43 protein-coding genes and 1 tRNA gene (2 of these 44 cut by a window edge) are annotated in these 57,671 nt (G+C 45.6%); 10 read left to right on the forward strand and 34 right to left on the reverse strand.

The genetic code is table 11. From position 1 onward, the window contains the following. The 3 genes from bglX to QNH28_RS23850 form a co-directional block, all read right to left on the reverse strand. On the reverse strand, nt 1–1,366 hold the 5' portion of the coding sequence (gene bglX, locus QNH28_RS23840; RefSeq protein ID WP_283908816.1) for a beta-glucosidase BglX. The gene continues 803 nt to the left of window position 1, outside the view; 1,366 of the gene's 2,169 nt are visible here — the first part of the coding sequence; its start codon is at nt 1,364–1,366; its stop codon lies off the left edge, out of view. A 44-nt stretch (nt 1,367–1,410) separates the two neighbouring features. Further along, nucleotides 1,411–2,160: an alpha/beta hydrolase gene (locus tag QNH28_RS23845; protein ID WP_283908817.1), complete on the reverse strand. Its 750-nt coding sequence runs from the start codon at nt 2,158–2,160 to the stop codon at nt 1,411–1,413. 117 nt (nt 2,161–2,277) lie between these two features. Beyond that, nucleotides 2,278–3,297 carry a LacI family DNA-binding transcriptional regulator gene (locus QNH28_RS23850; RefSeq protein ID WP_042191311.1) on the reverse strand — a complete coding sequence of 340 codons (1,020 nt, stop codon included), beginning with the start codon at nt 3,295–3,297 and terminating at the stop codon, nt 2,278–2,280. Nucleotides 3,298–3,707: 410 nt separating this feature from the next. Here QNH28_RS23850 and QNH28_RS23855 point away from each other — a divergent pair, with 410 nt between their 5' ends. Continuing rightward, nucleotides 3,708–4,607: a serine hydrolase domain-containing protein gene (locus tag QNH28_RS23855; RefSeq protein WP_283908818.1), complete on the forward strand. Its 900-nt coding sequence runs from the start codon at nt 3,708–3,710 to the stop codon at nt 4,605–4,607. Nucleotides 4,608–5,829: 1,222 nt separating this feature from the next. On the opposite strand, the gene QNH28_RS23860 is transcribed toward QNH28_RS23855, so the two are convergent. Together QNH28_RS23860 and QNH28_RS23865 are read right to left on the reverse strand one after the other, a co-directional pair. Next, nucleotides 5,830–5,903 (reverse strand) — tRNA-Arg (locus QNH28_RS23860). 169 nt (nt 5,904–6,072) lie between these two features. Beyond that, complete coding sequence (locus QNH28_RS23865; RefSeq protein ID WP_076286059.1) at nt 6,073–6,429, reverse strand: hypothetical protein; 357 nt, start codon at nt 6,427–6,429, stop codon at nt 6,073–6,075. A 145-nt stretch (nt 6,430–6,574) separates the two neighbouring features. On the opposite strand from QNH28_RS23865, the gene asnB reads away from it, so the two are divergent. Then, on the forward strand, nt 6,575–8,419 hold the full coding sequence (gene asnB / locus QNH28_RS23870) for an asparagine synthase (glutamine-hydrolyzing) (RefSeq protein ID WP_283908819.1): 1,845 nt from the start codon (nt 6,575–6,577) through the stop codon (nt 8,417–8,419). Between the two features lie 64 nt (nt 8,420–8,483). On the opposite strand, the gene QNH28_RS23875 is transcribed toward asnB, so the two are convergent. The 4 genes from QNH28_RS23875 to QNH28_RS23890 form a co-directional block, all read right to left on the reverse strand. Next, the gene (locus QNH28_RS23875) at nt 8,484–9,320 is read right to left on the reverse strand and encodes an aldo/keto reductase (RefSeq protein WP_283908820.1); all 837 of its coding nucleotides are present in this window, start codon (nt 9,318–9,320) and stop codon (nt 8,484–8,486) included. 152 nt (nt 9,321–9,472) lie between these two features. After that, nucleotides 9,473–9,928 (reverse strand): cupin domain-containing protein, encoded by a 456-nt coding sequence (locus QNH28_RS23880; protein WP_283908821.1) that lies wholly within the window; start codon nt 9,926–9,928, stop codon nt 9,473–9,475. A 102-nt stretch (nt 9,929–10,030) separates the two neighbouring features. Beyond that, nucleotides 10,031–10,966: an SPFH domain-containing protein gene (locus tag QNH28_RS23885; RefSeq protein WP_283908822.1), complete on the reverse strand. Its 936-nt coding sequence runs from the start codon at nt 10,964–10,966 to the stop codon at nt 10,031–10,033. Next, the gene (locus QNH28_RS23890; RefSeq protein ID WP_283908823.1) at nt 10,966–11,394 is read right to left on the reverse strand and encodes an NfeD family protein; all 429 of its coding nucleotides are present in this window, start codon (nt 11,392–11,394) and stop codon (nt 10,966–10,968) included. The genes QNH28_RS23885 and QNH28_RS23890 overlap by 1 nt, the downstream gene beginning before the upstream one ends. Nucleotides 11,395–11,992: 598 nt before the next feature. Here QNH28_RS23890 and QNH28_RS23895 point away from each other — a divergent pair. Both QNH28_RS23895 and QNH28_RS23900 read left to right on the forward strand, forming a co-directional pair. Beyond that, on the forward strand, nt 11,993–13,873 hold the full coding sequence (locus QNH28_RS23895) for a glycosyl hydrolase family 18 protein (RefSeq protein ID WP_283908824.1): 1,881 nt from the start codon (nt 11,993–11,995) through the stop codon (nt 13,871–13,873). Nucleotides 13,874–13,950: 77 nt separating this feature from the next. Then, on the forward strand, nt 13,951–16,155 hold the full coding sequence (locus QNH28_RS23900) for a glycosyl hydrolase family 18 protein (protein ID WP_283908825.1): 2,205 nt from the start codon (nt 13,951–13,953) through the stop codon (nt 16,153–16,155). Between the two features lie 119 nt (nt 16,156–16,274). Here QNH28_RS23900 and QNH28_RS23905 read toward each other — a convergent pair whose 3' ends face one another. The 3 genes from QNH28_RS23905 to QNH28_RS23915 form a co-directional block, all read right to left on the reverse strand. After that, nucleotides 16,275–16,916: an XTP/dITP diphosphatase gene (locus tag QNH28_RS23905; protein ID WP_283908826.1), complete on the reverse strand. Its 642-nt coding sequence runs from the start codon at nt 16,914–16,916 to the stop codon at nt 16,275–16,277. Between the two features lies 1 nt (nt 16,917). Next, nucleotides 16,918–17,676, reverse strand: a complete 759-nt coding sequence (rph, locus tag QNH28_RS23910; protein ID WP_094878472.1) for a ribonuclease PH — start codon at nt 17,674–17,676, stop codon at nt 16,918–16,920. A gap of 150 nt (nt 17,677–17,826) precedes the next feature. Beyond that, a complete protein-coding gene (locus QNH28_RS23915) occupies nt 17,827–18,951 on the reverse strand; it encodes a GerMN domain-containing protein (protein WP_283912247.1) in 1,125 nt (374 codons plus the stop codon). 272 nt (nt 18,952–19,223) lie between these two features. Between QNH28_RS23915 and QNH28_RS23920 the strand changes: the two genes are divergently transcribed. Next, on the forward strand, nt 19,224–19,832 hold the full coding sequence (locus QNH28_RS23920) for a phosphatidylglycerophosphatase A family protein (RefSeq protein WP_283908827.1): 609 nt from the start codon (nt 19,224–19,226) through the stop codon (nt 19,830–19,832). 767 nt (nt 19,833–20,599) lie between these two features. On the opposite strand, the gene QNH28_RS23925 is transcribed toward QNH28_RS23920, so the two are convergent. The 5 genes from QNH28_RS23925 to QNH28_RS23945 all read right to left on the reverse strand — a co-directional run bounded on the left by QNH28_RS23925 (nt 20,600) and on the right by QNH28_RS23945 (nt 27,850). Continuing rightward, a complete protein-coding gene (locus QNH28_RS23925; protein ID WP_283908828.1) occupies nt 20,600–21,694 on the reverse strand; it encodes an MBL fold metallo-hydrolase in 1,095 nt (364 codons plus the stop codon). A 39-nt stretch (nt 21,695–21,733) separates the two neighbouring features. Continuing rightward, on the reverse strand, nt 21,734–22,468 hold the full coding sequence (locus QNH28_RS23930) for a class I SAM-dependent methyltransferase (RefSeq protein ID WP_283908829.1): 735 nt from the start codon (nt 22,466–22,468) through the stop codon (nt 21,734–21,736). A 148-nt stretch (nt 22,469–22,616) separates the two neighbouring features. After that, a complete protein-coding gene (locus QNH28_RS23935; protein WP_283908830.1) occupies nt 22,617–24,314 on the reverse strand; it encodes a glycoside hydrolase family 13 protein in 1,698 nt (565 codons plus the stop codon). Between the two features lie 71 nt (nt 24,315–24,385). Then, nucleotides 24,386–26,035, reverse strand: a complete 1,650-nt coding sequence (locus tag QNH28_RS23940) for a response regulator (protein ID WP_283908831.1) — start codon at nt 26,033–26,035, stop codon at nt 24,386–24,388. Next, nucleotides 26,036–27,850, reverse strand: coding sequence for a sensor histidine kinase (locus QNH28_RS23945; protein WP_283908832.1), 1,815 nt, complete (start codon nt 27,848–27,850; stop codon nt 26,036–26,038). It lies immediately after the preceding gene. Between the two features lie 241 nt (nt 27,851–28,091). Between QNH28_RS23945 and QNH28_RS23950 the strand changes: the two genes are divergently transcribed. The 4 genes from QNH28_RS23950 to QNH28_RS23965 all read left to right on the forward strand — a co-directional run bounded on the left by QNH28_RS23950 (nt 28,092) and on the right by QNH28_RS23965 (nt 32,685). Continuing rightward, nucleotides 28,092–29,456 carry an ABC transporter substrate-binding protein gene (locus QNH28_RS23950; RefSeq protein WP_283908833.1) on the forward strand — a complete coding sequence of 455 codons (1,365 nt, stop codon included), beginning with the start codon at nt 28,092–28,094 and terminating at the stop codon, nt 29,454–29,456. A 254-nt stretch (nt 29,457–29,710) separates the two neighbouring features. Beyond that, nucleotides 29,711–30,595 carry a carbohydrate ABC transporter permease gene (locus QNH28_RS23955; protein ID WP_283908834.1) on the forward strand — a complete coding sequence of 295 codons (885 nt, stop codon included), beginning with the start codon at nt 29,711–29,713 and terminating at the stop codon, nt 30,593–30,595. Between the two features lie 25 nt (nt 30,596–30,620). Next, the gene (locus QNH28_RS23960; protein WP_283908835.1) at nt 30,621–31,511 is read left to right on the forward strand and encodes a carbohydrate ABC transporter permease; all 891 of its coding nucleotides are present in this window, start codon (nt 30,621–30,623) and stop codon (nt 31,509–31,511) included. A gap of 352 nt (nt 31,512–31,863) precedes the next feature. Next, a complete protein-coding gene (locus QNH28_RS23965) occupies nt 31,864–32,685 on the forward strand; it encodes a TerC family protein (protein ID WP_283908836.1) in 822 nt (273 codons plus the stop codon). A 411-nt stretch (nt 32,686–33,096) separates the two neighbouring features. On the opposite strand, the gene QNH28_RS23970 is transcribed toward QNH28_RS23965, so the two are convergent. Then, on the reverse strand, nt 33,097–35,466 hold the full coding sequence (locus QNH28_RS23970; RefSeq protein ID WP_283908837.1) for a YcdB/YcdC domain-containing protein: 2,370 nt from the start codon (nt 35,464–35,466) through the stop codon (nt 33,097–33,099). Nucleotides 35,467–35,637: 171 nt separating this feature from the next. Between QNH28_RS23970 and QNH28_RS23975 the strand changes: the two genes are divergently transcribed. Then, nucleotides 35,638–36,585 (forward strand): serine hydrolase domain-containing protein, encoded by a 948-nt coding sequence (locus tag QNH28_RS23975; RefSeq protein WP_283912248.1) that lies wholly within the window; start codon nt 35,638–35,640, stop codon nt 36,583–36,585. A 293-nt stretch (nt 36,586–36,878) separates the two neighbouring features. Here QNH28_RS23975 and QNH28_RS23980 read toward each other — a convergent pair whose 3' ends face one another. The 16 genes from QNH28_RS23980 to dagF form a co-directional block, all read right to left on the reverse strand. Next, nucleotides 36,879–37,871 (reverse strand): carbohydrate ABC transporter permease, encoded by a 993-nt coding sequence (locus QNH28_RS23980; protein WP_283908838.1) that lies wholly within the window; start codon nt 37,869–37,871, stop codon nt 36,879–36,881. 3 nt (nt 37,872–37,874) lie between these two features. Then, nucleotides 37,875–38,750 (reverse strand): carbohydrate ABC transporter permease, encoded by an 876-nt coding sequence (locus tag QNH28_RS23985; protein ID WP_283908839.1) that lies wholly within the window; start codon nt 38,748–38,750, stop codon nt 37,875–37,877. Between the two features lie 4 nt (nt 38,751–38,754). After that, a complete protein-coding gene (locus QNH28_RS23990; RefSeq protein WP_283908840.1) occupies nt 38,755–41,130 on the reverse strand; it encodes a DUF5696 domain-containing protein in 2,376 nt (791 codons plus the stop codon). Between the two features lie 18 nt (nt 41,131–41,148). Further along, nucleotides 41,149–41,763, reverse strand: a complete 615-nt coding sequence (locus tag QNH28_RS23995; RefSeq protein WP_283908841.1) for a YIP1 family protein — start codon at nt 41,761–41,763, stop codon at nt 41,149–41,151. Continuing rightward, nucleotides 41,760–43,253, reverse strand: a complete 1,494-nt coding sequence (locus QNH28_RS24000; RefSeq protein ID WP_283908842.1) for an NHL repeat-containing protein — start codon at nt 43,251–43,253, stop codon at nt 41,760–41,762. The genes QNH28_RS23995 and QNH28_RS24000 overlap by 4 nt, the downstream gene beginning before the upstream one ends. A gap of 8 nt (nt 43,254–43,261) precedes the next feature. After that, a complete protein-coding gene (locus QNH28_RS24005; protein WP_283908843.1) occupies nt 43,262–44,122 on the reverse strand; it encodes a carbohydrate ABC transporter permease in 861 nt (286 codons plus the stop codon). Nucleotide 44,123: 1 nt separating this feature from the next. After that, complete coding sequence (locus QNH28_RS24010; RefSeq protein WP_283908844.1) at nt 44,124–45,089, reverse strand: carbohydrate ABC transporter permease; 966 nt, start codon at nt 45,087–45,089, stop codon at nt 44,124–44,126. Beyond that, on the reverse strand, nt 45,086–48,016 hold the full coding sequence (locus QNH28_RS24015; RefSeq protein ID WP_283908845.1) for an extracellular solute-binding protein: 2,931 nt from the start codon (nt 48,014–48,016) through the stop codon (nt 45,086–45,088). Before QNH28_RS24015 ends, QNH28_RS24010 begins: the two co-directional genes overlap by 4 nt. Before the next feature lie 167 nt (nt 48,017–48,183). After that, the gene (locus QNH28_RS24020; RefSeq protein ID WP_283908846.1) at nt 48,184–49,620 is read right to left on the reverse strand and encodes an ABC transporter substrate-binding protein; all 1,437 of its coding nucleotides are present in this window, start codon (nt 49,618–49,620) and stop codon (nt 48,184–48,186) included. 78 nt (nt 49,621–49,698) lie between these two features. After that, nucleotides 49,699–52,275: an alpha-L-arabinofuranosidase C-terminal domain-containing protein gene (locus tag QNH28_RS24025; protein WP_283908847.1), complete on the reverse strand. Its 2,577-nt coding sequence runs from the start codon at nt 52,273–52,275 to the stop codon at nt 49,699–49,701. A 465-nt stretch (nt 52,276–52,740) separates the two neighbouring features. Next, entirely contained in the window at nt 52,741–53,502 is a 762-nt protein-coding gene (locus QNH28_RS24030; protein WP_283908848.1) for an ABC transporter permease, read from the reverse strand. Further along, on the reverse strand, nt 53,496–54,272 hold the full coding sequence (locus QNH28_RS24035; protein ID WP_283908849.1) for an ABC transporter ATP-binding protein: 777 nt from the start codon (nt 54,270–54,272) through the stop codon (nt 53,496–53,498). The genes QNH28_RS24030 and QNH28_RS24035 overlap by 7 nt, the downstream gene beginning before the upstream one ends. Beyond that, nucleotides 54,253–55,245, reverse strand: a complete 993-nt coding sequence (locus QNH28_RS24040; protein ID WP_283908850.1) for an ABC transporter substrate-binding protein — start codon at nt 55,243–55,245, stop codon at nt 54,253–54,255. The genes QNH28_RS24035 and QNH28_RS24040 overlap by 20 nt, the downstream gene beginning before the upstream one ends. Before the next feature lie 247 nt (nt 55,246–55,492). Next, the gene (locus QNH28_RS24045; RefSeq protein WP_283908851.1) at nt 55,493–56,206 is read right to left on the reverse strand and encodes a GntR family transcriptional regulator; all 714 of its coding nucleotides are present in this window, start codon (nt 56,204–56,206) and stop codon (nt 55,493–55,495) included. A gap of 8 nt (nt 56,207–56,214) precedes the next feature. Beyond that, nucleotides 56,215–57,231 (reverse strand): sugar kinase, encoded by a 1,017-nt coding sequence (locus QNH28_RS24050; RefSeq protein WP_283908852.1) that lies wholly within the window; start codon nt 57,229–57,231, stop codon nt 56,215–56,217. Continuing rightward, nucleotides 57,224–57,671, reverse strand: partial view of a 2-dehydro-3-deoxy-phosphogluconate aldolase gene (gene dagF, locus QNH28_RS24055; protein ID WP_283908853.1) — the 3' portion only. Its footprint extends 308 nt past the window's final position; the window shows 448 of its 756 coding nt (coding positions 309–756); its start codon lies off the right edge, out of view; the stop codon is at nt 57,224–57,226. Before dagF ends, QNH28_RS24050 begins: the two co-directional genes overlap by 8 nt.

Consider the following 57,671-nt stretch of genomic DNA (forward strand, 5'->3'; position numbering starts at 1 on the left):
CTTCCAGCGCTACCGCTTTCGCCTCCAGCCATTGCTCTTCTGTTAAGGTCTCAATCCCGGAGCCTTCTGCAACGGTAATCTTACCTGCAGCTGCACGAGCTTCAAGGGCTGGAGCAAGACGGCTAGCTTCTTCTGTTGAACCCAACCAAGACCATGGCCCAAGAATATCTCCGTTATTGGCAAACGGTCCGATTAGCGCAATCCGCTGCTCTGCCGCAAGCGGCAGAACCTGATCATTCTTCAGTAGAACGCAGGATTTAACCGCTAATTCTCTCGCTGCTGTCCGGTGAGCCTCACAGAAAATTACCTCGCGCTCTTTCTCTATATCTGCCCCACGTAACGGATTCTCAAACAAGCCCAGTCTTTGCTTCAATTTCAAAATACGAAGTACGGCTTCATCAATGATGCTTTCATCCACTTGCCCTTCAGCTACAAGAGTTGGCAATTGGTGAACATAACACTCTGTCATCATCTCGATATCCACGCTAGCTTTGATAGCTTTAAGTGCTGCTTCAGCCTCATCCTCGGCGACACCATGCGGGATCAGTTCCTTCACCGCGCCCCAATCCGAGATCAACACGCCATCAAAGCCCCATTCCTCACGCAGCAGCTGACGAAGCAGCTTAACGTTTCCGCTTATCGGAATCCCGTCAATCGTGTTGAATGAAGTCATAACCATTTCTGCACCCTCATCCAGTGCTGCACGATAGGCTGGCAGATAATATTCCCGTAGCTGACGTTCTGATAAATCGACCGTATTATAATCCCGTCCGCCTTCGGATAGACCATAGGCTGCAAAGTGCTTCACACAAGCCGCCATACGACTTATATCACCCGTCAAGTCACTTCCCTGAAATCCGCGTACAAATGCACGGGCAAACCTACCATTCAAATAAGGATCCTCGCCGGTAGACTCCATCACTCTTCCCCAGCGTGGGTCCCGAACAAGATCGGCCATAGGTGCAAAAGTAACGTGTACACCAGATACTGCCGCTTCTTTAGCCGCAATCTCCGCGCTCAGCTCTGCTCGTTCCATATCCCAAGAGCATCCAATCGCCAGTGGTACCGGAAAAATCGTCTTAAAGCCATGTACGATATCCGCCATCATCAGCAATGGAATACCCAATCTATTTTTACGTAAGTGAGCTTCCTGGACGGCAATGACTTGCTCTGCCCCCGAAAGTCCAAGTACTGAACCACTGTTCTCAATCATGTGATCCGTAATCCCCATGGATGCCATAGGGCCAGTGATTTGCCCTCCTTCTTCCGCTCCTTCATAGAAATTAGCGGCTAGCTGCTGCAATTGTGCTATTTTCTCTTCAAGCGTCATCTGGTTTAGCAGCGACGTCAGTTGCTGGTCTTTCATCTCAAATCCTCCATAATATCTCTTTCTGCAATTGCTCATTGCTCTTAGTTGTACAAGAAATCAAAAGTTGTCTTCAGATGTTTCTCCCAGAATCTCCATTCATGCGTTCCTGGGGTCTCAACATATTGAAATGTATAGGGACTTGCTTGCATATGCGAAGCAAATTCCCTGTTCATCTCCACAAATGGATCTTCCGAACCACAGCAGGTCAGAATCGAAGGCAACTTCCGTTTATCGCCGACCAATTTAGCCGCTAAAGCATATATATCTTGATCCGGCTTAATTTGTAAGCGTTTTCCGAAAGCGCCTGCCATCTCCCTCGCCATATCCGAAGACATTTGCGGGTCTCTCAATCTTTTCTGAATATCTGTAACGCCTGATAAGGAAACTACTTTGCTGTAACGCTCGGGATAGGTAAGCGCACATTTTAATGCCCCATATCCGCCCATCGATAGACCCGCAACATACGTCTTATGCGGATCATCATCCAGTCTCAACATTCGGCCACAAAGCTCAGGAAGCTCTTGCGTAACATAATGGAAGTAATCCAGTCCGTACTCCATATCTGTATAATAGCTTCTGCCTACCTGAGGCATTATGACTGTGCAGCCATACTTGTTAGCATACTGCTCAATGGTGGTCAGCCTGTACCATGTGCTAGCATTATCGCCAGCACCATGTAACAGATAGAGCGTTCCTCCGGTGGTGTTGCCCGAATCAACGGGGGAGATGATACTGATGGACGTTGTCATTCTTAAGGTAGGAGAACCAGTCTCAACGGTTAGAAGTGCCATATGTCATCTCCTTACGGAACCTTTTTTAAAATATAAGAAATTATATGCTTACGCTATAAATTATCCTTCTATTTCTCGCTCAAACGCTTACCGTCCTTATAAGGACGCCGAAGGCGTTTATGCTTGTTTATTAATCTTCTTACAAGATCCCCGCTTCACCAAAACAGACTCGAATACCACATGTTTGTTCTCCGATTGTCCCGAAATCAGGTCAAACAGAATTTCAACACTGGCTTTCGCCATATCCACCCCAGGTTGGCTAATCGTATCCAGCGATGGGTGATAGTATTCTGCCATCTCTATACCGTCAAATCCGATGATCGAAATATCATTTGGAATCGATAGACCTAAAGATAATAGAGCTTTGGCTGCTCCGATAGCAATGGTATCTGATGCGGCAAATACAGCGGTGATGTCTTTTTTCTTATTGAGTAGTCTTTTCGTAGCCGTAAAGCCAGAACTTGGACTGTATTCACAATCCTCTACTAAGGAAGCATCATACTCAATTCCATGATCCTCAAGTGCCTTGATATAACCCATAAGACGACGGTTGCCGGTAGTATGCTGAACCAAAGGAAATCTGGCCAAAAAGCAAATGTTCCGGTGTCCGAGTGAGATTAGATAGCTCACAGCTTTATAAGACTCTTGCATATCATCAATGATCACACTGGAGAATACAGCAGGATCAACATCCTTCGTAGTCGTGATGGTAGTCAAAACGAATGGGATCGGCAATTGTTTGAATTTTTCTTCGGAATGGTCATATGTACCACCCATAAAAATTACCCCGTACAAATTCTTTTCCTTCACGAGCTGAAGAGCCGCATTGATCTCATCTACTCCATCTTCAACATGCTGGATCAGAAGCGGGCAGCCGCGCAAATTCACTTGACGCTCTACTTCTTTGATCATGTCTGCAAAAAACGGGTTTGCAATTCCTTTAACCATAAGCGCTATCGTATTAGAACGCGTTTTCTTCAGATTGCTCGCATTTCCATTTGGAATATAATTATGTTCTCTTACAACAGCCATTACTTTAGCTCTGGTTGCATCACTTACTACACCGGAGTTATTGATTACCCTGGAAACCGTGGCGATACCAACGCCTGATAGCCTTGCAATGTCCTTGATATTCATAATTCCCCCTGTTTCACCCCTATAATGAGCTCCCCTTCACCTGATGAAATCAGCTTAATGGAAACCCATGAAATGATGGGAAACGTTTCCCATGACATCATTTTGACTGTTTTCGTATTCAAATCGCTTAATACGTTCATTATGGACAGATATTTTTTAGAAGTCAACCTATGATTTTTGACTAAAAATGATTCACGCTTGAAAACCACTTTAGATTTTAAGGAGATTTATGTTGAATAGTAGTTTCTTTGCCTTTATTGACTTTAAAACAAGAATGGAATACCATCGATTTAGCTGTTTAATATCCGGTTAGAGGAAACGTTTCCACTCTATTTTCAATCATTTTGATCGACAAACTTCCTTATCAAGCTTGGAATCATAGAGAGAGAGGGCTGCTTTTTATGTTAAACATGACTCGCTTTGAAGCTCAAATCCGCGAACGTGGATTGAATGTGTTCAATGTTCGTGTGCTTCAAAACGGAACGCTAGTGGGGAAAGTGGATCTCGCAGAGGATATTCGGCGTTTGCAGCATTCGGTCAGTAAATCTTTCACATGTATGGCGGTAGGCCTGGCCATCGAAGAAGGAAAGCTAACACTAGATACTACATTAAAAGATGTGTTTCCGGATTACGCAGTTACTCACAAAGAGGTCCTTCCCTCCATGCAACCTGGGGAATTGACTTTGTTCGATTTATTGCGCATGAGTACAGGGCATGATTCTCCCCCGTTTTGGATTGAAGAAAGATTAGCATTGAAAGATGTAAACTGGATACAACATTATCTATCTCTGCCTTTAGATAGACCTCCTGGGGAACATTTTACTTACAGCAGCGGGGATACCATTATGATCTCTGCAATGGTACAGGAAAGTGTAGGACAAACCGTAAAAGATTACCTCGTTCCCCGCCTCTTTGCCCCACTAGGCATAGAAAATGTCGAATGGGAGATGGCCCCTCAAGGGATCACCCTCGGTTGTGCCGGACTTCAGATCAATACGGAAGAACTAAGCCGATTTGGACAGCTTCTTTTGCAAAAAGGAGTGTGGAAAGGGCAGCAGCTTATTCCTGCAGCTTGGATCGACTTTGTCACGCAAAAGCAGATCGAAAATAGCGGCGATCGCGATTGGGGCCAAGGGTACGGCTGTCAATTCTGGCTGTGCACTCACGATGCTTATCGTGCTGATGGCGCTCATGGTCAATTCTGCATTGTTGCCCCGGATGCTCAAGTGGTAATCGCCATTAACAGTATGGAGGATAATATGCAAGCTATTCTAGACACTGTCTGGGAGGAGATTTGGCCGCTTCTTTAGGAGCGGTCTTTTTTTTATGGGATTGAGGTTAGCGTCGCATAATTGGCTGATTACATATACGCTGATCAGCACCCCTGAAGTTGCGATGGAAAACGAAGTTTAGTGTTTAACGACCATAATTTCTCAACACCGATAAGAGTCCAAAGTCTTCAGGTAACTCAAAACTACCAAGTAACTCAACACCGCCAAGTAACCAGCACTCCTGAGGCTGAGGAAGCTCGCGGACTCAGGCGACGTTATTTGCCCGTTTATCGCCTTTTGAGCAGTGTTTCGGACTCCAGTGCAGCTATCCTATTGAAAAAGCATCATTTAGGGCTCTTTTGTTGCCAATAGCGACGATGGAGTCCGATATTATCACAAAAGTAGCATATTTCCACGATTAAGGTCATCTGGGTCCGATTGCTCCTGCGTACGCACAAATATGAGCTATTCGCACCAAGATTGGTGTTCAACGACCATAATTTCTCCTACGTCACTAAAAGTCCAACGCCTACAAGTAACCCAAAACTACCAAGTAACTCAACACCGCCAAGTAATCAGCACCCCAGAGATTGAGGAAGCTTGCGGACTCAGGCGACGTTATTTGCCCGTTTATCGCCTTTTGAGCAGCGTTTCGGACTCCAGTGCAGTTATCCTATCGAAAAAGCCTCATTTGAGGCACTTTTGTTGCCAATAGCGACGATGGGGTCCGATAATATCACAAAAGTGGCATATTTCCACATTTAAGGTCATTTGAGTCCGATTGTCGCTGCGTACACACAAATATGAGCTAATCACACGAAGTTTGATGTTCAACGACGATAATTTTTACTACACCATTAAGAGTCCAGCGCTGCAAGTAACTCAAAACTACCAAGTAACTCAACACCGCCAAGTAATCAGCACGCTAGAGACTGAGGAAGCAAGCGGACTCAGGCGACGTTATTTGCCCGTTTATCGCCTTTTGAGCAGCGTTTCGGACTCCAATGCAGCTATCCTATCGAAAAAGCCTCATTTGGAGCACTTTTGTTGCCAATAGCGACGATGGAGTCCGATAATATCACAAAAGTGGCATATTTCCACGATTAAGGTCATCTGGGTCCGATTGCTGCTACGGCGGAATGCAGCCCTATCGGGCTGACTGTTAAGCTGAGCCTATCGATGCTTTTCCTACGACGAACCATCCGGGCTTCTCTACCCCTGCACGCAAAAACAGCCTTCCCGAAGGAAGGCTGTTACTTGACGTCCCGGAAGGGATTCGAACCCCTGACCGTGCGCTTAGAAGGCGCATGCTCTATCCAGCTGAGCTACCGGGACATATAAGAAATAATGATATGTATTGACGCAACGATATTTATTATACCGTATTCAGCAGTTTTTTCAAGACTAATATTTTGGAAAATAAGTAATCATAATCCTGTTTTGATAATAACGAGGGTGTCCTAGCTATTTTATAGCGTAAGGATACCCTCGTTTCTACTCCATACTACTCCAGATTCCGAAAATGCTGCTCTAGCTGCTTTTTTAAATCTCCGTATGTCATTAATTCTCTCTGAAACTTGGAACGTTCATCTTCCGGCGTCATAATCATACTGCCTGTAAAAGCGCTCGAAGTTACATCCTTAAAAGCATCATGCATATTGTTATCAAACCAATCGGTAGAAGTATCAGCGTCGTTAGTGAGGATACGGACAATCTCATAGCCTTCTTCGCGCTGATCTTCTACGATATACACCAAAAGCGCAGGATCACTAACAGCACCTGGCAACACACCTACTTCTGCACAAGGCGCACCGTCATACTCCATCATTCTGCGGATTTTGGCATCTTTAATATAATACACCTGTCATCCTTCCCTCCTGGCAAATTCCTCTCTCTCCTAGTGTTCGGATAAGGACATACATTTTATCCCTTCCTTCGGCATATATCTGTATTACTTGGCAAAAAAGTAAGGACAACAATCGCACAAAAAGAGAGGATGAACCATCATGTGCGGAATAACCGGATTTATCCAGTGGCGCGGAGATCTCACGCAGCACTCGCAGTTGCTGGTCAAAATGACTGAAACTTTAGCAAACCGCGGACCCGATGCAGCTGGAACTTGGATTTCAGGCCCCTGTGCATTCGGTCACCGCAGACTTAGCGTTATCGATCCAGAGAACGGTGCGCAGCCTATGATTACCCGCCATGAGGAACAGGTATATGCGATTGTGTACAACGGCGAATTATATAACGCACCCGAGCTCAAACAAGAACTTAAGCAGCGGGGTCATCAATTCCGTACCCAATGTGACACAGAGGTTCTGCTGCATGCTTATATCGAATGGGGACCGGATTGTGCAGAGAAGCTTAATGGAATCTTTGCCTTTGCGGTGTGGGACGGTCTTCGGGACCAGGTCTTTTTTGCACGCGACCGCTTAGGTGTGAAGCCCCTGTTCTATAGTAAGGTGGATGATGTCTTAGTTTTCGGCTCAGAGCCTAAAGCGCTCCTGCAGCACCCCAAGGTACAGCCAGTCGTAGGCCCTGAAGGACTAGCGGAAATCTTTATTATCGGTCCAGCCCGTACGCCAGGACACGGTGTGTATAAGGATATGCAGGAGCTTCGTCCGGGGCACGCCATGATCTATAGTCGTGAAGGTCTTCGCAGTTACGCTTATTGGAAGCTGGAAAGCGCACAACACAATGACAATGAAGCAGAGACAGCCGCTAAGGTGCGTGAACTGCTGCAGGATACGCTCGAACGTCAGCTAGTCTCAGATGTCCCTGTCTGCTCACTCTTGTCGGGAGGGCTAGATTCCAGTGCGCTAACAGCACTTGCAGTTGATTACTACAACCGAAATGGTCAGGGACGAGTGGATACGTATTCCGTCGATTATGTCGATAACGACAAGCACTTCAAGAGCCATACTTTTCAGCCCGGAGCAGATGGACCGTGGATTAAGCGAATGGTCGATGAACTAAATACAAACCATCACTATATCTCATTTGATACGCCCGAGCTTGTAGAAGCACTTGATAATGCATTGTACACACGAGATTTACCTGGGATGACCGATGTGGACTCATCTTTGTATTTATTTTGCCGCGAGATTAAAAAGAATGCTACTGTAGCCATTTCCGGCGAAGCTGCCGATGAGATTTTTGGCGGATATCCTTGGTTTCATCGGGAGGAGATGCTCTCCTCAGGAACTTTTCCTTGGTCAGTAGCTCCTAAAATGCGTGCAAGTCTATTATCCCCTGAAGTTAATGAATGGATTCGGCCGCTGGAATATTTGGGTGACAAATACAGCGATGCAGTAGCAGAAGTCCCAAAATTGGATGGGGAGACAGGTAAACAAGCACAAATGCGCGTAATGTCCTATCTAAATATTACCCGCTTCATGCCTACTCTGCTCGATCGTAAGGACAGAATGAGTATGGGGGCAGGACTAGAGGTACGTGTTCCTTATTGTGATCATCGGCTTGTTCAATATGTCTTTAATATTCCTTGGGAAATCAAGAACTTGAACGGTCGTGAAAAAGGGATTTTGCGCAAGGCGCTTGAGGGAATTCTTCCAGACGATGTGCTATATCGTAAAAAAAGTCCTTACCCAAAAACCCACAATCCAGCCTATTTAAACGCAGTACGAACACAAGTATTGAACATTCTAGATGACTCTACTTCGCCTATACTTCCTTTAATTGATGCTGCCAAAATCCGTGAGATCGCCGCTTCCCCAGAATCCTCTACCAATCTCCCTTGGTTCGGTCAGCTCATGTCCGGTCCTCAGCTGTTTGCATATCTCGCCCAAGTAGATCTCTGGCTGCGAAAATATAACGTCTCCATCCAATAAGCGACAAGCCAAACAGCAAGTCCCCGTATCGGTGGCTTGCTGTTTGGCTTGTACTCGCAATGGTTTAGAAATTAAAATTATCAGGATCCGGACCAAAACGATGGTCTTTGTTCAAATCTTCGATAGCTTTAACATCCTCATCGCTCAGCGTAAAGTCAAAGAATCCCGCATTCTCCTTGATTCGATCCGCATTCACCGATTTCGGAATCGTAATGACACCTTGCTGCAAATCCCAACGAAGCACAATTTGTGCGGGGGTCTTACCATACTTCTCAGCCAGCTCTTGGAGAAGAGGTAGATCAAGGTTCCCTTGCATTAGCGGACTCCAAGCTTCAAGCTGGATTCCTTGCTCATTGGCATACTTCAGCAGCTCGCGCTGAGTCAAAAGTGGATGGAACTCCACCTGATTCACAACTGGAACTACTCCCGTATCCTCGATGATATCCTTCAGATGATGAATCTGAAAATTGCTCACACCGATGGATTTGATGAGGCCCTCTTTTTGCAGATGAATTAGAGCTTTCCATGTCTCCCGATACTTCCCAGCCACCGGCCAGTGAATGAGATATAAATCTATATAGTCCAAGCCCAGCTTACGCCGACTAACCTCGAACGCTTTCAGTGTTGATTCATAACCTTGATCAGGGTTGCGTACTTTCGTCGTAATAAACAGTTCATCACGGGCCACTCCGCATTCACGAATAGCTTGTCCAACGCCCTCTTCGTTATTGTAACCGGCAGCCGTATCAATACTCCGATATCCTAATTCCACTGCGGTTTTGACCGCATGAATAACCTCATCGCCATCTTTAGTCTTATACACGCCAAGACCTAGCCACGGCATTGTCACTCCGTCATTTAAAGTGGGTCCCCCCGAGAACGGTGCGTTCAATTCACTCATCGCTTAACCCTCCAAGCATATTGTTATTTCGTTAATCTTACTTAACCTAATTTTACGCTTCAGAAGCAAGCGCTCCCACAAAGAGTATAGCAGACTGCATCATCATTCCCAATATTCTAATAAAAAAACGGAGGCATTAGCCCCCGCTCTTCTTATTTCTCAATTAGTTTGAAATCATCAAAATGGAATTCAGGAGAAACAATACAGGATACCAGTACCGGTTCTGAGCCTAACGGACGAGCCGCTTGCCATACGCCTGCAGGAACAACCACTTGCGGCTGTTGACCCGCAGCAATGTCGAGACCTAGGATAACTTCCTTTACATCCTCAGGCTTATCGCCATTACCTCCGAGACTAAGCACTATTGGACTACCAGAATGCCAGAACCAAACTTCATCGGACAAAACAGTATGCCAATCGGATTGCTCGCCCTCGTGAAGCAGAAAATAAATTGAAGAGGCCGAATGACGAGATCCGGAATAGCTATCGCCGAGCACTTCCTGCGGAATTTCAAATTCCGAGTTCCAAAGTCTTTTGTACCAACCACCCTCAACGTGGGGCTGTAATCCGAGCAGTTCAACTAGCGGTGAGATTTCTTTTTGTGTCACGGTAGCTTCTCTCCTTCAAAGTTTGCATGAGCAACAATAGCTTCGTATGCATAAGGTTATTTTTGCTTTTTACTTTAACGGAAGAAGCACGAATTGTAAAATTTATTTACTATCCTTGCTCGCTTTGAATACCTCAGCAATCGCGCCAAGACTTCCCAGCGTTTCAACAGCGCTTGTTGGCAAGAACACTTTATTCGCAGGACCTTTGGCGATTTCAGCCAGAGCCTCGAAGGAGCGATAAGCGAGCACATGCTCATCCAGACCTGCTGAGCGAATCAGCTCAATGCGTGATTTTTCTGCTTCAGCCACGGCTTGAATTGCTTTCGCCTCACCATGAGCTTCCAGCTCCTGTGCTTGTCTTGAACCCTCTGCTTGGCGGATACGTGCTTCCTTGTCGCCTTCCGCTTTCAGAATCTTGCTCTGCTTATCCCCTTCAGCACGCAGGATCATATCCTGCTTGGCTGCTTCCGCTTCCAAAACAATCGCCCGTTTGCTCCGCTCCGCTTTCATTTGCTTATCCATTGCTTCTTGAATATCCAGCGGCGGCTTGATATCGATAACCTCCACACGCTCGATCCGCACGCCCCACTTCTCTGTCGCTTCATCAAGCGCCAGCCGAATATCGGTCGAAATCTTTTCCCGCCCGGACAGTGTTTCATCCAATTCAAGCTTACCGATAATTTGGCGCATGGTAGCCGTCGAAATGTTTCTTACCCCATATACATAATCAGAAATGCCGTACGTGGCTTCCTCTGGTCCAACTACTTGATAGAAAATAATAGTATCGATCTGCACCTGCACGTTATCCTTCGTGATTACCGTTTGTGGAGGCACATTTGCTTGTTGAATCCGTAGGTCATGGTACGTACGCACCTGATCAATCACAGGAATCAAAATGTTGAGACCCGGTGTCAGTAGACGATTGAATTTACCCAGACGTTCCACTACGCCTACCCGTTGTTGCGGTACGATTTTGATCGTTAATGCCACAAAAACTACGACCACGACAAGAATAATTCCGATAATTGCCCATTCCATTAGTTCATGTCCCCCCATCGTTCTACTTCGATAATGGTCGTGCCTCTCTTCACTACTCTGACTACTTCGTCCTTGCCCAAAGACTGGTCAGAGCTCGCGCTCCACGTATCTCCGCCTACCTTCACTTGCCCATAGCGCCCTTGCTCAATCGGCTCAATGACGACTCCTTGCCTGCCTACGATTTCTGTGCCTGTATCCTTGAACCCACGTGAGCTGCGAAATTTAGAAACCAGTGGTTTCGAGAATATAGTTAGACCAAGTGCGACCAGTGATCCGAGGACCACCTGAAACAAAATGGCTTCAGGAACAATCAACGATACCAAGCCTGCGGCTAACGCACCAATACTAAGCCACAGCAGATAAAAAGTAAGCGTCATCATCTCTACAACAAACAGGACACCGGCTGCGATCAACCAAAACACAACCATCGGTGAACCCACCACCTTCCGTATGATACTACTATAACGAAAAAAACAGCGATGCGTTGCATAGTTCCGTAAAATTATTGCAGGCATGTATATAATTTATATTCATAACATCGGAGGTTATGTGTTCTGCATGCTTTTCCTGAAAAAGAGGACATGCACCTTTTCTATCAAAGTTCCCCTAAACAAGTATCCATGAATTAGAAAAATGTCCCCCTATATTACTGAATTTTATCCCTAGCATAATCGCTCTCTATGCTTGAAAATAAGAAATGCCTTCACCCATAAATAAGAAATTAATCCTAATTATTGAACTCCAAACCCACTCTTCTACTCACCCTACACCCCTTTAACAATGTTACTCTACAAGTTTGTCAAAATGTAATCCTTAAAACAGCAGTTTAGAAAGCGCTTACTTATTGTGTAAGCTTTATGTGGACCGCTATTTTTTTGCTGCTAAATCTATGAAATGGGTGTCAGTAGAATGAGAGATATGCAAGGGTGAAGGTACAGGTGAATTTCAAATTATGGGAGGTGAAGGTAGGGTTTCTTGCCGAAAAGAATTTCGAACTACACATTGAACCTTGGAGGTATAAAATCAATGATATTCACGAAAAAAAGTTCACGTAAGACCTTTGCGATCGCAATGATCGCCGCGCTTGTTCTTACACTTTTTTCAGCCCTGGGTAGTAGTGCCAAAACGGCCAACGCCGCACAGGATTATAAACTGGTTGGTTATTACGCTTCTTGGGCCGCTTACGGGCGGGCTTACAATGTATCAGATATCGATCCCACCAAAATGAATGTCATTAACTACGCCTTTGCAGATATTTGTTGGAATGGTATTCACGGCAACCCTGACCCTACTGGCCCTAATCCGGTAACTTGGAGCTGTCAAAATGAGCAAGCACAGACCATTAACGTTCCGAACGGCACGATTGTGCTGGGTGACCCGTGGATTGACACCGGAAAGAGCTTTGGGGATGACAAATGGGATGATCCCATCAAAGGTAACCTGAAGCAGCTGTGGAAGCTGAAAGAAAAGAACCCGAACCTGAAAACATTGATCTCCGTTGGAGGCTGGACCTGGTCGAACCGTTTCTCGGATGTGGCGGCTACGGCCGTAACCCGTGAGGTTTTTGCCAACTCTGCGGTAGACTTTATTCGTAAATATAAAATGGACGGAGTCGATCTCGACTGGGAGTACCCAGTCAGCGGTGGGCTTGCAGGCAACAGCTACCGTCCCGAAGACAAGGAGAACTATGTCCTTCTTCTGCAAAAAATCCGTGAGAAGCTAAATGCTGCCGGTCAGACCGACGGAAAAACCTATCTGCTGACCATTGCTTCCGGTGCAGGACCGACATATGTCAATAACAATAACCTTGCTGGCATTGCTTCCATTGTTGACTGGATCAATATTATGACCTATGACTTCAACGGAAGCTGGAATAAGACTACAGGTCACAATGCTCCTTTGTACTATGATCCAGCCGCATCTTCATCAGGCCTGACCGAACCGCAAAACTTCAACATCGACAAAGCGGTAACCAGCTATTTAGCCAATGGCGTACCTGCGAACAAATTAGTTCTTGGTATGGGATTCTATGGCCGTGGTTGGGGAGGTGCTCCTGCAGCAGGAAATGGCCAATACCAATTGTCTGCTGGTATTTCGTCCACAGGTACATGGGAGAAGGGAAGCTATGATTTCTACGACCTCGAAGCTAATTATATTAACAAAAACGGCTATACCCGTTATTGGAATGACACTTCAAAAGTGCCTTATCTCTATAATCCAACGAACCAAACTTTTATCAGCTATGACGACGTAGAATCTTTTGGCCATAAGATCAATTATCTCAAATCAAAAGGCTTAGCTGGTGCTATGTTCTGGGAGACAAGTGGTGACCGGAACAAAACACTAACCAACAAACTGAACGCCGATCTTGGCGGCGGAGTTGTGCAACCGACACCGACTCCAACGGCAACAGTAACTCCAACACCATCGCCGACGCCTACTGTAAGCCCAACGACAACACCGACACCAACACCAACGGTAACTCCAACCCCAACTCCGACGGCTACTCCGGGACAATGTGCAGCGGCATGGAGCCAGACAGCTGTATATACTGGCGGCCAGCAAGTTTCTTACAACGGTTCAGTCTATGAAGCTAAATGGTGGACACAAGGCGATCGTCCCGACCTTAGCGGTGCTACTGGAGTCTGGAAATTCATCAACGTATGCGGGACAGCCACTCCGACTCCGACGGCAACAGTAGCACCGACGGCAACTCCAGCGCCAACGGCAACTCCGGCACCAACAGTAGCACCAACTCCTGGGGGTTCTAGCTGGGCTGCAGGAGTCACATATAAAACTGGCGATATCGTTAGCTATAATGCCAAAACGTATACTTGCCTCCAGCCCCATACTTCACTTCAAGGCTGGGAACCAGCGACCACACCCGCTCTTTGGAAGTTGAATTAAGACTCCCGATTTGCGAGAAAGGATCACTGTTCCTATGTACTCCCGCAGTCATATTATCCCTTTTGGAGGAATGTTAAATGAATATAAGTACACGTAATAGGCGGAGTAAATCCGCACGCTACATTGCGGCCTTAATGAGCGCCATCATTCTGCTTCCGCTTTACACAAGTGCAGGCGGATCGTCACAAGTGGCCTTTGCAGCAGGGACAACGCCAACTGCTCCCGCTCCCGCTGCAGATCATCCACGTAAAATTGTTGCTTACTTCCCGGAGTGGGGAGATCAGGAAAATAAAGGATTTTATACTGTCGACAAAATACCGTGGGGCAAAATCACTCACATTAACTATGCGTTCGCCAAAGTAAATCCTCAAACGAACAAGATTGATCTGATGGACCGTACAGCAGCTATCGAAAAAGACTATCCCGACCAACTAACTAATTTGCCGTATAAAGGACATTTTAATCAACTCGTAAAGTATAAGCAGCTATATCCCGATGTCCGCACCCTGATTTCGGTTGGCGGCTGGTCGGGTTCTGGTGGTTTTTATAGCATGGCCAATTCAGAAGCTGGCCGTGATACGTTTGCGAACAGCGTTGTAGATTTTCTACGTACCTACCAGTTCAACGGTGTGGACATTGATTGGGAGTACCCATCCGGTACTGGCCAATCAGGTAACCCGAATGACTTCGGTGTAGCCGAACCGCTGCGTGCAGTGAACTACAACAATTATGTTCTCCTCATGAAAAAGCTTCGCGAAAAGCTGGATCAGGCAGGCGCTCAGGACAATCAAAAATATGACCTAACCATCGCTGCAACCGCCTCCTCCTGGATTCTGGGCGGGATGAAGTTAGGGGAAGCTAACCAGTATTTGGACTGGGCAAACCTTATGACCTATGATTTCCACGGTGCATGGAATGGATATGTAGGGCCGCATTCCGCCCTGTACCCGGATTCTCGAGATACCGAAACAGCTGCGCTCGGCACTCCGGTTCTGAATACCGACTGGGCCGTTCGATACTATTTGGGTACGCTTCCTCCGGAAAAAATCGTCATCGGAGTTCCTTATTACTCACGTGGCTGGAAGAATGTAAATGGGGGCATCAACAACACCGGTCTTTACGGTACAGCTCCTACAACCGGAGGCGGAGCGGATGGCGTATACGGAATCTGGAACGATCCTGCACCAGAGCAGCCGGCTGGCGCAAATCCAATCTGGCATGTGCTGAATCTGCTCAAAGACCCAGCGAACAAACGCTATTTTGATCCTGTTACCAAAACCCCATACTTGTACAACGCAGACAAGAAGGTTTTTCTTACGTATGAAGATAAGGAATCTCTCGGTTACAAACTGGATTATATCAAGCAAAAAGGATTGGGGGGGATGATGTTTTGGGAATTAACAGGCGACTACTCTGAAAAGAGTGATGGCACCTATACGTATGGCAACTCGTTGACCGATTTTGCCTATGACCAGCTTAAGTCAGCATCTCTACCAGGAGGAACGCCAAAGCCACAACTACCTGCGCCTAAGAACTTCAGTCTTAGCTTCAGTGGCACTTACGATCATCCGAATTATACCTACTCCTTAAAAATAACGAATAACACAGGTGCGGATATCTCCGGTGGCTGGAAGCTGGAATTCGATCTACCGACAACAACAACCCTGACTTCTGCATGGGGAGCTGGAACTGTAGAGCAAATATCGACGGCTTGGGACTTTAACCGCTATCGTATTACCGGAACGGCATCCCAAACGATTGCAAACGGAGCCACATTGGAAGTTCCGGGCATGATGAAGCTGAATTTCTCGGGCGGTCCGCAGCGAATTACGCTGAACGGAAGCTCATCCCAGCAGGAATACGACAAACTGTATGGAGGCATCACTCCAACGCCTACACCTACTCCAACAGTGACACCGACAACTACACCAACGGCGACGCCAACACCGAAGCCTACCGTAACACCGACGCCGACTGCAACCATAGCACCTACTCCAACACCAACCGTTGCACCAACGCCGACACCAACTATAGCACCTACTCCAACACCAACTGTTGCACCAACGCCGACACCAACTATAGCACCTACTTCAACACCAACCGTAACACCAACGCCAACTGCAACACCGAGTCCGGGAATATCTGCCTGGGCAGCAGGAGTAGCATACAAAGCGGGTGATAAGGTTAGCTACAACGGGTTAACGTATACATGTCTACAGCCCCACACTTCACTTCTGGGCTGGGAACCGACAGCAACACCTGCACTCTGGAAGCTGAACTAATTCATTAATATGATAAGTTTCACCTAATGAACCAAAAGAAGCTTGCAAACCAAGATATGTATCTTGGATTTGCAAGCTTCTTTATTTTATCTCTCATGCGACCGCATGGAGCGCTTAGATTAGGAATTCAAGTCGTTAGCAGCAGCTAGCTTCTCAGTCAGCGACCTTAGCGCAGTTCCTCGGTGGCTAATCCGCTGCTTCTCTTCGAGCGTTAGCTCGGCCATTGTCTTTTCATATTCCGCCAAGTAAAACAATGGATCGTAGCCGAAGCCTCCACCACCAGCTGGCTCGGATGTAATCCATCCCTCCACTGCACCTTCAGCGGTTAACTCCCGTCCTGAGCTTGGATCGTATAAGGACAATGTACAGACAAACCGAGCTGTACTTAGCAAAGGCTGTCCGGTATCCTCGCCCTGCTTCAGCTTCTCCAGCTCGCTAAGCAGCTTCAGGTTGTTCTCTTCATCTCCCGCATCTTCCCCTGCATAACGTGCAGAGTACACACCCGGTCTGCCATCCAAAGCATCTACGCAAAGACCCGAGTCATCGGCGAGTACCGGGATTCCAAGGGCGTCACCTACGGCTTTGGATTTTTTAAAGGCGTTCTCGGCAAAAGTGGCTCCATCTTCTACCACATCGGGCAGATCCGGATAATCGTACATACTTTTTACTGTCAGCCCCAGCGGGGCAAAAGCATGCTCGAATTCGCGTACTTTTCCCTTATTCTTCGTCGCAACAATGAGAATGCCACCGTCAGACTTCATGCTACACCTCTTGTCCCGGCTGGCCGGAAGGGATTTTGAGAGCAATTGCTCCCAGCGCTTCTTTCTGCGCAGCAATCAGTTCATAGATTCCCTTCTCACCTAGACCCAGCAAAAGATCCAGCTCTTGACGTGTGAAAGGTCTTTCTTCGCCAGTCCCCTGAAGCTCAACAAAGGCACCGCCGCCAGTCATAACTACATTCATATCTACTTTTGCTTTGGAATCTTCTTCATAATTCAAATCCAGCAGCGTTTTATCTCCTACAACTCCGACACTGATTGCCCCCAAAAAATCTGTTATAGGAAACACTGGCAGCTTGTGCTGAACTGCAATTTTGTTAATTGCAAAAGCCATAGCAACAAAAGCACCTGTAATCGAAGCGGTTCGTGTTCCACCGTCCGCCTGAATCACATCACAGTCCAGCGTAATACTACGCTCACCTAACGCTTGTAAATTCACTACCGAACGAAGTGCTCGTCCGATTAACCGTTGGATCTCCATGGTGCGTCCAGTAAGTTTACCGCGTGCAGCTTCACGCTGATTACGGGATTGGGTTGCCCGAGGAAGCATTGAATATTCAGCGGTTACCCAGCCTTTTCCTTGCCCTTTAAGAAATGGAGGCACTTTTTCCTCCACAGTAGCCGTACAAATGACTTTGGTATCTCCCATTTCAATGATTACGGAGCCCTCAGCATATTTATTCGTTTGGGTTGTTATTGTCAGCGGCCGTAATTGGTCGTCGTTTCGCCCGTTTGATCTCATCTTTTCTGCCTCCTACATCGTATAGCTAAAAGTTTAGCGTGAGTCCCATTTCACCGTAGCGCACTGCTTGGGACCTTACGTCTTTTTGAGCAACTTTTATTCTACCAAAGAGGAGGCACAAAAGCATCTTTTAAACCTTACGGGGTCATTCTATAACGGGATCTCATTCAAATATTCTGGTGCGGAAACAGGTTTGCTGTAGTCCACATTATCCGTATCCGTTATTGATTCCTTGCCGTTTAAGCGAATTTGCACAAGAGAATCGTCTGAGTTTTGCGCAACCGTCAGTACAACGGATTCCAGCATCTCGGCTGGCACGCCTTTACCGTCTGTGAACATATCATCTGTCAAGGACACGGTAACTACACCGTTCTGCCCTGCATCGACGGAATCAAGAATCGTTCCCTGCGTCATGACCATTTCCAGCCCATTTCCGGATTCAGGCCCTGCAATCAATTCGTTCAAAGCAGCAGTCAGCTGTTCTTGTCCGGCGGGTACAAAGCGAGTTACAGGAACATAATATTGGATACCGTCAGGAGATGTTGTGGAAAAATAAACAGTAACCGCACTGGAGTTCATCAGAAGTGGACCTTGCTTCGGCAAGTTAATGCCCATTGTGCGGGTTAATGGACGATCCAGCGGAGTTCCTTGAAGCGGCATCTCTGTGAGCTTCTTACCATCTACCCAGAGCTGTACGCTTTTAATGTCATCTTGACCGGTCAGCGTCCAAGTGATAGCTTCGAGGATTTTACGTTCCTCTAAAGGATCATAGTTATTGAATTCTTTATTAAATTCCACGACAGCTAAATTCGACTTCTTGTCTACCGTAACACTCTGGACTTCCGTTCCAGCTGGAAGAACGCCTAGGAATCCTTCAGGCACTGATGAGGCATATTCTCCCTTGCTCACTAATGCCATTAACGAGTTTTTGAGTGCGCTGGAATCTTTGCTCTTGGGCAAGCTTAGGGATACAGGAGCGAGTAATCCATTACCATCTTCCAAAAATACAGTTGTGCGATCTCCGGAAGCATTGCCCTGTGAAGTTTTGGTGCTGCCTTTAACCGCTGTCTGTGTATCATCCTGTGTCACAGGACCGAATACACCTGAATCCAACGTAGTATTTCCACTAGTCTGTAACATTTGTGCTTCAACCTCTGGTGGCGGAGCATCAATCGATGCCGATTCTGAACCAAACAGCCCACAGCCGGACAGTGCCAGTGGAACTGCGAGTAAGCAGACTGCGGAGATTCCGCGGATTTGTTGCATAGGTTTCATCATTTATTACCCCTTTCAAGGTTAGATATCATTTGTACTGCTATGTATACGAGACCTTTGTCCAAAAAATAACAACAGCTTATCCTAAATTGTTGGAAAAGCCTGTGAACTACTTTTTCACATCAAGAAGGGCTTGGATTTCAGTTCACTGAAACTCCCCTCTCTGGACAAATACTTTCTGTAAACGTACAATCTGAGGTAACAACAGTCCTTAACATCATACTAACGTTTGCTGTAATGAAATGACTTACTAAACAACGAGGTGACTGAACATGGCTGATGAAAAAATTGCAAAAATACCGTACAGTCTGAACAGCAAGGCCGTTGCAGATGCGACCAAATTCTGGCTGAACAAGCGTGGAGTAACCCTGGAGGAAATCGCGGAGCTCGTTATGTTTCTGCAACAGAAATACTATCCGAATTTAACGATGGATGAATGTATCCATAATGTAGAGATGGTGCTTAGCAAGCGGGAAGTACAAAATGCTGTACTAACAGGCATTCAATTAGATGTAATGGCAGAAGAGGGCAAGCTGTTCTCCCCACTTCAGGATATGATCGAAAATGATGAGGGATTGTACGGCGTAGATGAGATTCTTGCCTTCTCTATCGTGAACGTATACGGCAGTATCGGGTTTACCAACTATGGCTATGTGGACAAGCTAAAGCCAGGCGTTCTTCAAAGGTTAAATGACAAAACCACCGGACAGATCCACACCTACCTCGACGACATCGTCGGAGCTGTGGCGGCGGCAGCCAGTAGCCGAATCGCACACCGCAAGCAAGCCGAGCGCGAAATTGAGCTTGAACTGCCTCATACACCGGAGGATCGTGAAGAGGCCGCTAGGAAACTTGCGGAATATGATGAAACTCCGGAGTGAGTTTCGGATGCATCAAAATGAGGAGTTTCAGATATATCAAATGAAACTCTGAAAGAAAGCGATTGTTTCGTAAGCCCTGCGGGCTGCTGAAACAATCGCTTTTTTGTGAGTAGCGGGCGAGGGGTTCTGCTGTAGGGGTTCTGCGGTGGGGGTTCTACAGGGCTCGTTGGCTACAAGGAAATCCTCCCTATAAAATAACGATTTTGGCTCAAATTCAGAGATTATACGGAATTCTTCCCTATAATCTCTATGAAAATCTCAATCTATAGCCAAATCGGTAGAATTATAAGGAGAAATTCCCTATAAACAGCTCTAGAATCATTAAACCCGAAATTACAGGGTGAAATTCCCTTTAATTACTACCAACATTTAGCTGCACGACATACATCATTTAGTTGCACGACTTTTAAAGCGTTTCGCACACGTTGTCGGACTCAGCAGACGCTATACTCACTAATCACCCTTAATTTGAACACTTTCGGACTCCAGAGACGCTATTCGCTCAAAAATGACCAAAACCACTACTCTACACTAGTAATAACGCCTTTCCGGTCCAATAGTAACCTCAAAAGCCCCAAAATCCACGAATAGCGTCACTTGAATCCGAATACATACGCTAACGCATGAATATGAAAGCGATCGAAGGATGGAAAGAGGGACGGAGAGACTAGGTTACTCAAATACAAAAAAGAGCAGTCCCCACAATCAGGACTGCTCTTTAACAAGTTATAATTCCCAGTACAATTCGATCTTGCTTGCAAGATACGCTAACTGATATGCTCTCCAACGCTTTCAGATGCAGCGAACAAGAAACCGCCGTCTGCCTCCAGCATGACTGCCCGTCCCCGGCGCACCAGCTCCGCCAAATGCGCCAGAGTCTCACTCATCGCAAAGCGCATCTGGTGAACGGTGGTTACTCGGCTGCGAAACAGGAATTCGCACACCGCGAATCCGCTCAGCGGCCCGCTGGTGAGCAGGGCCGCCGCTGTATCCAGCCGCTCCTCATGATGAGCGAGCAGGCTGTTTACCCGGTGCGCGAAGCCAGCGAAGGGCTCGCGATGCCCCGGGAACGCCATGCTGACCGAATAGCTGCCCAGTTCCCGCAGCCCCTGAAGGAATGTCTGCAGCGGCTGTGGATCGCTGCCTGGTAACAGACTGACATTAGGCGAAATCTGCGGGAGCACAGCGTCCCCACAGATCATATGCCCGCTGCCAGCATGATACAGGCTCACATGCCCCGGTGCATGTCCGCCGGTAATAATGAGCTGCCATTCACGGCCGCCCATCTTGAAGGGCTCCGCCACATTCAAATAAGACACGACAGGCTGCGGCTCCACTTGGGAATTAAAGCTTTCCAAGTGGGCTTTAATCCCGTTCGACCACTGCTCCGTCATCCCATGCCGGATGAAATAATCCGGTAAGATCTCATTTATGCCTACATCATTGTCTACGCCATTTCCCGTATCTATTCCAGTATCTATTCCCGTATCTTCATCCATGTCATTCCCCAGATCTTCACCAGTGCCCAAGCCCCACATCAACCTGGCCTCCGCATGGGCGCGCTCCGTCATCCACACCTTACAACCACTCAGCGACTGCAGCCAACCGGCTAATCCGTAATGATCGGGATGGTGATGCGTAACGACAATATCCCGTATATCCATCCACGACAAGTCCAGCTCCTGCAGAATCCCGAGCCAGCAATTCTCTGTATCCGGGCTGCGCGGGCCCGGATCGATAATAGTCACTCTCCCATCTTCGTCCGAAAGAATATAGCTGTTCACTTGACGAAGAGGCGAGTCCATGGGTACCGAGACTTGGAGAATGTTCTTGTCCCATGAAGTAATCTCTGCCTTAGACATAGAGCGTTCACCACCTTTGAATCTTTTTCCAGATACCATTTAGGGACGTGTTCCACTAAAGATCATCCGCGTGGACCTTTCTGTATCATAAACCTCATCTTCATAGCTGCCATGTACAGCTTCGAGCTGCAAGCCCGCTTTCTCAATCATTTCCTTGAACTCCTCCAGTGAATAAAGCTTCACACGCTCATGATATTGACGAGGCGTAGGGTCATTCTTAGTGGTTAGAATGATGTCCTTCTTCACATAACCATCCTCAATCCGGCGTGACTCATCTATCAAATTCTCTCCGTCCTCACGCGTAGAATGCGGCACCAGATGACGAATGACATACGCAGGATTCAAAAAATCAATAACGAACTTACCACCCGGCTTCAGCAGACGATAAATTTCACGCAGAACCTTCACTTGCTCCTCATCTTTTTCAAAATAACCAAAAGAAGTGAACAGATTAACTACGGCATCGAATCCTCCATCTAGTGGTAAATCACGCATGTCGGAACGAATCCAGGTTACCTTCTCCGCCCCGATTTGAGATCGAGCTTCACGCAGCAATACCTCCGACAAATCTACTCCGGTAACCTCGTATCCTTCCTCCGCAAGTGCCAGAGAATGACGTCCCATCCCACAACATAAATCCAGCACTTTTGAACCTGGAGGCAGTCTCAGCCAGGCGATCATCCGATCTACTTCTTTACGAGCGCCACCGAAATCCCGGTGCTTATATACGATCAGATAATCCTCTCCGAAGCTCTTTTCATACCATTCAGTCATGTTGTCTCTCCTCCTACAGGCGTCATCCTACAACTCACTTCATGTATGCTAATGTAACGCCATTGTACAGTCTTTTGCTGACAAACTCAAAGAAGAGTCATCATCGTGACCTCTCGGGCTTTAATGACAACTCTTATTGAAGCTTCCTTTACACACGCTGCTGTAAATAGACTCTTGCCTCATAAGGACGAAGCTTGAGTGAACGGATATCCTCATCTTTGGACACTGTATAATTACTGATTAATAGCTCCAGCTGATCTGGTTCTGAATCGAACCCCGCTGGCCATTCGAATTCAGGCTCTCCATCAAAAAAATTCAAAATAACCAACAATCGCTGATCCTCTAAAGTTCGGATATACGCATAAATCTCAGTATGCTCTGCAAGCAGTAGCTCATACGATCCGTACACGATCACCTTGTATTTTTTTCTTAACGCAATCAGCTGTTTATAGTAATGATAAATGGAATCCGGATCTTTAACCGCATTGCCAGCGTTGATCTCCATATGGTTGGAGTTCACTTCAATCCAGGGAGTCCCTGTTGTAAAGCCACCTGCATGTCCATCGTCCCATTGCATGGGGGTACGGGCATTATCCCGGCTTTTATGATGAATCGCAGACATAATCTGCTCTTCTGGAACGCCATTTTTCCGCTTCTCTTCATAATAATTAAGTGTCTCCACATCCCGGTATTCATCAATGGAATCGAAACAGACATTCGTCATGCCGATTTCTTCTCCTTGGTAAATGTAAGGTGTGCCTTCCAGCATATGAATGAAGGTCGCTAGCATTTTGGCCGATGGAATCCGGTAAAAGAGATCGTTCCCGAACCGAGACACTGCGCGCGGCTGGTCATGATTACATAAATAGTTCGCATTCCAGCCTTTGTCATGGAGTACCGTCTGCCAGTTACTCATGATCTTTTTCAGCTCAAGTAGACTCCAGGGAACCACATCCCATTTTCCACTACCCGGCGAAGCGGCATCGAGAAACATATGCTCAAACTGAAAAGTCATATTTAACTCCCGGCGTCCGTCCCCAACATAATCCAGTGCCTGCTCTGGTCCGAGCCCCGAGGTCTCACCTACCGTCATAATATCGTAGAAATATAGGACCTTATCATATAGATTCTGGAGCAAGGTATGCACATCTGCCAGATTGGAAAACATCCCATAGGCCCTTACAGTAGGTGTTCTGTTCGGGTTGTCTGCATCTGGATACCCTTTCGTCTTCACGATATGGGCAATTGCATCAAAACGAAATCCATCCACACCCTTCTTCAGCCACCACTCCACCATTTCATGCAGCTTATCAATGACCACCGGATTCTCCCAGTTCAGATCGGGCTGGTATTTGGAGTAGAGATGCAGATAATATTCATCCGTCCGCGGATCAAGCTCCCATACCGAGCCACTGAAGTAAGACTCCCAGTTGTTCGGAGGGCCGCCATTTTTACCTTTTCGCCAAATATAATAGTCCCGTTTAGGATTGTCCTTCGACGACCTGGATTCTACAAACCAAGGATGCTCATGTGACGTGTGGTTTAGCACCAAATCCATCATCAGCTTCATTCCACGTGCGTGCAACTCCCTCAGCAAATGGTCAAAATCATCCATCGTGCCGAATTCCTTCATAATGTCACAGTAATCACTGATATCATACCCGTTATCATGGTTAGGTGATTTATAAATAGGACAGACCCAAATCACATCTACACCTAGGTCCTGTAAATAATCCAGTCTGGATATAATGCCACGTAAGTCTCCGATTCCATCTCCGTTGCTGTCCATGAAGCTGATCGGATAAATCTGATACACGACGCTTTCTTTCCACCATTTGGGGTTCATAACTCGGTTACCTCCTATTTAGCTATATGTAGAGTTTAACCACACAGAGCCTAGTAGATAACAATTCCCCCCTACTTCCCTAATCCCTTTTGATATTGTGAAGGTGTAAGTCCCGTCCATTTTTTAAAAGTAGCACTGAAGTGGCGCTCTTCACCGTACCCTACCAATTTGGCAACGGCGTACATCTTTAGATTTTGACGGAGCAGCTTCTTCGCTTCTTCTACCCGGTATTGATGCAAGTAATCAAGAAAATTCACACCAAGCTCCTGACGGAATAGTGAACTTAAATAAGTATTAGAAACATAGGCTTCCTTCGCAACATACTCTAGTGTCAGATTGGTATTGTATTTATTGCGAATGATCTCCATGGCAGTGACTACTGTGCGATGCAGCGGACGATGGTTGGAGAAAGCCTCCACTACATTCTGCATGACCTTATTCAAAATCGTAGACAATTCTTCCAACGTCTCTATCTGTGGAGCCTGCTCCATCCAATTGACCAAATGCTGCTTCCATTCGAAGCCAGCGACTTGTTTTTCCTGCGCGAGTCTCTTTAATCGAACTACAAAAGCAGTTGCCCGAATATTCACTTCTTGCTTAAGACATCCCGGATTGCTACGAAAACGATCCAGCCATTTCTCGAGCAGATCGAGTGCGAGCTCATTGCTCCCCGCACCCACCGCCACAAGCATTTCATCCTCCAGCACATTTAATTCAGAATCATCTAAAATCCCTATTTCCTGTGGAGCGCCACCTATAATTCCCGTTCCTTCTGTATAGTAATAGACACCACCTTTACCGTTCAAAAATCGCGATTCCATCGCCTGAAGGGCTTCTTTATACGACAGATGCGCTTCAGAAATATCCGAACGACAGGAGCCAACGGCAATACTGATGGACAGCTTAAGGTATTTCTCCAAATTACTCTGCAGCTTCTCAATCTGCTCTTTCAATTGGAGGGGTGCTCGGTAAGGCTTGCGAGAATCCGTTCCGGCTAAGCCGCTGCCGATCCAGAGCAGGTTATTTCCATCATGAAAAGTCTCTATTTTTCCTCTATAGATAGGAGACAAGGTCTCACTGATAATATTTAACGCTGCGTAACGTAGAAGTACAAAATCCTGTCCTGTTCCTGTAGCGGAGGGTGGATCAAAATCAAAGCTGACCAGACCAATCTGCGGCCCTTCAAAGCCAATCGCCATAGATAACTCTCCGATCAGCTCCTGTCGCCGTTCTAGCGGGACTGGTGGATGATAAATCCATTGAGACAGAACCTGGCTTTTGACAAGCGGTGCATTTTTATGCCAGGAACGATCTCTTTTAAGCTGTTCATCCTCCTGATTTCGTTGTCTTTCAATAAGTTCCTTGGCCTTCAGTACCGTCTTCAGAATTTCCTCAGGTCGGCATGGCTTCAGCACATAATCAACAACACCCAGGGAAATTGCTTGCTTCGCATAAGAGAACTCGTTATACCCCGATAAAATAATCGACCGAAAGCCGTAACCTCTACGCCGTGCGACTTCAATCAGCTCGAGACCACCCATTTGTGGCATACGAATATCCGTTAACAAAAGATCGGGCTGTTCATTCTCCATCAAAGCCAGCGCTTCACTTCCGTTCCCCGCCTCACCCATGACCTCAATCTGATGTGACTTCCAATCAATCATATTCACAATGCCCTCACGGATCGTATCTTCGTCTTCAGCAATCAGCAGCTTCATCATTTATGGCCCCTCCACAGTGATATGAATTATAATACGTGTGCCTGCCCCTTCCACACTCTCTAGTTGTAAAGAGGCTCCCGCAAAAAATAAGGCCAGCCGTTCCTGCACATTCATGAGCGCAAAGCCTGTACGTCCAACATTGTCTTCCTCAGGTAAAGAATTTCCCCTTGCTAAACGTTGATGTAGCTCTAGCAGTCTATCTGCCGTGATCCCTACACCATTATCCTGTACCTCAAGCACTATAGTCTTCTCTATACGGTAAGCTCGAACGGATATCAGTCCACTTCCAGACAGCGGCTCAATCCCGTGAATCACTGCGTTCTCGGCTAGTGGCTGCAGCAGCAGCTTCGGAACTGTGAAATCCTTGATACTCTCATCCAGAGAAATTTCGAATTCAAAACGCTCCTTGAAGCGATTTTTCTGCAGGAACAAGTAATTGGTCACCAGCTCCACTTCTTGCTCCAAAGTAAATGTATCACGTCCATCATTTAAGCTCAGTCGGAACACTTGAGAGAGAGAATACACCATATCGGCAATTTCTTTATCTCCCTTCTTCTCAGCTTCCCAACAGATTGTATTTAACGTGTTATATAAAAAGTGAGGCCTGATTTGGGCTTGAAGCGTTTTCAACTCTGCTTCCTGTTGCTTCATTCTTGAGGCGTATACATCATTGATGAGCGATTTAATCCGCTGCACCATTAGATTATAACCATGCCCGAGTAAGCCGATCTCGTCATTTCCTTCAAAAAATACCCGCTGCGTGAAATCACCTGTCTGCAGTCTGCGCATCGAACGGGAAAGCTTCTTCAGTGGTTTCGTGATAGCGGCAGCTGCCAGCCAGGTAACCATTAGGCTAACTACTAAACACAGAACAGCAATCGTCATCGTGACCTGTAAAATCTGACCGAGCTCTTTAACAAGCTGCCGCTTGGAATGAGCCACCACCACATACCAGCCTGTCGTCTCCGACTGCAGATGCGACACAATCCACTGTTTATGATCCGCTGTAGATTCCAGCCTTTTTTTCACAGTCAGCTTAGGATCACTATCCGCAAAATACGGAAGTTCCAGATCTCTTTTGCCAATCCAGCTCGGATTCGAAGCCGTAATAATCAGCCCATCCCGATCAATCACGAACATATCCACATCATCTTCAGCATTGTCGAGATATTGGCTCCCTATCTTCCCTGCATCCACACCGATCACAGCGAGTCCTGCCGGCTTTAAGGTGTAAATATTCTTGATGATTCTGGAAAGTACAATCTTATGATAATGATCGCCTACAAAAATGCCGTCAGTCGGCCTGGAGAGTCCAAAGGTTGGGCTACCTGCTGCTTTAATAGCTTCTTTATAATACGAGGTTTTGATAAAATCTGAGTACTTCATACCTGTCGTCAATCCTGCCTGATTCGCAGCAAAAGGCTCTGCTCCATTGTTATCATCTAAAGAATACAGAATCAGAGATTGAATAGAATTGCCTGCAACCATAAGATTGGTAACGGTCTTAAATACAGAATTACGTTCCTTTTGTGCTTCAGATGATGCTAAGAGCCGCTGCACACTTTCATCCAGAAAGAGTGTATTCGAAAAAGATATCATGCCTCGCACCATCTCATCGATCTGTTCTGCTGTTTTTTTGGTCAGATGATCCTGCGACTGTTTCATTTTCTCCACAACCTGCTGCGAAGAGATCTGATACGAGTTCCAGCCCATAGCGAATATGGTCACCAGAAGTAGGGGAACGAACCATAATAACAGCTTAAATTGGAGCGGAAGATGGCGATAACGGCTGACTAAGCGAAAGTTTCGATTCATGAGAACCACCTTCATATATAATAGAAAGATGTGTAAACCAAGTATAACTGAAATCATTACACCCTGAACTGGCTTTTTACATTCGCTAAAAAATGCCTACATCATTCTTAAATATGGACCATGTTTCTATTAGCTAGAAACTCTTAAGATGAGGATGCAAGAAGAAACGACGTTATCGTCTTCCTTGATGGTTAACAATCGTTACTTCAAAATACTTCATTCTAAAAAAGGTGGGTTTTTGATGAAAAGTAAAGGAATCAAGCTAATGCTTATGAGTCTAATGCTTCCAGCTCTGCTTGCAGGCTGCGGTGGCGGAAATAACAATGCGAAAGCTACAAACGCTCCTGCGAATGACAAAGCCGAAGCTACTGCCGAGGCAACAGCAAACGCACCAGCCGAAAAAATTACGCTGAAGTTCTTCACCGCACTTGCGGATCGGGCAAACGGTTCCGGCAAGGTGGAGCAAGACATTATCGACGCTTATATGAAAGAGCACCCTAACGTCAAGATAGAAGTGGAAGCGCTTCAAGATGAACCTTATAAATCAAAAATCAAAGTATATGCTTCCAGCAATCAAATGCCTGATATCATTCAAGCTTGGGGCCAGCCTTCTTTCCTGAGTCCTCTGCTCGATAATGACTTACTGCTTGAACTGAACAGCGCTGACTTCGAAGGTGATCAGTTTGTTTCTGGTTCTATGGACGGCTTCAGCAAAGATGGCAAGCTGTATGGATTGCCACGTAGCGCTGACTATATGGTTATGTTCTATAACAAGAAAATCTTTGCTGACAACGGCATCGAGATTCCAAAGACTACCGCTGACCTGCTCGCAGCTGTCAAAACATTGCGTGCCAACAAGATTAACCCAATCGCTATGAACGGTATGGATGCATGGACGCTGCCAATCTGGTATGAGTTTGTGGCTCAACGTCAAAATGGTGATTTTAATAAGATGGATGAAGCTGTTGCTCGTAAAATATCCTTTAATGATCCTAGCCTTGTTGCAGCTGCTACTGAAATGCAAGATTTCGCTAATGCCAAAGGCTTTGCTGACGGCTGGCTGACCGCCGATTACGGCGCAGCGCGTAACTTGTTCGGACAAGGACAAGCCGCTATGTTCTTTATGGGTGCTTGGGAGTCTGGCCTAGCTACAGATGTGAACTTCTCTGAAGAATTCCGCAATAATGTAGGCGCATTCGCTTTCCCTGGTTCAGATAAAGGTAAATCAACGGATGATGCTGCTTGGTACGGTGGTGGATATGCTGTAAGTAAGAACTCCAAGCATCCTGAAGCTGCTGTTGATTTCTTGAAGTATTTCTTCGCTCCTGAGAACTGGTCCAAGATGTTATGGCAAGCTGGCGCGGGTACACCTGCGCAAAAATTCGATGAATTCTTAACTGGTAATGAAACTCAACTCCAAAAAGAACTAGTAGATGTCTTCAGCTCGATGACCTCTTCCAGTGGAACTCCACTGCAGGATATTGGTAACGACGAGTTTAAGCAAAAGGTAATGGAGGCTCACCAAAGCCTGCTCTCCGGCGCTATGAATACAGCGGAATTCGCCAAAGCGCTTGACGCTGCGTCCGATAAATTGGCTGGTAAATAAGCTCTAATACTACTAAGAACATGAATCTTGACGCTTCTGAATTAGCATCATAAATAGTAGCGTACAAACCCCCGACTCCCCCCAGAGGCCGGGGGTTTGTTGTTCGAGCATAATCGCCTTTGGCGTCAGAGAATTTATTATTTCATAATTTAAAAAATGTGTACAATCATCTGAAATATACGGCATGTTCCACGGTCTAGCTTCCCGTTACGATGGTAGTAGATAGATTACTCTTTCAAAGGACGGAGATTTCCATGCACAGAGTGTTAAGCGACAAAAAAGCGATATTTCTACTCATCGCACCCGGGCTATTCCTGTTTGCTTTTATGATTTGCATCCCTATCTTCATGAGCGCTTATTATGGCTCTACAGACTGGGGCGGAATCGGCAAGTACAATTTTATCGGCTTGGATAACTATCGCGAAATTCTATTTCATGACAAAGTATTCTGGACCTCGCTGGGCAATGCCCTGTTACTAACCGCTGCCACTGTATTCTTACAGCATCCCTTTGCTATTCTCATAGGGATATTCCTGACCAATTCCGGTAAATACGAAAAAATATTCCGGACGATCTTTTTTATCCCCGCGGTAATTTCTGTTGTGGTTACAGCCAAGCTGTGGAGCGGGATTTTTCATCCCAATTACGGATTGCTCAACAAGTTGCTAAGTGGCGTTGGGCTGGATTCACTCACACATGATTGGCTTGGAGATCCGAAGACAGCGATCTGGTGCATCATCATTGTTGTAATGTGGCAAGGTTTTGGATACGCACTGCTGCTATATTATTCAGGTCTGCAAGGCATTCCAAGTGATTTAAGCGAAGCCGCAAAGATCGATGGCGCGAACAACTATACCCTCTACACGCGCATCATCATACCGCTTCTTTCGCCTATGATGCGAGTTGCCATTATCATCGCGGTTACAACCTGTCTTAAGCAAATGGAAACCGTGTTCTTAATGACCAACGGTGGCCCGGCTAATAGCACGCAATTCTTAGGAAACTACCTTTACAAAACCGCCTTCTCATCGTCGCTATACGGCTACGGTAATGCCATATCCATCCTATTCATTGTGTTCTGCCTTGTACTGACCGTAATACTCAACAAGGTTCTGAAGAAAGATATCGGAGAGTTTTAGAATCCCTGTAACCGGAGGAAATCATATGAATAATTCATTAGCACCTGCCACTTCGCCCCCCAATCTGAAGCTTCACAAACAGAAGCGCAGTAAACCTACAACTGGCAAAATCCTAATGATGGTTTTTCTTTGTCTCATCGCTTTAATACAGTTATTTCCGCTCATCTGGCTGATCGATTACTCCCTGCTAAAGAGTGGTGATTTCTTCGGAAGCTCTTTTCTGAAATGGCCATCCCCCCCGCAATGGGAGAATTATAGAAACGCTTTTACCTATGGGCGTGTACCACGCTATTTTGCCAACAGTCTTATCATTACTGTAATTACCGTTGCGCTGTCCGCACTAGTGTCACTGATGATGGGGTATGCGTTCACCCGTATGAAATGGAAGCTAAGTGGTATTGTGTTGTCACTTATCATGATGGGCATGATCATTCCCATTCACGCGACACTGCTGCCGAACTTTATCTTGTTTAACAAGCTCGGAATGCTGAACAATATGTACACACTGATTCTGCCTTATTCGGCTATTGTCATCCCAATGAGTGTGCTCATCATGACTGGATTTCTAGAGACCATCCCTCGTGCGATTGAAGAGTCGGCGGTTATCGATGGCTGCGGCATTTACGGTGTGATCTTCCGCATCATCTTCCCTATTACGAAACCCGCACTAGCTACCATCTGTGTACTCAATTTCATCAGCACCTGGAATGAATTTATTATGGCGAACACCTTCCTCACCTCGGAGGATCTCAAAACCATTCCGTTCTCCATTATGAAATTCGCCGGAGAATATTCGTCCAACTACGGCGCTCAGTTCGCTGTTATGACGATCATTGCCATCCCAACCATCCTAATCTATCTGCTCTTCACAGAACAGATGACTAAGGGAATTACCGCTGGGGCGGTAAAGGGCTAACACAAAATGGAATGGAGAACTCTAGCTTTATCCCTCCAACATTTTATTGACATTAACTTTCAACTCGTATATGATCTCCTTAGGCAAAATCACAACGAATTAAATCAAAAATTTAATATATCCCGTAAAGGGGAGTAGCTGTTAAATAAAGTCGTCAATACGAGAATATGAGGATATTCTCCGGCTTTATTGGCAATTCAACATTGTTAGCGAGACCTTTACCAATCAGGTTAGACCTTTATTCCAAAGGCTAATCTGTTTGGTAAAGGTCTTTTTTATATAAAAATGGTTAAAATGGTATAGTAAGTATCTTTTAGTAGATATTTGCATTAGAAAAGGGAGGACAACAGTAATGGATTGGGGATTAGTATTAGAATATGGCTGGGTATTACTCGTTCTTGTAGCACTTGAAGGACTACTAGCCGCAGATAACGCACTGGTATTGGCAATTATGGTTAAGCACCTTCCTGATGAGGAAAGAAAAAAAGCACTATTTTACGGATTAGCCGGAGCCTTCGTGTTCCGTTTCGGTTCACTATTTGTCATCTCTTACCTGGTTGATATCTGGCAAGTACAAGCCATCGGCGCGATTTATTTATTGTTTATCGCAGGGAACCATATCTTCCGAAAGCTATTGTTCAAGAAGCCAGTTACGGATGAAGCAGCTGAAAGCGGTACTGGAGCTGCAGTCACCAAAAAGAAATCCAGCTTTTGGTTTACTGTCTTTAAAGTAGAAGTTGCTGACATCGCCTTCGCGGTCGATTCCATTCTTGCAGCAGTTGCCCTCGCGGTTGCTCTTCCTGCAAGTGGACTTCCGAAAATCGGTGGACTTGACGGCGGTCAATTCCTCGTCATCTTTGCCGGTGGATTTATCGGACTGGTTATTATGCGTTTCGCAGCTACCTTCTTCGTTAAGCTGCTCCACACCCGTCCAGGTCTTGAAATTGCAGCCTTCTTCATCGTAGGTTGGGTCGGCGTTAAGCTAGCAGTTATTACCTTGGCACACCCTTCACTTGGTGTTCTTTCCGAAGATTTCGCACATAGCACTTGGTGGAAGCTCACCTTCTATGTTGTGCTCGTACTCATCGCTGCAATTGGTTGGTTTATGAGCAGCAAGGTTGAAGAGAACGCTGGAGAGAATCCAATTAAAGAAGTAGATAAACAACTTCATTAATCCTATTTGAATCACAAAACAAATAACCCGATAGATGCACCTTTAAGGTGTTCGTCTTTCGGGTTATTTCTTTTATCCCCTATTCTGCTCCCGATATTCCTGTGGTGTGCAGCCGACGAAAGAGAAGTGTAGAAGCGTTTAACTGCATTTTATACATCTATAATTCTTCAAATCCCTCCAGCAATGGATATAATTGTATTTGGTACATCAAACTTTTAGTTGCAAAGAATGCAGTTATCTCACGAACTCCAGCAAGTTTCGGCGCTAAAGGAAAGGGGGTACCGGAAAGCTGCAAGTCTATCTAGTAGCGATGTTCTCAGCCAGCCATTCGCAAACTAAAAACACCAGGCAGTAATCCTCCAATAACCGGAGAATTGCTGCCTGGTTGTCTTTTTAACCCTTTAAATATTCTTATTGACCAATGATCTGATCGGTCTTTCCTTGCAGTTCCACTAGCTTCATAATCACCGTAGCCGCCAGTGCTTTCGTTACCGTCTGCTGCGGATTAAACTTGCCGTTGTCATCCTTTAGGATTCCCAATTTCACAACAAGAGCCACTGCACCCTTATTGTTTATAGATGCACTATCACTGAACTGACTTACCGTTACATCTTTATCAAGATAGGCTGTGAGTTTGTTGTATTTCAAAAAATTAGCCAGCTGAACAGCAAGCTGTTCCCGGGTTAACTTACTATCAATTTGCAGGCTTTGATCCTTGTTGATCCACTTACGATCTGCTGCATAAGAAACAGCATCATAATATGAATTCTCAGGCTTCACACCTGCCACAGTTTTCCGTTCATTATTATTATAATAATTGCTGAAATTCGGATTAGAAGCCTTGACAAGATAGGTTAACCAATCGCCAACCGTTATTTCTTGATCCGGGTTCACTTTACCATCGGCATCCGGAGTAATCACATGGTATTTTACTAATTCTGATAAGGGTTGTTCCGCTGCATGGCCTTTGATATCCGTTGCGGATATTTGAGCGTCTTGCTGACCGAGGTAGTCATAGACCGCAACCCATTTACCAGTGGCTGCATCTAAAACCTGATATAATCCATTAGATTCATCAAAAGTTGTATCATATACCAGCTTCACCTTTGGCGTGGCATAGCTATTATAACTATAGTATCCACCAACCTGAGTGTATCTTAGCTTAGTCTGATATTTAGGTTTATAACTTTCGAGCGCTTCCTTCTTGGAAATTGTAGCCTCCGGCGATAGTGTAATTTCATCGATACCGTCTATCCGATTCCCCATGTAAGAAATCAGTCTGCCGTAAAGATCCAAGCTTACCGTAAGGTTACTGTCACTCACAGGAATCCCTTTATGATATCTAATAAACTGATATCTAAATCCTGATCCGTCTGAAGTCACGCTTGAGTTATCTCCATATTCTAAAAGCTTTAGCTTCTGGCTCGCCTGAGGATACAGGCTATTAATTATACTAAGTACTTTAGTCTTAGCTTCAGCCTCACTAAGCTTCTTCCCTCCAGCAGGAGCCGGCTCTTCCTTCTTCTTATCCTGAGTAGCACCATAGGTTTGAATCTGGTACTGTAATATTTCACCGGTCTTTGCATCGATCTCAGCAGAGGATTGTTCTGGAAAGCCAGCACCAATGTAACGTTCATTTCCACTAGCACTACCCCAATATAACTGCCAGATCTTCCGATTCGTATCCTGATAGTCATTTCTTAAGCTTTGAGAGATCAATTTACGATCTGCTGGAATATACGCAACCTTCTTTACAAGCTGTTCCGCTTCTTTTGCAGTAAGCTCTGTAGCTGAAGTTCTTGCTTGAAAGACATCCTTACCCTTTGCTACATCTGAATACACGACTGGGGTAGATACGTATTCTTTTCCTTCATAATCTATTCTCTTGCCCGTCAATGCATCGATAGGATATAGAGACTGATCCACTGGACGCCAGCCTAGAATCCAGTTGTTAGGTTTTCCGTTCTTATAAATAGGAGTGTAAAAAAGGCTTACATCAAACTGTTCCGCAAATTGCTTCTGTGCTTGCTCCAAGGTAATCTTGGGCTGTGCAGACGGATACTCAAGCCCTTGAGAAGACTTAGAGAATTGAATTACATTGCCGTTGCCATCCACAGCTATGTTAATGTTATCCAATCCAGAAGGAAGACCATTCTTCATGACACTGAAGTAATAGCTGTATTGAACAGGACCGAATAAAGAGGTGGAAAAATAATTATAACCAGCATTCTCATTTAATTGCAGATCACTGCTTTTAACCGATGATGCAGCCTTAGCCACAAAAGCCTTGGCGATCTCCAGTGCCTGAGTCTGCGATACTTTCGGTGGATAATAGGATTCGTTATTCTCACGTGGGTATGAAATATACGTACTGATGATATCTCCATTAATCGCATCTATCTCACTGCTAAAGCCATATCCCATATTCCCCTCTTGAATCTGCCACTGAATATTCCAGATCATTTGATTTGCTGGAGAGGGGTAGCTTTGGTTAGATCCCAGTTGAACATTGTTTACCGTTGCATCCTTTAGGGATGGGAATAGTTCTCTTAGCTTCGCAACCGCTTGCTCCTGTGTGAATTTCACTTTTGTAAGATCTGCCTCGGAGTTCGTTGTAGTCACCGGTGCTTGTGCGCTAACCTGTGTTACCGTAGTGTTGCTACTAACAGATGTAGTATCGGCTGCGGCCAAGCTTGGAGGTAACAATAATGCGATGGCGACAGAAGTAATCAATACCGTTTTAGCTGTCTGATGAACAAAGTGAGTGTTATTGCTTTTCAAAAGAATTCATCCTCCTCTAACACGTGATTCATAACATTATACAGATAATTACTTATATTTTCCATATTTAATTAACGACAGGAAATTACAAGGTTTATGTAATGCACACTATATAAGCTATAATGGTAGGCAGCTACAGCTTCAACTCATCTATGAAAGGGGGCCATTCACATTACTGATTGGAACCTTCAGCCGCTTATAGACGGTATTACTGGCCTAGAAATTCGCAGTTGTCTAATCATTCAACATGGAAAACCTATACTGGAGCATTATCGCGAGCCAGAAATCGCTAAGGAGCTAGGTAAAATTAACTCATGCACCAAAAGCGTGCTCGCCGCCTTAGTTAGCATAGCCATAGATAAACAAATGGTTCCACCACCTGATACACCCATTTCTCTATTTTTCCCTTCATTAAAAGAGGATCAAGATCCACGAAAAAGAGAGATCACTATCCGTCACTTATTAACGATGACCGCAGGCTTTAACTGGACGGAGTTTGGGGGGCAGAATTCCTTTCCGACCATGACCAGAACCGCAGACTGGATAAAGTTTGTGCTCGCCCAGCCGCTATCTCATACGCCAGGCACTGAGATGAACTATAACTCCGGTTGCTCTCAGCTATTATCCGCTATCCTACGTGAATGTTCTGGACAAGATGTTGCAGCATTTGCCGAAGATCAGCTATTTCAGCCGCTTGGCATCGAAAGCTACCGCTGGGATAGTGATCCGCAAGGCATTCATACTGGTGGTTTTGGCCTTTACATGAAGCCAGAAGATATGCTGAAATTCGGTCTCCTTTATTTGCAAGAGGGGCGCTGGAAGGATCAGCAGCTTATCCTTTCAGATACAGTACAGAAGTCCACTCACCCTTATGTTGCAGCCACGCTACCACAGAAGGGCTTCTATGGCTGGCACTGGTGGGTATCCTCATTTAATACAGGTACAGAGCAGCAGCCGAATGAGATCCCTTATTATTTTGCGCTTGGCTTCATGGGCCAGCATATTATTGTGGTTCCATCCTACGGGCTGGTAGTAGTCATCACTGCGGATAAATACAAAAAAGGCTCACCAGCTAATGTATTCGGTCGATTTATTGTGCCAGCGCTTCTAGGGCAGTAAGAAGAGGGAGGCTCAAGAGAGCTATCGGACACAAGGGACTCTATTTCTACGATATGCCTTCATTTGAGGGGCTTGCGGACTCCATAGCCTTTATTCCCTTAAAAAAGGCCGGTTCCGAGCCAATTTATAAAGAATAACGCCTCTCGGGTCCGCAACCAACGCCAAAAGACAATATATTCGCAAATAGCGCCTTCTGAGTCCGGAGCATTTCCCATTAGCTGTAGCTCTTCATGCAGAATTAAAAAACCAGCAAGTCTCCACCCGGGAGGCTTGCTGGTTTTTAGTAAATAGAGTTACTCTCCGGCAATACCAGAGCGTTCCACGCTTTCGACGAAATGACGTTGTACGAACAAGTACAGAATCAGAATCGGCAAAATCGTTAGGATACACGCCGCCATGACCTGATTCAGTCCGGTTGGAGCCATCCCAATAGAACCTGAAGTCATTTGCGACATGGTCTCAGCCGCCTGATTATTCGAACCGTAGAACATCGCTAATCGTTGCGACAGATTATAGAAATCCGGCGTCGTTAAATAAGTATTCGGTTCAAAGCTATCGTTCCAGTGCCATACAACAGAGAATAAGAATACAATCAGCATAGCTGGCTTAGCGATAGGGAACATGATTTTCCAGTACGTTCTAAATGCGCCTGCGCCGTCGATACGTGCTGCTTCCTCCAACACTTTAGGCATTCCGCGATAGAACTGAATAAAGATCAGAACGAATAATGCCCCCTTCAATCCGTGACCAAACATAGAAGGGACCACAAATGGCAGATGTGTATTGATCCAGCCCAAATCACTAAAGAACAAATACAATGGGACAACAATCGTCTGCGGTGGAACTAGAAAAGTAAACAACAGTAGAATGAAACATACCCCGTAGCCTGGAAACCGGTATCTGGCAAAACCATAACCGATTAAGGAACAGCTCAAAATTTGCAGAACTGCACTCCCAAAAGAAATAATCGCACTATTCGCGAAGCCCGCCCAAAATTTAAGCGAATCCCATGCCAGAATATAGTTTCCAAAACTAAACTGTTTCGGAAGCCATTGCACCGTAGCATCGGCGACGTCAGTCACTTGCATCATCGATTTCGACACCATGTATAACAAGGGGTACAGGAAGACAAACGTTAAGCTGAGAATGACCAAGTAATAAAAAGCGATATTCAGCACCTGAAGCGAGCGTTTTACGACTCTGTCCAGCTTGCCGCTTGCCTTCAAGCGAGTGGACAGATGTTCCATGTTCGTTGTCCGAACCTGTTTTACGGATTCCTTCAACATCTTCTACTTCCTCCCTTCGGTGGCACCGAGCGACTTGCTGAACAGCAGGAAGACCAAGCCCAGAACCAAGAAAATAAACACAAAATAAATCCACCCCATCGCTGAGCCATACCCAAAATCATTATTTTTAAAGACGACATTTAAAATATGACTCATGATTTGATTGTCCGCCTTCGTGAATGAACTGACGATACTGAACAATGTGTTTACGAGCATCATCGGCATAATCATCGGAAAGGTGATTTTCCAAAAGCTTTCCCAAGCCGTTGCTCCGTCACATTTGGCCGCTTCATAGAGCGAAACAGAAATCGTCTGTAACCCCGCTAGAAAAATCAGAATTTGCACGCCGGAATCCCACATCACCAGCGTTAAAGATTCTGCATATTTCAGCAAAGACTTCAGAATGTCGCCGGGGATAAAGTTATGAAGCTTATCGTATAAATCCTGATTATAAAAAATCGGTAAATTTGCAGCACCCTGATCCATCAATTTCCCCAGAATTGCACCTGAAGCAATGATGACGGGTAAAAAGAACACGCCGCGGAAAAAGGTTTTTCCAATCAATCCACGATTCAGCAAAATCGCGCAGAACAGTGAAAAGATAAGAATTAATGGAACCTGAGTCACCGTCGACACCATCGTCGACTTGAGCAAAGGCAAGAAATTAACATCTGTAGTAAAAGCAGCGCGATAATGCTCCATCCCGACAAAAGTGGCCAGCAAGCCACCCTTACTCACTTGGAGATCCTGAAAGGAGTAATACAAGGAACGGCCCAGCGGAACAGCCATAAACACCAGAAATCCGACCAGCCACAGGCCGATGAAGGAATATCCTTCAACGAAATAACGCGCTCGCATCGATAACTTTGATTTTTTCACTTCCTCATCCTCCTGTTACCGCATAGCTGTATGCCTCGACGCTCTGACCTGACACGTCGACGGACTGCTCATTATAGTTCACTATAATGCTCACACCGTTTGCATAAGTCGTCCGAAAGACCTTACTTTGCAGCTGCTCATGATTCGTCATTTGCTGGTTGCGAATGCTGTCATAGACCTCTTTCAGTTCGAGATAATTCTGCACGGAAGACGCCAGCCAGTTCTCAACACTGGAGCTGAACAGCGTATCAGCCATGGTTCTCTGAAGATCGCTAGTGGGAGCATAAGTTAATTCATAACTTGGAAGGGCTCCATATTCCAGCGCCCGTAATGTTTGATTACTGGAATCATCGTACAGATTGACAGGGCTTGCTGTATAAGGCACTAAGCCGTGTAACACCAGCTGGTAGAACGGAATTGCCCGATCCGTATAAACAAATTGGCTGGAATCGAGTGGCGCCTCATCAATCCGGTTCACATGTCCGAGTGTATAGGCAAACCCATAATCCACTGCCGTGTTAAGCTCGCTATTGCGGAAGGTATCCAATGCATTAACATAAGTATCTTCTGTAAGCTGGCGGTCCGTATTGGATTTGTTATCCTCATCGGAATATAACAAGCTTCCAAAGTGTTCAAATTGAACGCCCTTAATCCCTAATTCCTGAAACTTACTCAGCTCAGCATTACTGCGTTTTGCGATCACACTCGGTTTCATCAAATAGAAATAATCATCCGTATTCCACCGTGTGGAGAGATAGTAGACGTATTGCTTCAAGACTTCCCGATTGATTCCCCGCACAGCATCTCTACTTGCCTTCACACTATTGCTATCTTGGTAAGGCTTCACGTAATTAGCCTTCAAATAGAGATTTACACCTTTACCTGAAGCATATTCCTGAAGTTCTTTCAGCCCCTTGCTGCCCCCAAGCTTCTTCTCAACCGGAAATTGTTCTGGTTGGTTGCCGTATAGACCATTCTTGGACCATCCCTCGATCGTAATCTCAAGCTGAGCAACACCCTCGGCCTGATACTGATCAATCATGGTCTTGATTTGTTTAAACGTAGTTGCTTCAATGAAGGTTGAACCGATGACTTCATCACGAGAAATCCCACCTAGCACTTGAAGATATAGTGGCGTATTCTCAAGAACCACTTCTTTAATCTTCTTTTCTTCCATTAAGTAATTACGGTATTCCTTCGCCATGCCAACGTAATTGGCGTCCTCTCCTTGGAGTAGAACATAACGTACGCTACGATCGGTTTTGATCATCTCACCCTGATAGTAAGGAATTTGTCCAGAATTCCCGACAAAAATAACATCATCCTTGCGCAGGGTAAATTCGCTTGATGCTCTATAAAGCGAAATTGCGCGAATGCCTGAAGGAACACCGTTGATTTTTGCGTCGGTATCTCCCTTAGTGACAATGGCTAAATATCCGGTGTCTCCCTGATAGATGCCAAACACTGGCAATGCGATAGCTTTCTTAAGCGGCGCCGCTTTTTGCCAAGAGTTATCCGTAATTTCATGATTTTGTTTCACGAAGGTTTCGTCCCCGCCGTAAATGTACTCAGAATAACCTTTCAAATAAGCGGGATGATCTTTACGAAAGTCCAGCAATGCTCCCGAACCATCTGGAAGCATCATTGCGCCATCCGCATCTTCTCTAGCAGCATGAAAAAATGGCAAGACCTCAAGGCTTGTGAACTTCGCGCTCCCCTCTTCCTTCAAGTACTCCTGTGGAATGGAAGTTTCAAATCCGTTAGCAGTCAGTCTGTACTCCAGAGCAAAGGACAGCTTCAGACTTTCAAAAGAGAATACAGCACGAACAACATCTGGCTCAATGGCTACAGAGACAGAAGAATCCTCATCTTTAAGGGGATAGATTTGGGTAATGTCTGCCCCTTGTGTATATCTCGCATAAATCGGTGCGGTCGTATATTTCTTAATATTAGGCATGGCCGTGCGCTCCAGCTGTGGAGATCCAAGCCATTCCTTGTTTGTGATTTTGTCAGTGATGCGAAGATTTCCCGATTTCTCATCCACATACAATATATAGCGGTCGTTCTCCAACGCTTTCGTTCCAGGCGTGACCGGCTGCAGCTCAGCCTTCTGAACAGGTGCTGCTACAGTGGCTGGAGTCCGCTCTGCAGCTGGGGCTGTAGCCTCTACTACTTGCACCGCTGTGTCCTGCACTTCAACTGGTTCATTCGACGACGCCGCTGTTTCCTCTTGTGCAGCCTCTTTGCCTTCTTCAGTCTGAACAGACTGCGCAGCGGTGGACGGATCGGCGGAACTGTGTAGGGGTTGAACATTTATAACTGCGAACAGCATCATCACAACAATACAGAGAATGCCCCGCACTTTCATATTTTTTATCATCGTGTTACCTTTCCCTCCTTACGCGCGCAATCTCAACTCTTTGAGCAGAACGATAATAAATGAAACAAATTGATTGGAAATACCAAACAGCAAGATGCCTACGAACCAGATAATGGCGATTCCTATTACACTGATTATGGTTATAAAAATAACCTTGCGAATCTCAAAATCATGTAGGATTTTCACTTTCATCAAAATCAACCAAGCGACCCATAGGATCACAAACTTATGCAGCAGATTGAAGGTTGAAGCTTCATCCAGTGAAAGGACCAACGTAAGCAGCGTAACTGGAATAATAAAGAGCATGTAAGGCACCAGCGCAAAGGCACTGCCCACAAAAATCTCCTTGAACTTCCCCTCACCGTCCATGATTGTACTGACACCCCAGTTCGAGACACACCAGGTCAACCAAGGAACGATAAGCCAAATGAACTCATGAAACATAGAGATTTCATGCGGTTCTCTAGTCTGGAATGCATACCCCGTAATCAGAATAGAGATCATTCGTGCCACAAAAGTCAGCAGAACGATTGCAATTCCCTGTATCCAAAGGATCCGTTGCTTTCCCTGAATGTCGTTATAGAACTGATAAGGATGAACTACAACCTGATGAATCATTCGCAAGGTGTTCATCCAATTTCCCCCTTTGCCGGGTCCAATACAGCCTGGTTACCTTTATACAGCCAGGAATGGAATCTCCGGTATAATCTCGGCGCACTCCAGAACAGTAACAAGAACAGCCCGATTCCGCCGGCAAAGAAATAAGTAAAGTGCTCCCGGATATACAATTTGCGGTATTCGCGGAAAGCGGATGAATAATCAGCTTTGGAATTTGAAAGCTTGAAATAGCTCATAGATTCCTTATATTGCTCTGCTTTATAGAGCGCTTTTCCGATAGCCTGATATGCCATGTCATAGTTGGCGTTTAACCGCAGCACCTCTTGCCATAAGGATTGCGCATCATCATAGCTGCCATCTACGTATAGCAGGGACGCCTTATGAACCAAATCTGCAAATGGCGTGGTCCGAAAGCGATCGATTCTGCCCCGTCCTTTATCCACCACATAGATCATTCCATCAGAGGTTTGATCTACAGCCGATGGGGTCACGAATAGTCCGTTCTGATCCCCGATCCCGCCGAAGCTGAATAACAAATTTCCCAGCTTGTCATATTGGAAGACTTTACTGGACTGCAAATCCAGCGCGGTTATAAATCCATTTTCATCGATACTGATCCCCATAAAGGAGGCCATACTGAACGGACCGTCAGAGTAATAATCGCCGTACCAGCGTTGACCGATGTTAAGCGTATCTACGCCTACCGGAGATAATCGCTTGATCTGGTTGTACTCTTCACCCAAGGTTGTACTGTAGATAAATCCTTCTTCATCCAAATCCACGTTGGAGAATTCAGAAGGCTTAACCGTCGCCAGCTGGTTCTGCTGCTCTTTGGTGGCCACCAGCTTAATTAAGAGTCGTGTCCAAGAGAAGCCCACATGGTTCGCTCCATAGAAGCCTTTGAACTTACCGCCAGAATCAATCTGCAGCAAACCCTGCGTGTTGCCATCGCTCACCACGTACATATAATCCCGTTTATCTACGACTAGCTTAGAAGGAGAATAAGAGAAATTAGCACCTAGCAGTGGACTGTCGGGCTTCAGAAACTCTTTGACGAACTTGCCTTTTTTATCAAAAATAGCAATACGAGCATTTTTCGTATCTGCTACATACACGGTTCCATCGTCCTTAACAAAAATCCCCTTCGGCTCCTGCAGCTTCCCGCTGCCCTCCGTATCGCCGATCAGATTTAGCAGACGACCATCCTTATCCATATGAACAATACGGCTGTTCCCCGTGTCCACCACATAGATTGAATCGTCATTGCTTATAAACAGCGATTCCGGATTTTTGAAGGACCCGGTATCTGATCCCGTTGGATCGATAGAAGAATCGTAGAGGTAACCATTAATCGAACGGACCTCATTGCCGGACTGATTCCACGTATATCCCTCATATGGAGCTTCACCAGCTAGCACCTGCCCCGGAAGAAGCAGCACTGGCAGAGTCAGCGTCATCAGTAATCCTGTCAGCAGCATTTTTTTCACATTACGTCCTATCATCATGACTCCCCCTATTCCTTCAGCCCCGAATGGGCCATTGTTTGAAGCACCATTCGCTGCGTTAATATAAAGACAAGAATAGTCGGGAGAATCATCAAGAAGCTCGCTGCCGCCAGCGTACCTACCCTAGCTACAACCCCGGCACCACCGCTAATGGTCTGGATGGCAAGAGGTAACGTCTTCATTTCTTGAACTGTCGTATAAACCATTGAAGGGTACGGATCGTTCCAAGCAGAAATGAAGCTAAATAAGGCAAAAGTCGAAATCGCCGGCTTAAGCATCGGTATCACCACAACCCAGAATACCTTCCATTCAGAAGCGCCATCTATGCGGGCCGCCTCTAGTAAAGCATCTGGAAGCTGCCGCAGGAACTGGGTCATAAGGAACATTCCCATTGGCGCAGCCAGATAAGGTAGGATCATTGCAAAATAAGAATTCATTAATCCGCTGCGACTAATCAGCAGATATTGTGGAATTTGCAATACCAATGGCGAGAACATTAGCGCCGCCACGATCATATTAAAGATAGCGCTTTTAAATGGCATATTATGCTTGGCAAGCGGATAAGCCGCCATCGCCGAAATTAAGACACCACCGACCACAATCCCCGATGTAACGATCACACTATTAAAGATAAACCGTGAGAACGGCACCGCCGATGTTCCGGTAATTAACAGCAAATCACGAAAGTTCACCAACGTCGGATTCACTACGAAGAACCGCGGCGGGAACAGGAACAATTCACTAGTTGGCTTTAAAGCGGTCACTGCCATATAGACAAGTGGCAGCAGCATAATTAAGCCAAACACCGTTAAGAACAGATATAAAAAGATGCCTCCATAATCAATACGCCGTAAATTTAATTTGTGCATCCTAATCCCTCCCCAGCACTTTGAAGATGAGACGGTTAAGCCCAAGCATCAAAGCGAACAATAATACAGCAATCGCTGACGCATACCCCATTTCGAAGCGGATAAATGCGTAGTCGAAAAGATGCGCCATAATCGTATGACCTGCATAAAGGGGACTCGGAAATCCAACAAGCCGCATACTGACGTCAAATACGGTAAGCGAACCGACCACCTGCATCACCGCACCGAATAACAGCTGCGGTTTGACGCATGGAATCGTAATGTACCAAAGCTCCTGCCAGCGGTACTTGACCCCATCAATAGAGCCGGCTTCATATAAATCCGTAGGTACATTTTGAAGACCCGCCAGAAAAGCAAGGAAGCCTACGCCCATACTCATCCATAAGGAAACTATGATGATAACGGGTACAATCGAATCTACATTTTGTAGAAATAAATAAGGTTCATTAATAATACCTAGCTGAATAAGCCAGTGATTGAGCAGCCCCTTGCGGTCGCCGGCGAATAAATATAGCCAAACCACAGACATCGCTACTGCACTGGTAATCGAAGGCACATAGTAGCATAGGGTATAGAAAAAGCGGAACTTCTGCGGAATTTGACTAATCAGCCAAGCCAGTAAGAAGGCCATAATATAACCTATCGGACCTGTGATAATGGCAAATTTCAGCGTAATTCCAACAGCTTTAAGAAAGATATCATCGTCTACAAACAGCAGCTTATAGTTAGAGAAACCAATGAATCTTGGCGTCTCTATAATGTTGTAATAGCTGAAGCTGAGAACAACGGACATGATAATAGGAACAATAGTAAAAATAGTAAACAGAATTAGGAAAGGGGCCAAGAAATAATAGGAAACTTTATTTTTCTTGATGTCTAACCATAGCTGAGCCCATTTTCCAGGAGTTTTCGTCGGCTGCATCTGAACGGCTCCGGTCTGTGCCGGTGTAATCATTTCACTGCTCATTTCTGACCTCCTTCCCCTTTAGCACTTGAAGACTCGGAAGTTTCGACCCCGAACTCCTCGCGTTTCTTACTGAGCTCTTTATTGATTTCACGCACACCTTGCTCCATCGCCTCCCGTGGGAATTTACCGTTCAGCACAATTTCATTCCAGATGTTGGCGATATGTCTGGTCGTGTAATATCCTCCGAGCACCACTTCACGCTCTTTGAACCACTCCCACTGCTCCATAATGGCGTCGATATCCGCTTGCTGCCATGGAAGCCGTTTGAGTGCTTCGACATTGGCTGTATTCCAGCGCGCTTCAACACCTAGCAGAGACTCAAGCTCGGAGCCGAAGTTCTCCTGTGCATCCGCACTGGTCCACCATTTCAGGAATTCCCAAGATTCTTCTTTCATTTCTGTATCCTTAAAAATCATTCCAGTCTGTGCAAGTCCACCTGTAGAACGGTTAATCTGTCCATCGGCTTGTTCAATACCAGGCATTGGCTTCATGCCCCACCAGCCTGTCAATTCAGGCGCAGCTGTAGACAATAGAATGTATGTGGAATAATCAGCAACCCCGATTGGCATCTCTCCAGAACGGAAACGGTTATAGAAATCCGCTTGTTTCTGAAGCTTGTAGTTCGTAAATAGCCCGGTCCACATTTTCATCGCTGTCAGCGCTTCTGGTGAATCCAGATCGGATACCATCCCATTATTTTTATAAAAATCTCCACCATACTGGAATAAGAACGGCGCAAACTCATTAATTGCTAGACTTGGATTGTTCGGAGCATGTGGATAATAGAAGTCCATCCCGTTTTGTTGAAGTACAGGAATCAGTTCCATAACCTCTTGCCACGTATTCGGAATATCCTCTTCGCTAATGCCGAGCTGTGCCATAATATCTTTCCGGTAAAAAAGCATCGTGAAGTTCTGATTCTCCGGCAATGCGAAGTCTCCGTTACCATACTTATAAGGAATCAGTGCACCCGCTCTGAAACGGTCAGCAACCTCCTGATAATCCGGAAATTCATTCAGGTTCACGAGTGAATTCCGCACCGCAAAGTCTATCGGCACTTCACCCTCAACACCCAGCGCCACATCGGGAGCAAGTCCGGCCGTGTTGGCCAATAACAGAATCTGCTTCTGGTCCGCTGCAACCGTCGGAATAATATTGACATTCACCTTGATGCCCGTGTTTGGTGTAAAGTCCTCATCTACCATCTGCTTAATGATCTCTGCCCAATCCCGTCCGCGTGAAATCCAAACATCAAGCACCTTTTCATTTTTGTACGTATTGCCTATGCCACTGTAATCCTTTGTAAAGGAGCTACAGAAGTCATATGTCATCGTCCCTACACGGGTGTACCAAGGCGCCGCATCTTTAGGCCATGGCCGATCTTCCGACTTCACTTCGATATAGTCCATTACAATACTCTGCTTCATCAATCCATTGACCCATAAGCCGAGCGATGACTGCATATCCGTAAATTGCTGCAGACGTCCGGGAATGCTGGAGGTATCCTTCGCCATTTCTAGGAATCGATCACGCGCTTCATAGAGCGTACTCAGCTCTGAGCTTCCATCCGCAACACCAAAGGCATACATATCCTGCACCGCATCATCCAACGTCCGTGCCATCAAATGTAAACGGGGTACGAGGTTAGGAATGTTCTGCTCCAGCTGCCAATCTCCGTTCGGATCGGGATTCGTTCCGGTGACCTGCGTTATTTCTCGTCCCAAAAGGGACATTTTATGTGTAGTGTTCAGTACAGCTTCAATCATTCCGCCTACGCCTGATACTTGAACCTCCATCCGCAGCGTATGCTTACCTTGTTCTAGATAAAATAAGTATTCTCCGTCCTCATTCCCCAGCTTGTTCACTTGCCATTCCGCTTTGTAAGGGAATTTCAAGGCATTCAGCTCTTGGAACGGTACCTTGCCGTCAATCATAATTCGGCGTTCGACCGGTATTCCGTTTAAGAACCACTGGCCGTAACGAATAGCGATGTTATAGAGTCCTGATTCAGGAACCTCAAAATTCCATTCCGCCCATTGTCCACCCGTACGCCAACCGACACCCCCGAAGCTGTTAAGCACAATAGCATCTTTGTTAAAAGGTTCGGTAAGAGGCTCGCGGTCCTCGATCCGCTTCAGCGTTGGATCTGAACGAAGGGAGGATTCTTCCGCCTGAATTTTGATCACTTGATTCTGAACAGGCTGGTAACCCTTATTCTCATACTCCTGCTTCACTTCCGCATAAGTTGGGAGCGGTTCTGGAGAAAATATTCTCAGTTCACTAAGTGCAGCCGGTTCCCGAATGGCTTCAAGCTTTACCGTATGCTCACCTTTGGTCAAATAAAAACGAAAGGGGTCCGCAGTTCTGGCCTCGGCGTCTCGAAACTCGCGATATTGCCAGCCTGTTACCTCTTCTCGCTTAGGATTAAATTCATTTCCTTGATTGTCCAGCCATGGCTCTGCACTTTCCTTCCACATCCGCTGGAATTCCATTTTTTTAACTTGAGAGAACAAGTACTCCCCATCCACCTTCACACTTCGAATGATTGAGGATCGTTTACCAGGCAGGGCATAATACTCTATCCCCATCTGATATAACCCATCTGCAGGAACCGTAAATTTGTATTCCACCCAGCTGTCCTCTTCTTTAAGCGCAAGTACCTTGACGGTCTTTCCACCAAGATCCGCCATTAACTCTGTTCCTTCAGAACTAGTCGCCGTATACTCTGCCGAAGGGATAGCAAGCGCAAAACCCGATGAATCCTGTGCTCTATCCTTCTGTTGTTCCTCATAGTAGCTTAAATAAGAGGGCTCGAGCTTCGAATTCACACTGTCACTTTCTAAAATAGAGCTTTCATCAACATCCGCATAAACGGGGATGCCTTCCATCGCTGAATTATTAAACCCTCGTGTTTCGTTCCACCACACTAGGGAGACTCCTAAAAGTACCAGTAGCAACAAACTAATCTTATATTTTCGCAGTATGCGTAACACGCATCGGTCTCCTCCCATCTTTACGGGCCTCTCGGACTCAAGTGAATACAAGCAGGGCAGCTCTGGCAATTGCAGGCTGCCCCTCCTGTTATTAGATTTCCTTACGGCTGCATGCCCATTGCCTTTTTAAAGCTGGCAATTTCTTTAGAGGCTTGCTTCATGACATCATCGCCAATTTTGGATATAACCGTTTTGGAGTCTGTATTCTTAGCAAGCGCATCACCGATCGCCGCAATAAAGATCTCCCAACCTTTGTTGTCTACTGGCGTCAAGTGTTTAACTGGAATATCATTGCTTAATTGTTCATATAGTTTAAATTCCTCTTGCCCACCCAGATATTCATTTTTAGTGTTTGCATACCAATCAAGACTGGAAATATCCTTGTAGCCTGGCTGAATGGAATGTTTTGTCCAAATTTTCCAAGCATTTTCACTTCTCATGCTCCACTGAATGTATGCCCATGCTGCTTCTTTGTTTTTGCTTTGCGAAGGAATAACAAAGCTTGATCCGCCCATTCCCACATTAATGCCTATTGGCAAACGGGTTACTTTCCATTTTCCGGCAAGCTCAGGGAACGTCTCTTGAAGTCCACGTGCACCGAAAGAACCTGAGACGACACCAACTAAATCACCTTTCAGTACCAGTTGCTTACCTTCATCGGATCCATAACCGATATGAGGTGCCCAGCCCAATTGTTGTCCACGTTTTGTAATATCGAGAACCTTAACCATTTTGTCCGTGTTGCGCGTCCAGTTCATATCCTTATCAAAGTAGCCGACTTCATCTCCCGCCCATACGATCGGGCCATCGCTCCACTCCATGAAATATTTACCGTTAGCTTTCAAAATTTGAGCCAGGTTCAAGAGATTCTCTTCATCTTGCATGTATTCACCAAGCTCAGCAGGATCACTTGGCAGTCCAAGCTCTTCAAAAATATCTGCACGGTAGTAATAAACACCCGGAGTCATATCCCAAGGCATACCGAGTAGCTGTGAGCTGTCCGGTGTCATCCAACGTTCCCAGTTATACGGAACAACCAGATCTTTATATTTTCCAGCGTTATAAGGCTCTTCCAAAAGGTTCTCCAGCACATTTCCCGCCATATAGCGATTCAACTGGTACATTTCTACTTCAGCTACATCTGGCGCTCCACTGCCTGCAGCGATCGTCGTTTGCAGCTTGTCATGCAGATCACCAAAGGGCATAACTACCGTTTTCAGCTTGATACCAGGATATTCAGCCATAAATGCAGCGCCGACTTCCTCGAACACTTTTTCATTAAATGCCCAAACGGTAACTTCACCTGTGATGTCTTTACTCGGTAGTTCTGTTGCAGGATCTACTACATTTGTAGCCTCGGTTGCTGGTGCATTTGTTGCTTCACCCGCATTATTAGCTTTTTCCGTATTCGTTTTTACGTTGTTAGACGCACTTTGGTTCGTCGTTGAGCTTCCAGCGCTACTACACGCTGACAAAAAAAGTACAAAAACCATTAACATACATACGACTAAACTGCTCGTTTTTCTTTTCGAAATCATAACCTAACCTCCCTCTTAAATTGAACAAATGAATGAATGCTTACTTATAGTGAAGGAGTAAACTCCCTCCGTGGCCGACTAGTTCCCCCCTTCCTTTAGTCTTAACACGGTCACGGAATATTTCGGGAATTCAAACTCCAAGCTACCTTTTTCTACACTTACTTTTTGAGTTACAGGCGCTACCTTGTCAGGTTCGGTGAAGCTATTCTCGTCATTCAGATCGTCCGACTGAAGAACGGTAGCCGTTCCTTCCAAGCTAGTTGTAGCAAGTCCAGCAAAAGAAACATCCGTGCGCTGAGCAGTGTCACCAGCATTGACGACTTTAACGATCAACTCACCCGTGGCAAGATCACGGCTCGCCGTTTGGAATAGAGGCCCTGCTGGACTTTCATCGTTCACTTCTTGTATAAGCTTGTCATCGAGATAAAGCCGGATATTAGCACCGGATAGTTCAATGCGGATATTATACAATTTACCAGTCTCAATACTTACAGGAACCGTTCTTCCGATGACTGCTCTTGTTCCGCCTACCGATTTTTCAATTGCGCTCTGCGTATTTCCCCAACCCCCAAGATTCCACCAATAGAAGTTGCCTTCATCTTTAGAGCCGAACATAATGAGCATGCCTTCCGCTCCGCCAGTCTTTTTCGCCTTGAGAGAAAGTGTATAATCACTCCAAGAATCCTCGCCGGCAACTGCGCGAATATCAGTATCGTTTGAAGTCTGCTTAAAAGTACCCTTGGATTGTTCCCAGTCCCCATTTTTTAGGGTCCAGGCACCGGAATCCTTCTTGAAATGGTCCTCAAAAAGAACATCCTCCCCTTTAGACACACGTACATCGCTGTACTCTACCTGAGTTGCCCAAGTCCCCAAACCAATTCCACCTTGAATGGATTGCTTGTTGGAGGTATCTTCTTGACCAAGAGCTACTAGTGAAGTCGGAAGAACTACATCCCCCTTATTGCTTCCGAACATCTGTTGCACATGATAGGAAGGTGTTCCGTAGCTAGTCGAGGAATCAAACACAATAGCGTCCGGGTTCCACGTACGATCCTTCGTATTCACAAACAATGGCGCATAGGAGGACATTTTCACGATATCGGAATTCCGCTCCATCCCCATCATAAAAGCTGCCTCGCCGATTGCCGCGTTCAAATTGCCTTCTCCGGCTCCTTTGGTCACCGCATACTCACCAACATAAATCTCAGGGCCACTGCGGTCATAAGTATCGTATCTGTTCGAGTTGCTCAGGAACCATTCGGAGGTCTCATAATAATGCTCATCAACCATTTCAATGGGATCTCCTTCAACCGCCGCATTGGCGATGAGATGAATGTCTGGATACTTCTCTTTAATTGCCTTGTAAAATAGACCGTAGCGCTTAATATATTCACTCATCTGAAAATTGTTTTCGTTTCCGATCTCTATATACTTCATATTAAAAGGCTCAGGATGCCCATTGGCGGCTCTTTGTGCCCCCCATTTACTAGTCACCGGCCCGTTGGCATATTCAATGGCGTCCAGCGCATCTTGTATCCATGGCTGTATTTCACTGACCGGTACGGTATTCTGCTTGGCTATAGGGTCTCCGTTATGTGAAATCCCGATATAAGCTACATATAGTGGTTCCGCTTTCAGATCTTCAGCCCATTGCAGATATTCATGGAAGCCAAGTCCATCTGTGGAGCGATAATCCCAATACCCCTTATGACCGGGACGCGTTTCAATCGTTCCAATGGTATTCTTCCATTGATAAGCATCTGTTGGCGTTTTCCCTTCTACAAAACATCCACCCGGAAAACGAACGAATGCCGGTTTCATTGCAGCGACCTTCTCAGCCAAATCTATACGAAGTCCATTCTCACGATTGTTCCACGTCTCTGGGAACATGGACACCATATCTAGATAAACAGTACCTACCTTTGCAGCAGAGATTACAATTCGCGCATTAGCTACAGTACCTGTAGAAGTAAGTGTGTATGTATACTGGTTCCATCCTTCTTTTAACTTATCAGCGGTCTGTTCTGCATACAGCTCCTTGCCATCCGGGCTTTCTAACGTTATACGCAGTGGCATTTGGTCCCCTGGCTCTGGCCGCGCATAGAAGGATAACTTGTAGCTTGCATCCTTCGTCAGCGCAATCCCCCAATACCCGTTATTCACAGCGGACACCGAGCCCCCTTCGACTGCCGACGTTACTGTTAGGGCCATTGCCTGCGTCTGAGCATTGTTCAATAGGTTCGTATTGCTCAGTGAAAGCTTCCCTTTACTGCCCTCCTTCTCTTCAATCCACCAATTGAACAAGGTGACCGAGCTATCCTCAAAGGAACGATTAGAGATCAACTCTGCATATAGTCCTCCATCGCCAGCATGATTGATCTCTTCGAAAAAGGCTCCATACAGCATCGGGCTAATGTTAGCTCCCGGATTGGCTGTATCCACGGTCAACTTATATGCGAGTCCACTGCTTATAGTAGTCGCTGCTGACGCCTGCGGAGCAATTGCCTTCCCTGCTTCATCCGTTGCTTTGGCGGTAGATTGCTGAGACATTGACGATTGATCTTCTCCTTTAGAAGCCCAATAATACGTCAGACCGCCTACTACAATTACGAACATTAACACCGTAAGCCATAGCTTTCGTCCATACTTATTCAAAGATATTTACCCCCAGCTCTTTATTAGCGTTTTCGCATTCTTATGAAGTTAATCAACACCTTCCATTCGTAATAACTTAAAATAATAAGATAAAACCTAAATGAATCCGTTTCCAATGATAAAATACCATACTAAAATCTGGTTGTAAATAAATTAAACTAAACCTTTTTATACTTTTATGAACATAATCCCCAATATATTTAGAGAAAATATCGAGATTTATTAGTTTTTTTAAAACAAATTTCCTCTTTCCAGCTCACCACCTTTATATTTATTTAAAATAAATGGGGGTTTATAGCTAAAATTAAGTTCTTTTTTCAATTTCAATCCTATTTATTTCACTGTTTTATTTTTCCATTTAAATAATAATGAAAATAAAATTAATTAAGTTTTTTCCAAAAAAACACATAAAAAAAGCCTTCCCTTGCCCAAATGGACAAAGGAAAGCTATAGTTACATCTCTAACTAAGTTAAATTGCGCCACTTCATAAACTTATAATCAAGGAAATCAACAAGTAAGAAGAGGACAAACCCCACCAAGCTAAACAACATAATTCCCGCATACATCTCCGGATAATCCAGTCTTAACCAAGCATCCATGATGAAGAAGCCCATGCCATGCTCAGTTCCATAAATCTCCGTGAAAAAGAGTACAGATATCGCCGTTCCCAGTGAAATACGAATCGTACTCAGAATGACCGACAGCGCACCCGGCAGTGTCACATGCCAGAATTTCTGCACTGTACTTGCCCCTATACTAGTTAAGACATCATAGGTATTCTCAGGAATAGCCTTCACTCCATCCCTAACGGAAATGATAATCTGGAACAAGAGAATCAGCATGATCATTAAGATTTTAGACGTTTCACCAAGTCCGAAGAATAGCATCACAACGGGAAGCAGGGCGATTTTGGGAACAGGATAGGTCAAGTAGACCACAGGGTCCAGCAGTTTATTCCAAGTCATCGAACGTCCCATCAGAAGACCAATGAGCAGTCCAATGATTAACGCCAGCACTACCCCGGCAAAAATTCTGAACAAGCTATACCCCACGTTTAAAGCAATCTCCTGCCCACCTAAGTGAAACATAGCGTTATATACAGCGAATGGACTAGGTAAAATCGAATGATTCATAAGCAAATAGGCAATATACCAGACTACATTCATACAGACAAATACCAATAAAAGCCTTATTAGATGATGAAGTCGACGTTTGTTGTTTACCATATCTCCTGCATTACCTTTCTGATTCGCTTAGTCTGTTCGAAGAAATCTACACTGTCCCGCTTATCTTCATGCTTCATATGAAACACCAAATGATTATCAATCATTTCAGGTGCAGCTTCTTTGTTGGACGGCATGACGATAATCTTTTGTCCCAGCAGAATCGCTTCTTCCACATCATGAGTCACAAATAATGTAGTCGTCGGGTGAGCCAGCCAGTTCTCTAAAAAGAGAACCTGCAGCGTTTCCCTAGTAATCGCATCCAGTGCGGAGAAAGGCTCGTCCAGCAGTAAAATGGTAGGCAAAATAGCGAATGCTCTGGCGATTGCCACTCTTTGTTGCTGTCCCCCACTGAGAGATAGAGGATAACGGTCAGCTAAATCAGAGATTCCCATCGATGACAGCCACTGTTTAATCTGGTTCTCCCGTTCTTGCTTGGAATAGCTCGCATTATGCGAGATCTTCATCGCAATCTGAATATTATCATGTACAGTCTTCCATGGGAGAAGGCCATAGTTTTGCGGCACCAGACCGATCAGAGTTTCTTTATCATGCACGGATTTTTCATTAAAAAAAATTTGCCCCATATAGCTTGGCAGCAAGCCCGCAATCGCCCGTAATAAAGTAGATTTCCCGCTGCCAGAGGGTCCGATGATCGTGTAAATCCCATGCTCCGGCAAAGATAGATCCATCTGTCCTAAGGCCAGTTGACCTGTCTTATACTCTACTTTAAGGTCCTTAATGACGAGTCCTTTATTTCTTGAATTGGACATCAGAAATCACATCTTCAGCCGAGATATTTTTGCTAAGCAAACCTTTTTCCCGAGCCCAGGCAAATGCGGCTTCTACTTCTTTCACATCCACTTGATTGGCAGGGACATAATCAGGCACCTTGATCTCATCTTTCAACGTTTCTGGATAACCAACTTCCTTGATCACAAGATCGATATATTCAGATTGATCATGAGATTTCATATACGCTACAGCCTCGTCATAAGCAGCATACATATTGCGAATCGCATCTGCCTTAGCATCAATAGCCGTTTGTGGGAAAGCCAATACAAATGGATTCACGCCCGCTGTATGCGTGGAGCTAAGCACGCGCAAGCCTGAAGCTTTACCCATAGTTACAAATGGTTCAGGCAAAATAGCTGCATCCGCCTTATTGTTCTTAAGCAATTCTAAACGGGTAGGGATTTGCGGAACCTCAGTTACCGTAATATCATCTTCCGTTAAACCCGCTTGTTTCAGCATCATCGCCACAGTATATTGTGTGGAAGTGTTTTTGGACAAAATCACGGTTTTGCCTTTCAGATCCTTCACATCTTGGATGGCATCATTCCCAGTCAATAAATCGAATTCACCAAAAGTTGTGCTAGTGATCTTCACATCCAGCCCGGCTTCATTGTAGATAGAAATCGCAACCAAATCAGCACTGATCCCCTCTAACTTACCTGCTTGAAAAGCGACATCACGGTCTTTTGCACTCTTGAACGTTTGAATATCTAGGTTCACTCCATGTTTCTTATCAAAACCTTGCTCATGAGCAATTACAAAAGGAATCGCATCAATCGAAGGCAGTAAGCCAAGCGACAATGTAACAGCTTCTTTTGAGACCTCTGCTGCGTTACCCTCTGTCGATGCTGTATTCGTGTTATTCTTTGAACCGCAACCTACTGCAAGTACAGCGATGACAACGACCATCATCGACAACATCAACATTCTTTTTAATGCTTTTTTCTTCATAAAACTCTCCTACCTCCATTAATCTTTCTATAGTGGACATGCCCCTATTCTTTGCAATCTGCAAAAGAGCATGCAAAAAGCCCTTAAGCTGTTCCATGACGCTTCAGGTATTGTAATTTTACATCAGTCATCACATCTTGTATATTCATAAATTTAAATAGTTATATTTATCACATACTTAAGATGCAAAAAATCCGAACCATCCTGCAAGGAATCTCCCCTGCAAATTGCTCCGGATTTTCGCTAACTACACCTCATAGTTCACTACATAATTCTGCAGCTCTGTATTGTAAAAGCCTACACTATACTCAGTTACCTTGCCCAGCTCATCATATGAATAACGAGTTCGCTTCAGCAAGGGACGCTTCTTATCAAGGAGCAATGTCTCCTCTACATCAGGCGGAGGAACGGCAACGGAAAATTCATCACGCAGTTTCTCTAAGGAAACGCTCCGCTCTTCAAGCAGTTCATACAAGGACTGGGCATTTAAGTCTAGTAGATCCAAATCATCCACACCATTTACTAAATAATGCGTGTAATGAACGTATGGAATATCACCCAGACTATATATACGTTCCAAGCGTATACAACGTTCGCCGAATAAACGATAGGCTTCACTTTCGACTTCATTATATACTCGCTCCGCCTTCAGCCATTGCTTCCGAATTTGGTGCCCTTCATCCACTAGAATTTCCGTGAACTTTTTCCACTTGGACAGCTTAGATGATGAGGTATTACGGATCACCTTCGTCCCCTTGCCGCTTCCCTTCTCCAGAAATCCTTCTTGGACGAGCTCCTGAATGGCACCGCGCACAGTGATCTTGCTGACATTGAATTCCTGCTCTAGCTGAGGTTCAGAAGGAATATTCAATCCAATAGGATAGACTCCGTGTAGAATCCGATCCTTAATAATATTTGCGATTTGCATATATAAGGGCTTATCTTTTCGGGACAAACTCAAGAGGTTCACTACCTTTCTACATCGCCTACGGATAGAGTCATAGCTCGAAGTACATCCGCTTCTAAAGCCATGGGAGTATCACCCTCGACAGTATGGGCTAGCATACTAGCGGCAGCGGCAAACCGTACTGTCTGCTCAGGTGTAAATCCTGTTAGCTCGCCATGCACGATTCCGCTCGTAAAGGCATCTCCAGCCCCTATTCTATCATAGACGAGAAATCTCAGCGTATCCGAAAAGAAGAAGCTCTGATTCTTATAAAGAAACCCCCGCAGTGAATGTGTGTTGTCGCCATGAATACTGCGATGGGTGCCGGCGATCACTGAGATATCGAACTGCCTCGCAACTGCTGGAATAAGTTCGATCAGCTGCTCTTCACGTTCAGCTTGTTCAGTGCTGATCCCCAAGATAAAAATTGCATCCTTCTCATTCATCATTACGATATCGGCCAGCTGCAGCATCTCCTCGTAATGCGGCTTCGCTTGTGAATAGCCTTCCGGTCCCCACAAGGACGGACGATAGTTGCAATCAAAGATCACAGTCCCACCCTGCTGCTTGACAGCTCTAGCCAAGGATTTCATATGATGACGTACACTATCGTTCATAGCCAGCGTAATGCCGCAGAAATGGATCACATCCAGGCTTCGCGCAATCTCTTCATAATTATAAGTTTCCTCAGGAGCCGTATTGAAGCTACTCTCCAGACGATTGCTGTAAGTTACCTTGCTTGGACGTGCACCGAATCCGTTCTCCAAGAAATACAAGCCTAGATATTCTCCTCCTCGTATAACGAGCCTAGAAGAAATCCCCAGCTTTCGCAAATACGCCGCGGCCGCCTCTCCCAAAGAAGTATTCGGCAATCGTGAAATCAAAGCACCTTCATGCCCGAAGCGTGCCAGTGCAGAGCTGACATTAACCCCGGTGCCTGAGAATGAATAATTCAAGGTGTTTCCCTGTGATAGCAGCTGAACTCCCGGCACCTGCAGACGCATCATTACTTCTCCGAATGCCCCGATTCGTTTAGGCATATTTATCGGTCAGCCGCTTCATAATTCCAAGCAAATCACGCACATCCTGAACCTTTGTCTGTCCCGATTCTTGGTCGATAATGGATGAGTAGACATGCGGAATCACTTGTGGCACCCCTGCTTCAAGAGCAATCTCCAGAATAGCCTCGAAATTGTCCATATCAATTCCACCAGTTGGTTCGAGTGCAAACCCTGCCTCAGCACAGGCCTTCGCTACAGAACGGTATTCCTCTTCACGGCTTAATCCCTGCATGGGGAAGTACTTCAGTGCATTACCACCCATATCCCGAACAAGCGCAATTGCTGATGCTACAGGTACAATCGCTGCTTCACTCTCCGCAGCGCTGAAGAGTCCTGTTGAAATATTCACATAACCCGCGCGACCAGAAGGAGCGACCATGCTGTTGATCCAGCTGTCTTTCCCACCCAGATTAGCGCGT

It is taken from the genome of Paenibacillus sp. G2S3 (assembly GCF_030123105.1).
In the GTDB taxonomy this organism is placed as follows: Bacteria; Bacillota; Bacilli; order Paenibacillales; family Paenibacillaceae; genus Paenibacillus_AQ.

Bases quoted from the DNA above. Each gene is read 5' to 3' on its own strand.
- QNH28_RS23845 (WP_283908817.1), bottom strand. From the start codon at position 2,160: ATGGCACTTCTAACCGTTGAGACTGGTTCTCCTACCTTAAGAATGACA.
- QNH28_RS23995 (WP_283908841.1), bottom strand. From the start codon at position 41,763: ATGAACACCTTGCGAATGATTCATCAGGTTGTAGTTCATCCTTATCAG.
- QNH28_RS23935 (WP_283908830.1), bottom strand. From the start codon at position 24,314: ATGAACCCCAAATGGTGGAAAGAAAGCGTCGTGTATCAGATTTATCCG.
- QNH28_RS23990 (WP_283908840.1), bottom strand. From the start codon at position 41,130: ATGATAAAAAATATGAAAGTGCGGGGCATTCTCTGTATTGTTGTGATG.
- QNH28_RS24020 (WP_283908846.1), bottom strand. From the start codon at position 49,620: ATGATTTCGAAAAGAAAAACGAGCAGTTTAGTCGTATGTATGTTAATG.
- QNH28_RS23950 (WP_283908833.1), top strand. From the start codon at position 28,092: ATGAAAAGTAAAGGAATCAAGCTAATGCTTATGAGTCTAATGCTTCCA.
- QNH28_RS23965 (WP_283908836.1), top strand. From the start codon at position 31,864: ATGGATTGGGGATTAGTATTAGAATATGGCTGGGTATTACTCGTTCTT.
- QNH28_RS24040 (WP_283908850.1), bottom strand. From the start codon at position 55,245: ATGAAGAAAAAAGCATTAAAAAGAATGTTGATGTTGTCGATGATGGTC.
- QNH28_RS23940 (WP_283908831.1), bottom strand. From the start codon at position 26,035: ATGATGAAGCTGCTGATTGCTGAAGACGAAGATACGATCCGTGAGGGC.
- QNH28_RS23925 (WP_283908828.1), bottom strand. From the start codon at position 21,694: ATGTCTAAGGCAGAGATTACTTCATGGGACAAGAACATTCTCCAAGTC.
- rph (WP_094878472.1), bottom strand. From the start codon at position 17,676: ATGAGATCAAACGGGCGAAACGACGACCAATTACGGCCGCTGACAATA.
- asnB (WP_283908819.1), top strand. From the start codon at position 6,575: ATGTGCGGAATAACCGGATTTATCCAGTGGCGCGGAGATCTCACGCAG.
- QNH28_RS24010 (WP_283908844.1), bottom strand. From the start codon at position 45,089: ATGAGCAGTGAAATGATTACACCGGCACAGACCGGAGCCGTTCAGATG.
- QNH28_RS23850 (WP_042191311.1), bottom strand. From the start codon at position 3,297: ATGAATATCAAGGACATTGCAAGGCTATCAGGCGTTGGTATCGCCACG.
- QNH28_RS24005 (WP_283908843.1), bottom strand. From the start codon at position 44,122: ATGCACAAATTAAATTTACGGCGTATTGATTATGGAGGCATCTTTTTA.
- QNH28_RS23930 (WP_283908829.1), bottom strand. From the start codon at position 22,468: ATGACTGAATGGTATGAAAAGAGCTTCGGAGAGGATTATCTGATCGTA.
- QNH28_RS23960 (WP_283908835.1), top strand. From the start codon at position 30,621: ATGAATAATTCATTAGCACCTGCCACTTCGCCCCCCAATCTGAAGCTT.
- QNH28_RS23900 (WP_283908825.1), top strand. From the start codon at position 13,951: ATGAATATAAGTACACGTAATAGGCGGAGTAAATCCGCACGCTACATT.
- QNH28_RS24030 (WP_283908848.1), bottom strand. From the start codon at position 53,502: ATGGTAAACAACAAACGTCGACTTCATCATCTAATAAGGCTTTTATTG.
- QNH28_RS23890 (WP_283908823.1), bottom strand. From the start codon at position 11,394: ATGGTTGTGTTTTGGTTGATCGCAGCCGGTGTCCTGTTTGTTGTAGAG.
- QNH28_RS24035 (WP_283908849.1), bottom strand. From the start codon at position 54,272: ATGTCCAATTCAAGAAATAAAGGACTCGTCATTAAGGACCTTAAAGTA.
- QNH28_RS23955 (WP_283908834.1), top strand. From the start codon at position 29,711: ATGCACAGAGTGTTAAGCGACAAAAAAGCGATATTTCTACTCATCGCA.
- QNH28_RS23945 (WP_283908832.1), bottom strand. From the start codon at position 27,850: ATGAATCGAAACTTTCGCTTAGTCAGCCGTTATCGCCATCTTCCGCTC.
- QNH28_RS24000 (WP_283908842.1), bottom strand. From the start codon at position 43,253: ATGATGATAGGACGTAATGTGAAAAAAATGCTGCTGACAGGATTACTG.
- QNH28_RS24050 (WP_283908852.1), bottom strand. From the start codon at position 57,231: ATGCCTAAACGAATCGGGGCATTCGGAGAAGTAATGATGCGTCTGCAG.
- QNH28_RS23885 (WP_283908822.1), bottom strand. From the start codon at position 10,966: ATGGAATGGGCAATTATCGGAATTATTCTTGTCGTGGTCGTAGTTTTT.
- QNH28_RS23855 (WP_283908818.1), top strand. From the start codon at position 3,708: ATGACTCGCTTTGAAGCTCAAATCCGCGAACGTGGATTGAATGTGTTC.
- QNH28_RS23895 (WP_283908824.1), top strand. From the start codon at position 11,993: ATGATATTCACGAAAAAAAGTTCACGTAAGACCTTTGCGATCGCAATG.
- QNH28_RS23980 (WP_283908838.1), bottom strand. From the start codon at position 37,871: ATGTTGAAGGAATCCGTAAAACAGGTTCGGACAACGAACATGGAACAT.
- QNH28_RS23905 (WP_283908826.1), bottom strand. From the start codon at position 16,916: ATGAAGTCTGACGGTGGCATTCTCATTGTTGCGACGAAGAATAAGGGA.
- QNH28_RS23875 (WP_283908820.1), bottom strand. From the start codon at position 9,320: ATGAGTGAATTGAACGCACCGTTCTCGGGGGGACCCACTTTAAATGAC.
- QNH28_RS23915 (WP_283912247.1), bottom strand. From the start codon at position 18,951: ATGAAACCTATGCAACAAATCCGCGGAATCTCCGCAGTCTGCTTACTC.
- QNH28_RS23920 (WP_283908827.1), top strand. From the start codon at position 19,224: ATGGCTGATGAAAAAATTGCAAAAATACCGTACAGTCTGAACAGCAAG.